This is a genomic window from Staphylococcus sp. SA22, assembly GCF_054165785.1.
On sequence record NZ_JBSZQY010000010.1, the window covers coordinates 1 to 57671 of the forward strand.

Annotated in this window: 56 protein-coding genes, 3 pseudogenes and 2 riboswitches (1 of these 61 running past the window's edge); of the genes and pseudogenes, 38 read left to right on the forward strand and 21 right to left on the reverse strand. The window is 31.7% G+C overall.

All coding sequences use genetic code 11. From position 1 onward, the window contains the following. The first annotated feature begins 129 nt into the window (after nt 1–129). From ACXQH5_RS09415 to ACXQH5_RS09465, 11 genes are all read left to right on the forward strand, one after another. The gene (locus ACXQH5_RS09415) at nt 130–414 is read left to right on the forward strand and encodes a hypothetical protein (RefSeq protein ID WP_000134547.1); all 285 of its coding nucleotides are present in this window, start codon (nt 130–132) and stop codon (nt 412–414) included. Between the two features lie 150 nt (nt 415–564). After that, nucleotides 565–885 (forward strand): DUF961 family protein, encoded by a 321-nt coding sequence (locus ACXQH5_RS09420; RefSeq protein ID WP_000805732.1) that lies wholly within the window; start codon nt 565–567, stop codon nt 883–885. A 13-nt stretch (nt 886–898) separates the two neighbouring features. Further along, nucleotides 899–1201, forward strand: coding sequence for a hypothetical protein (locus ACXQH5_RS09425; RefSeq protein WP_000386891.1), 303 nt, complete (start codon nt 899–901; stop codon nt 1199–1201). Between the two features lie 174 nt (nt 1202–1375). Further along, nucleotides 1376–2467, forward strand: a complete 1092-nt coding sequence (locus ACXQH5_RS09430; RefSeq protein ID WP_000172943.1) for a replication initiation factor domain-containing protein — start codon at nt 1376–1378, stop codon at nt 2465–2467. A 60-nt stretch (nt 2468–2527) separates the two neighbouring features. Then, entirely contained in the window at nt 2528–3583 is a 1056-nt protein-coding gene (locus ACXQH5_RS09435; RefSeq protein ID WP_000692005.1) for a conjugal transfer protein, read from the forward strand. Nucleotides 3584–3587: 4 nt separating this feature from the next. Then, nucleotides 3588–3848, forward strand: coding sequence for a TcpD family membrane protein (locus ACXQH5_RS09440; protein WP_000015644.1), 261 nt, complete (start codon nt 3588–3590; stop codon nt 3846–3848). Between the two features lie 11 nt (nt 3849–3859). Then, nucleotides 3860–4243 (forward strand): TcpE family conjugal transfer membrane protein, encoded by a 384-nt coding sequence (locus ACXQH5_RS09445; protein ID WP_000358144.1) that lies wholly within the window; start codon nt 3860–3862, stop codon nt 4241–4243. A gap of 34 nt (nt 4244–4277) precedes the next feature. Then, complete coding sequence (locus ACXQH5_RS09450; RefSeq protein WP_001049264.1) at nt 4278–6773, forward strand: ATP-binding protein; 2496 nt, start codon at nt 4278–4280, stop codon at nt 6771–6773. 53 nt (nt 6774–6826) lie between these two features. After that, nucleotides 6827–8185: an FtsK/SpoIIIE domain-containing protein gene (locus ACXQH5_RS09455; protein WP_031883303.1), complete on the forward strand. Its 1359-nt coding sequence runs from the start codon at nt 6827–6829 to the stop codon at nt 8183–8185. Between the two features lie 4 nt (nt 8186–8189). Further along, on the forward strand, nt 8190–8852 hold the full coding sequence (locus ACXQH5_RS09460; protein WP_234720974.1) for a restriction endonuclease subunit S: 663 nt from the start codon (nt 8190–8192) through the stop codon (nt 8850–8852). 250 nt (nt 8853–9102) lie between these two features. Further along, nucleotides 9103–9957: a M23 family metallopeptidase gene (locus ACXQH5_RS09465; protein ID WP_001044434.1), complete on the forward strand. Its 855-nt coding sequence runs from the start codon at nt 9103–9105 to the stop codon at nt 9955–9957. Between the two features lie 59 nt (nt 9958–10016). Here the strand turns inward: ACXQH5_RS09465 and ACXQH5_RS09470 are convergent. After that, nucleotides 10017–11291, reverse strand: a pseudogene (locus tag ACXQH5_RS09470) (polysaccharide lyase family 8 super-sandwich domain-containing protein); the annotation flags it as partial. A gap of 282 nt (nt 11292–11573) precedes the next feature. Between ACXQH5_RS09470 and ACXQH5_RS09475 the strand changes: the two are divergent. The 3 genes and pseudogenes from ACXQH5_RS09475 to ACXQH5_RS09485 form a co-directional block, all read left to right on the forward strand. Further along, nucleotides 11574–12333: pseudogene (locus tag ACXQH5_RS09475) on the forward strand (tyrosine-type recombinase/integrase); the annotation flags it as partial. 193 nt (nt 12334–12526) lie between these two features. Beyond that, nucleotides 12527–14539, forward strand: coding sequence for a DEAD/DEAH box helicase (locus ACXQH5_RS09480; protein ID WP_000370570.1), 2013 nt, complete (start codon nt 12527–12529; stop codon nt 14537–14539). A 9-nt stretch (nt 14540–14548) separates the two neighbouring features. Next, on the forward strand, nt 14549–15202 hold the full coding sequence (locus ACXQH5_RS09485) for a hypothetical protein (RefSeq protein WP_000657815.1): 654 nt from the start codon (nt 14549–14551) through the stop codon (nt 15200–15202). Nucleotides 15203–15511: 309 nt separating this feature from the next. On the opposite strand, the gene ACXQH5_RS09490 is transcribed toward ACXQH5_RS09485, so the two are convergent. The 5 genes from ACXQH5_RS09490 to ACXQH5_RS09510 form a co-directional block, all read right to left on the reverse strand. Further along, a complete protein-coding gene (locus ACXQH5_RS09490) occupies nt 15512–16084 on the reverse strand; it encodes a hypothetical protein (RefSeq protein WP_000414219.1) in 573 nt (190 codons plus the stop codon). Nucleotides 16085–16184: 100 nt separating this feature from the next. Continuing rightward, nucleotides 16185–16526, reverse strand: a complete 342-nt coding sequence (locus ACXQH5_RS09495; protein ID WP_000627534.1) for a DUF3969 family protein — start codon at nt 16524–16526, stop codon at nt 16185–16187. Nucleotides 16527–16566: 40 nt separating this feature from the next. Then, nucleotides 16567–17193 (reverse strand): hypothetical protein, encoded by a 627-nt coding sequence (locus tag ACXQH5_RS09500; RefSeq protein WP_000669039.1) that lies wholly within the window; start codon nt 17191–17193, stop codon nt 16567–16569. A 75-nt stretch (nt 17194–17268) separates the two neighbouring features. Next, nucleotides 17269–18264: a DUF4352 domain-containing protein gene (locus ACXQH5_RS09505; RefSeq protein ID WP_000070638.1), complete on the reverse strand. Its 996-nt coding sequence runs from the start codon at nt 18262–18264 to the stop codon at nt 17269–17271. Nucleotides 18265–18344: 80 nt separating this feature from the next. Then, nucleotides 18345–18995 carry an excalibur calcium-binding domain-containing protein gene (locus ACXQH5_RS09510; protein ID WP_001838615.1) on the reverse strand — a complete coding sequence of 217 codons (651 nt, stop codon included), beginning with the start codon at nt 18993–18995 and terminating at the stop codon, nt 18345–18347. 302 nt (nt 18996–19297) lie between these two features. Between ACXQH5_RS09510 and ACXQH5_RS09515 the strand changes: the two genes are divergently transcribed. The 3 genes from ACXQH5_RS09515 to menC all read left to right on the forward strand — a co-directional run bounded on the left by ACXQH5_RS09515 (nt 19298) and on the right by menC (nt 22397). Continuing rightward, entirely contained in the window at nt 19298–19753 is a 456-nt protein-coding gene (locus ACXQH5_RS09515; RefSeq protein WP_078065177.1) for a DUF4909 domain-containing protein, read from the forward strand. Between the two features lie 159 nt (nt 19754–19912). After that, nucleotides 19913–21391: an o-succinylbenzoate--CoA ligase gene (menE, locus tag ACXQH5_RS09520; protein ID WP_000348384.1), complete on the forward strand. Its 1479-nt coding sequence runs from the start codon at nt 19913–19915 to the stop codon at nt 21389–21391. Nucleotides 21392–21395: 4 nt separating this feature from the next. Beyond that, the gene (gene menC / locus ACXQH5_RS09525) at nt 21396–22397 is read left to right on the forward strand and encodes an o-succinylbenzoate synthase (RefSeq protein WP_000778518.1); all 1002 of its coding nucleotides are present in this window, start codon (nt 21396–21398) and stop codon (nt 22395–22397) included. Here menC and yidD read toward each other — a convergent pair. Then, nucleotides 22394–22651 (reverse strand): membrane protein insertion efficiency factor YidD, encoded by a 258-nt coding sequence (gene yidD, locus ACXQH5_RS09530; protein WP_000718107.1) that lies wholly within the window; start codon nt 22649–22651, stop codon nt 22394–22396. The genes menC and yidD overlap by 4 nt on opposite strands. A 65-nt stretch (nt 22652–22716) precedes the next feature. On the opposite strand from yidD, the gene ytkD reads away from it, so the two are divergent. Both ytkD and ACXQH5_RS09540 read left to right on the forward strand, forming a co-directional pair. Beyond that, on the forward strand, nt 22717–23190 hold the full coding sequence (gene ytkD, locus ACXQH5_RS09535; RefSeq protein ID WP_000672009.1) for an RNA deprotection pyrophosphohydrolase: 474 nt from the start codon (nt 22717–22719) through the stop codon (nt 23188–23190). Between the two features lie 4 nt (nt 23191–23194). Then, complete coding sequence (locus tag ACXQH5_RS09540) at nt 23195–23941, forward strand: alpha/beta hydrolase family protein (protein ID WP_078065176.1); 747 nt, start codon at nt 23195–23197, stop codon at nt 23939–23941. A gap of 293 nt (nt 23942–24234) precedes the next feature. Here the strand turns inward: ACXQH5_RS09540 and pckA are convergent, their stop codons facing one another. Beyond that, on the reverse strand, nt 24235–25827 hold the full coding sequence (gene pckA / locus ACXQH5_RS09545) for a phosphoenolpyruvate carboxykinase (ATP) (protein WP_000109912.1): 1593 nt from the start codon (nt 25825–25827) through the stop codon (nt 24235–24237). A gap of 154 nt (nt 25828–25981) precedes the next feature. Next, nucleotides 25982–26093, forward strand: a riboswitch (SAM riboswitch). 105 nt (nt 26094–26198) lie between these two features. Here pckA and metK point away from each other — a divergent pair. From metK to ACXQH5_RS09560, 3 genes are all read left to right on the forward strand, one after another. After that, entirely contained in the window at nt 26199–27392 is a 1194-nt protein-coding gene (gene metK / locus ACXQH5_RS09550; protein WP_000933822.1) for a methionine adenosyltransferase, read from the forward strand. A 124-nt stretch (nt 27393–27516) separates the two neighbouring features. Then, nucleotides 27517–28425 carry a nuclease-related domain-containing protein gene (locus tag ACXQH5_RS09555; protein WP_000366163.1) on the forward strand — a complete coding sequence of 303 codons (909 nt, stop codon included), beginning with the start codon at nt 27517–27519 and terminating at the stop codon, nt 28423–28425. A 211-nt stretch (nt 28426–28636) separates the two neighbouring features. Continuing rightward, nucleotides 28637–29470 (forward strand): aldo/keto reductase, encoded by an 834-nt coding sequence (locus tag ACXQH5_RS09560; RefSeq protein WP_000453310.1) that lies wholly within the window; start codon nt 28637–28639, stop codon nt 29468–29470. A gap of 249 nt (nt 29471–29719) precedes the next feature. On the opposite strand, the gene ACXQH5_RS09565 is transcribed toward ACXQH5_RS09560, so the two are convergent. The 3 genes from ACXQH5_RS09565 to ACXQH5_RS09575 all read right to left on the reverse strand — a co-directional run bounded on the left by ACXQH5_RS09565 (nt 29720) and on the right by ACXQH5_RS09575 (nt 30993). Next, the gene (locus ACXQH5_RS09565) at nt 29720–30073 is read right to left on the reverse strand and encodes a fluoride efflux transporter FluC (RefSeq protein WP_000623471.1); all 354 of its coding nucleotides are present in this window, start codon (nt 30071–30073) and stop codon (nt 29720–29722) included. Beyond that, entirely contained in the window at nt 30070–30435 is a 366-nt protein-coding gene (gene crcB / locus ACXQH5_RS09570; protein ID WP_001200550.1) for a fluoride efflux transporter CrcB, read from the reverse strand. Before crcB ends, ACXQH5_RS09565 begins: the two co-directional genes overlap by 4 nt. A gap of 255 nt (nt 30436–30690) precedes the next feature. Further along, nucleotides 30691–30993 (reverse strand): hypothetical protein, encoded by a 303-nt coding sequence (locus ACXQH5_RS09575; protein WP_000091445.1) that lies wholly within the window; start codon nt 30991–30993, stop codon nt 30691–30693. A gap of 257 nt (nt 30994–31250) precedes the next feature. Here ACXQH5_RS09575 and ACXQH5_RS09580 point away from each other — a divergent pair, with 257 nt between their 5' ends. After that, nucleotides 31251–31964, forward strand: coding sequence for a transaldolase (locus tag ACXQH5_RS09580; protein ID WP_001096492.1), 714 nt, complete (start codon nt 31251–31253; stop codon nt 31962–31964). 468 nt (nt 31965–32432) lie between these two features. Here the strand turns inward: ACXQH5_RS09580 and ACXQH5_RS09585 are convergent, their stop codons facing one another. Both ACXQH5_RS09585 and sdpA read right to left on the reverse strand, forming a co-directional pair. After that, the gene (locus ACXQH5_RS09585; RefSeq protein WP_000492902.1) at nt 32433–33053 is read right to left on the reverse strand and encodes a CPBP family intramembrane glutamic endopeptidase; all 621 of its coding nucleotides are present in this window, start codon (nt 33051–33053) and stop codon (nt 32433–32435) included. A gap of 166 nt (nt 33054–33219) precedes the next feature. Beyond that, the gene (gene sdpA, locus ACXQH5_RS09590) at nt 33220–33855 is read right to left on the reverse strand and encodes a CPBP family intramembrane glutamic endopeptidase SdpA (protein WP_025175276.1); all 636 of its coding nucleotides are present in this window, start codon (nt 33853–33855) and stop codon (nt 33220–33222) included. A gap of 297 nt (nt 33856–34152) precedes the next feature. On the opposite strand from sdpA, the gene ACXQH5_RS09595 reads away from it, so the two are divergent. Further along, nucleotides 34153–34596, forward strand: a complete 444-nt coding sequence (locus ACXQH5_RS09595; RefSeq protein WP_001030470.1) for a hypothetical protein — start codon at nt 34153–34155, stop codon at nt 34594–34596. Here ACXQH5_RS09595 and ACXQH5_RS09600 read toward each other — a convergent pair. Then, entirely contained in the window at nt 34583–35026 is a 444-nt protein-coding gene (locus tag ACXQH5_RS09600; protein WP_001153740.1) for a competence protein ComK, read from the reverse strand. The two genes, ACXQH5_RS09595 and ACXQH5_RS09600, sit on opposite strands and share 14 nt — an antisense overlap. Nucleotides 35027–35138: 112 nt before the next feature. Next, nucleotides 35139–35605: pseudogene (gene sigS / locus ACXQH5_RS09605) on the reverse strand (RNA polymerase sigma factor SigS). Between the two features lie 198 nt (nt 35606–35803). Between sigS and ACXQH5_RS09610 the strand changes: the two are divergent. After that, nucleotides 35804–36028, forward strand: coding sequence for a hypothetical protein (locus ACXQH5_RS09610; protein WP_000384172.1), 225 nt, complete (start codon nt 35804–35806; stop codon nt 36026–36028). A gap of 275 nt (nt 36029–36303) precedes the next feature. Further along, nucleotides 36304–37158 (forward strand): N-acetylglucosaminidase, encoded by an 855-nt coding sequence (locus ACXQH5_RS09615; RefSeq protein ID WP_001032836.1) that lies wholly within the window; start codon nt 36304–36306, stop codon nt 37156–37158. Between the two features lie 404 nt (nt 37159–37562). On the opposite strand, the gene arsC is transcribed toward ACXQH5_RS09615, so the two are convergent. Genes arsC through ACXQH5_RS09630 form a run of 3 tightly spaced genes read right to left on the reverse strand, consistent with a single transcriptional unit; the run spans nt 37563 to nt 39579 of the window. Continuing rightward, nucleotides 37563–37955, reverse strand: a complete 393-nt coding sequence (gene arsC, locus ACXQH5_RS09620) for an arsenate reductase (thioredoxin) (protein ID WP_000163239.1) — start codon at nt 37953–37955, stop codon at nt 37563–37565. Between the two features lie 17 nt (nt 37956–37972). Beyond that, nucleotides 37973–39265 (reverse strand): arsenite efflux transporter membrane subunit ArsB, encoded by a 1293-nt coding sequence (gene arsB, locus ACXQH5_RS09625; protein ID WP_000989100.1) that lies wholly within the window; start codon nt 39263–39265, stop codon nt 37973–37975. After that, nucleotides 39265–39579 (reverse strand): ArsR/SmtB family transcription factor, encoded by a 315-nt coding sequence (locus tag ACXQH5_RS09630; protein WP_057504483.1) that lies wholly within the window; start codon nt 39577–39579, stop codon nt 39265–39267. The genes arsB and ACXQH5_RS09630 overlap by 1 nt, the downstream gene beginning before the upstream one ends. A 521-nt stretch (nt 39580–40100) precedes the next feature. On the opposite strand from ACXQH5_RS09630, the gene ACXQH5_RS09635 reads away from it, so the two are divergent. The 5 genes from ACXQH5_RS09635 (at nt 40101) to ribH (ending at nt 45435) form a co-directional block, all read left to right on the forward strand. After that, nucleotides 40101–41603: an FAD/NAD(P)-binding protein gene (locus ACXQH5_RS09635; protein WP_001261664.1), complete on the forward strand. Its 1503-nt coding sequence runs from the start codon at nt 40101–40103 to the stop codon at nt 41601–41603. 218 nt (nt 41604–41821) lie between these two features. Next, nucleotides 41822–41957: riboswitch (FMN riboswitch) on the forward strand. A 126-nt stretch (nt 41958–42083) separates the two neighbouring features. Next, nucleotides 42084–43127 (forward strand): bifunctional diaminohydroxyphosphoribosylaminopyrimidine deaminase/5-amino-6-(5-phosphoribosylamino)uracil reductase RibD, encoded by a 1044-nt coding sequence (gene ribD / locus ACXQH5_RS09640; RefSeq protein WP_000077340.1) that lies wholly within the window; start codon nt 42084–42086, stop codon nt 43125–43127. A gap of 6 nt (nt 43128–43133) precedes the next feature. Further along, on the forward strand, nt 43134–43766 hold the full coding sequence (locus ACXQH5_RS09645; protein WP_000493883.1) for a riboflavin synthase: 633 nt from the start codon (nt 43134–43136) through the stop codon (nt 43764–43766). 10 nt (nt 43767–43776) lie between these two features. Further along, nucleotides 43777–44958 carry a bifunctional 3,4-dihydroxy-2-butanone-4-phosphate synthase/GTP cyclohydrolase II gene (locus ACXQH5_RS09650; protein WP_001159028.1) on the forward strand — a complete coding sequence of 394 codons (1182 nt, stop codon included), beginning with the start codon at nt 43777–43779 and terminating at the stop codon, nt 44956–44958. Between the two features lie 12 nt (nt 44959–44970). Beyond that, nucleotides 44971–45435 (forward strand): 6,7-dimethyl-8-ribityllumazine synthase, encoded by a 465-nt coding sequence (gene ribH, locus ACXQH5_RS09655; RefSeq protein ID WP_001008551.1) that lies wholly within the window; start codon nt 44971–44973, stop codon nt 45433–45435. A 121-nt stretch (nt 45436–45556) separates the two neighbouring features. Here ribH and ACXQH5_RS09660 read toward each other — a convergent pair whose 3' ends face one another. Further along, nucleotides 45557–46558: a proline dehydrogenase family protein gene (locus ACXQH5_RS09660; protein WP_234720440.1), complete on the reverse strand. Its 1002-nt coding sequence runs from the start codon at nt 46556–46558 to the stop codon at nt 45557–45559. A gap of 111 nt (nt 46559–46669) precedes the next feature. On the opposite strand from ACXQH5_RS09660, the gene ACXQH5_RS09665 reads away from it, so the two are divergent. The 3 genes from ACXQH5_RS09665 to ACXQH5_RS09675 all read left to right on the forward strand — a co-directional run bounded on the left by ACXQH5_RS09665 (nt 46670) and on the right by ACXQH5_RS09675 (nt 48592). Then, nucleotides 46670–46789 carry a hypothetical protein gene (locus tag ACXQH5_RS09665; RefSeq protein ID WP_014937042.1) on the forward strand — a complete coding sequence of 40 codons (120 nt, stop codon included), beginning with the start codon at nt 46670–46672 and terminating at the stop codon, nt 46787–46789. Nucleotides 46790–46791: 2 nt separating this feature from the next. Continuing rightward, the gene (locus ACXQH5_RS09670) at nt 46792–47619 is read left to right on the forward strand and encodes an alpha/beta fold hydrolase (protein WP_000266100.1); all 828 of its coding nucleotides are present in this window, start codon (nt 46792–46794) and stop codon (nt 47617–47619) included. 571 nt (nt 47620–48190) lie between these two features. Next, on the forward strand, nt 48191–48592 hold the full coding sequence (locus ACXQH5_RS09675) for a transcriptional regulator, SarA/Rot family (RefSeq protein WP_000757543.1): 402 nt from the start codon (nt 48191–48193) through the stop codon (nt 48590–48592). Nucleotides 48593–48711: 119 nt separating this feature from the next. On the opposite strand, the gene ACXQH5_RS09680 is transcribed toward ACXQH5_RS09675, so the two are convergent. Next, on the reverse strand, nt 48712–49275 hold the full coding sequence (locus tag ACXQH5_RS09680; RefSeq protein WP_000764429.1) for a class I SAM-dependent methyltransferase: 564 nt from the start codon (nt 49273–49275) through the stop codon (nt 48712–48714). Then, nucleotides 49272–50225: a TIGR01212 family radical SAM protein gene (locus ACXQH5_RS09685; protein WP_000526539.1), complete on the reverse strand. Its 954-nt coding sequence runs from the start codon at nt 50223–50225 to the stop codon at nt 49272–49274. Before ACXQH5_RS09685 ends, ACXQH5_RS09680 begins: the two co-directional genes overlap by 4 nt. Before the next feature lie 109 nt (nt 50226–50334). Between ACXQH5_RS09685 and ACXQH5_RS09690 the strand changes: the two genes are divergently transcribed. The 4 genes from ACXQH5_RS09690 to sasC form a co-directional block, all read left to right on the forward strand. Further along, on the forward strand, nt 50335–51516 hold the full coding sequence (locus tag ACXQH5_RS09690; RefSeq protein WP_001025062.1) for an MDR family MFS transporter: 1182 nt from the start codon (nt 50335–50337) through the stop codon (nt 51514–51516). A gap of 288 nt (nt 51517–51804) precedes the next feature. Next, the gene (gene leuS / locus ACXQH5_RS09695; protein ID WP_001557386.1) at nt 51805–54222 is read left to right on the forward strand and encodes a leucine--tRNA ligase; all 2418 of its coding nucleotides are present in this window, start codon (nt 51805–51807) and stop codon (nt 54220–54222) included. Nucleotides 54223–54243: 21 nt separating this feature from the next. Further along, a complete protein-coding gene (locus ACXQH5_RS09700) occupies nt 54244–54555 on the forward strand; it encodes a rhodanese-like domain-containing protein (protein ID WP_000836467.1) in 312 nt (103 codons plus the stop codon). 325 nt (nt 54556–54880) lie between these two features. Next, nucleotides 54881–57671 carry the 5' portion of an LPXTG-anchored aggregation protein SasC gene (gene sasC, locus ACXQH5_RS09705; protein WP_001050576.1) on the forward strand. 3767 nt of this gene lie beyond the right edge of the window, so only the first 2791 of its 6558 coding nucleotides appear in the window; its start codon is at nt 54881–54883; its stop codon lies off the right edge, out of view.

Here is a 57671-nt window from a genome sequence, read left to right on the forward strand (position 1 = left end):
GCGCTTAAAAGCGAATTTAGAATATTTGAAAATGAATCAAATGATTAATCATCTTGATGATGTTATCGATTTTAGTAGGTGGTGTAAACTCTAGTTAACAGTTAATTCTTATGAAAGGAATTGATAATTATGACTGAGTTTACACCTTTTTTTGATGGTTCAAATCAATTAAATTATCGTAAATTTGTAATTTTAAGATTTCATGGTGTTTCTAAAAGAAAAATTTGTAAAATGTATAATTTTGCATATTTTCGTATATTAGAAGTTTGTGAAATGGCAAAAAAGAATGATTATCGATTTACTTATAAGGATTATAAATTTTTAAAACAATATGGTGTGTCTAATACATTTATTTGTAAGATGTATCATATTTCAATTGAAGACTTAGAATTTTTTGAGGTGATGAACCGATAGGTTTGATTAAAAATATGATAGGTCAGGAGAAGCATAGACACTCCATTATCAAAAATGCAGTGGTACGGATTTGCGGGAGTTATTCCTATTCGTGCGACCCTTTAGAAGTCGTTTAATTTTATTAAAAATTTTGTAAAGGATGGATATATTATGAAACCAGTATTGGATATTAAAAAAACTTTAGGACAATTAAACTTTTTAGGTGTAGATGAAAAATATAAATATGAAAATGGAGAGCGTACTGATAAAACTGTTTATGCATATAAATTAGCGAGTCAAGAACAAGGCGAACAAATTACTGTTAAAACGCCTAATAAAGTAGAATTAGACTATTTACAAGAATGCGAATTAGTTGAACCAGACGTTAAAATGTATGTTCAAATGTCAGGCGATTTTGGAACTATCGCATATAGCTGGAATGCAGAAGATATTAAAGTAGTTGGTTCTAATAATGCACTTAAACAAAAATAATTAGGTGATGTAAATGGATTATTATACAGCAGATAGATTATATCGCTACACAAATAGTTCAAATTTGAGTGAACCTATTTTAAACTATGTTGCTAGTCGTATAAATTGGGGCGATAAAGTTTCATTAATGACTTTAGCTAAAGAAATACAGTCTAAATTTAATGATAGTTACGTTAAAGAAAATACGGTAAAAGGTCGGCCTAAAATTTACGCTGACCTTTGTCTATTGTGTATGAGCTTGAGTGAAGCAGGACATGGCAGAATGCTACAAGTGAATTTGGAAGATTGTATTTATATTGGCGATATTGATGTTTAACATATAGTATTAGTGATTTAACATGACCGTGTAGCTTTTAGCGTATGCAGGCGCAGAAATGCAAGCACGGAGTGCGTTAAGCATTTGGGCGGAGCCTGCGACAAATACGCGTTAAAAAAGCGAGAACGGTCATGTATCAAATCGCTTGCGATTTGATAGGAGGCATAAATAAATATGACTTTAAAAAACCAGTGTACCCCCCTTACTAATAGGGGGGTAGAGCGTACAAATAAAAGTGCCGTGGAGGCAGTTGTTGACTGGGTTCAGGTCACTTTCCATATAACCCCTATTTCAGCAGTAATTGAGGACGTTATCGGTTTGCCTATAACGTTGTTCAAAAAACGAAATAGTGGCATTTACTTTTATAATCGCGGTTATGAATTTTCAAACATTAAATTGTATTATTCAAGTGATGATGAATCAATGGGCATTCACTTACAGTTAACTGGTACAGGTTGTAGAGAGTTTGAACATCATTTACAACAGTTGAATAAAACTTGGCAAGATTTTTTTGATAAATGTTTATCAGTTAATGCAAATTTTACAAGAATTGATATTGCAATTGATGATTATAAAACATATTTAAAAGTGCCTTTATTAATTAAAAAGGCTGAAAAAGCTGAGTGTGTTTCACGTTTTAGAGCTGGAAGCGCAATAAACGGTTTTAATTTATCAGACGGAAGAAGTAAAGGCGCTACTTTTTATATTGGTTCTAAACAAAGCAATTTATATTGTCGATTTTATGAAAAGAATTATGAACAAGCGTTTAAACGTCATTGTGATGTCGAAGACATTGGGTTATGGAATCGTTATGAAATACAAATGCGAAAGGCATATGCAGTTAATTGTGCGAAAGTTTTGAGTAGAACAGATAATATAAGCGAAATTGTAAAGTCTATATTGCATAATAATTTGCGTTTTATCTCCCCTCCTAAAGATGGAAATGATAAAAATCGTAAGCGGTGGCCATTGTATAGACCTTGGGCGTTATTTATTAAAGATACTGAAAAATTGAATTTAACTACTAGACCAACATTAAAATCCATTGAGGATAATCTTGATTGGTTATGTAAACAAGTTGCTACTACTTTAGATACAGTTTTAACTGCCGAAAGTATGGCGCAATCTGAGGGGTTGCTTACAGATACTGATTTTTTAGATAAAATTTTAGCGCATTCACAATTTAATGATGAGCATACGAATAGAATTAATCATTATTTGGAGGCTTTAAAACAAAAAAAGCACTTATCAAAAGATAAGTGTTAAAAAAATAACTGGGATGTGATTTTTATTAAAAATTTCGTAAAGGATTTTAGAAAATCGTTTATGAAAATAATAAGTAAGTACATTTTAACACGATTTTCTAAAAACGGAAAGCATTTTGATATTCCTAAAGAACAACGCCGAGTAATTCCAAAATTTAAAAATCGTCGTAAGATGATTGTAATTTGTTTTTACTCATTATTAGCTATTTTGTTAATTCTTTTATTAGCTTCTTTTATTAAAGCTACAAGAGCAAATAATGATAGTAAAGAAGCAGTTAATAAAACGAATATGATTCAAAAAAAGTATGAAGATAATGCGAATACAGTTCAGTATAGTCCTAAATTAAAGTTATATGCTGATAAATTTATTGATACGTATATGAATATTTCTAAAGACTCAAAAGAATTAGAATCTAGAGAAAAAGAGTTATTGAAATATTTTCCATCAGATTATAAAAAGCCTGAAGAAAAAACATCAGATACTGAACGTAAATTAAATAGTAAGGAATTTTATAATATTAAACGTAAAGATAAACAAACGATTATACAGTATATTGTTAATTATGATGTGAATATTACTGAAAAGAAAGAAGTTAAAGTAAAGAAGAAAAAGAAAAATGATAAAGATAAAGATGAATATGAAACAAAAACAGAAGAAAAGCAACGTAAAGTAAATCAAAATATTCTAATTAATATACCTATTAAGAGTGAGAATAATAAGTATGTTGTTGTTGAATATCCTTATTTTACTCCAATTCCTGATAGTCAATTAAATAAAGCTAAGATGGTTGAGGATAACTTGAAAGATAATAAACGTGAAGATAATCCGAAAGCAAAAGCATTTATTGAGGATTTCTTTAATAAATATGCTTCTAGTAAGCCTGATGATATGGCTTATTTAATGGATAATCCTGAGGGATTAGAAGGAACTAGAGAAGTTTCTCAAATAAGAGAAATTAGGTTATATCCAAAAGGCGATGATTATGTTGCTAAAGTTGAAATTTTGATGAAAGATAAAGATTCTCCTTTGGAGAATTTGGAACATTACACATTAGATATAACGAAAAAAGATGGTAAATATTACGTTAAAAATATGACTAATTCTATTGGAGGTTAATGTTATGAGTGGTTTATTTAGTTTTTTGGTTTTAGGTGCTGACCGTCCATCTATTGATGGACTTGGGGATTGGATAGGTAATGAAGTTGGTACTGGTATTGGTTTGATAGTATTAATTGTTGGTATTGTACATTGGGCTACTGGTAAGTATGGGCGAATGATTGCATTGTTTATTGTTGGTGGTCTTTTATTCTTAGTTTCTAAAGGTCCTGAACAAGTGTTTAATGCAATTTCTGGTATTTGGAAAATGATTTTTGGCGGTTGAGGTGATTCCATTTGGATAAAAAAGCTTATAATTTAAAGCGAACTTTTGAACAACCGATAGTTATGTATGAATTTACAGATAAGTTTCGTATTAATAAGGGTTTTCGTTTAGATTTTTGGGCTACATTTTTGATTGTATGGTTTATATTATTTTTGTTATTTTGGTATTTATTACAGCCTGTCATTATGTCGATTGGTGGACTTATGTTTATTTACTTTACGGTTGCACCATATTATATAACGAAATATATTGTTAAGTTAAAACAAGATGGAAAGAAATTATTTTTCTTCTTATGGGATTTTGTAATATTTGTTTTTAATGTGCAGCTAAGAAAAGTTAAATTAAGTTATGATGAAGAAGTAGAATATCATGATAAAAAAATAACATTTAAATAGCCCCTATTGGGGTTATTTTTATTGGAGGGATGACATGAATTTAAAAGCACCGTATGCAGGTTTAAGAGATAATTTGTTATTAACGAAAACTGGCGAAGTTTGGGCGTATTATCGTGTTCGTTCTGAGTCTATTTCAACAGCAAATTATGATGCAAAAGAAGAATCAAAAAAGCGTATGCGTTATTTTTTAGAGTCGATTAAAGGTTATCAAGATTTTCATTTTGAAATGTATGACCATGATTTAGATTTGCGAAATAAATTTAAAGAAATTAGTAAAGATTTTGATGATGAAGCTTTTAATGTAGCTGAATATTATTCAAAAGAAACTATTGACGTATTAGAACAAGAATTACAAATGATTACGCATAATTCTTTTGTTATGGGTGTTAAAATACGTGAATTAGCTGACGATGCAGTTACACTTAAAGAGATTTTAAAAAGTACATTATCAGATACGGCTGAGCGTATTGTTTCGAATTTTGGTTTTGATGTTAATTTAGACGATAAAATTTTAGATAAGTATAAAACATTTGAACGAGATTTGGCTGATAGTTTTCTAGGTATTGGAGGCGAACGTTTAACTGAGAATGAGCTGGCTTATATTATTCGGAAGCCATTTATATCAAATGCAACACATGACGTACAGGAAGAATCTTCAAGACGAGCTATTACAGATATTTATAATGCAGTAATTGACCCCACTCGTTTGAGTGTTTTAGAAGTTGAAAATGATAATGAAAAATTTTACACAACAACAGTTGTTGTTGATGATTTTCCGTTAGATATGGAATATACACATTTATTTGAGAAAGCTCAAAATATGCCTTTTCCGGTTGAATGTCATGTAAAAGCAAAAATTATTAATAATGAAAAAGTTAAGAAAAAATTTGACCGTGCGAAAATAAATCATAAACAACAAGCAAAAGAAAAGCAAGATACTGGCGATAGTGCTTCGGAAGATGTTCAAGATAATTTGTTTGTATTGAATCAAATGGAACGAGAAGTGACTGGCTCAGGTGTATTTATTGAGTGGGTATTTATGTTTGTAATTAAAAGTGATGATTATAGAGACTGTAAACGTAAAGCAAAGCGTTTGATGAAACGATTAAAGGAAACTCAAATATATGCAGTTAATCCATTAGCTGACCAGTTACAATTGTTTTATCAGTGTTTACATGGTAATGATTTATTTATTAATAAGTATTGGTTACAAAGAACTACGGCAACAGGTATAGCAGAAAATTTATTTGGTGTGTCTCAAAGTTTGGGAACAAAAACAGGTTTTTATATAGGGCGTATTGATAAATTTATTCGTTCTGTTTCACGTGAGGAAGCTGTTGCAAGTTCAAGGGATATAATTTTATTTAGTTTATTGTTGGCTGCAAAAGGTATTAAAGGGGCTGTCAGTGATAGTCCGCATGTTTTAATTACTGGTCAAACTGGTAAAGGTAAATCATTTTTAGCAAAATTATTATGGATTTATACATCATTTTTTAAAGGTCAAATGTTGTACTGGGATCCAAAATCTGAGTTTGCAGAATGGTTTGACAGAGTAACAGAAAGTAAGGAAATGCAAGAAAAGTATCCCCTATTTATTAATCATTTAAAAACATTTAAATATGTAACATTGAATTATGAAGATTCAACCAATTATGGTTGTCTAGACCCTATTGTATTTTTAGATGGTATTGAAGCTAATGAGATGTTGAAATCAGTGTTTGATGAAATTAAATCTTTTGAAAATTATCATCATATTGAAACGGCAATTTATCAAGCTATTTCTGATACGGTTGAAGAACGTGAAAATGGTAAAAAAGTTGGTTCATTAAATGTAATTGAAAAATTACAGAATAATGAAGATGAGCATGTAAAAAATGCAGGCGATTTATTATTTGAAAAAACGCAAAACAATATTTTAAAACTTGTTTTTAGTGATGGTACGAATCCAGCTTTAAATATTCAAGAAAAAGCAACTATTTTACAGGTTAAAGGTTTAGATATGCCTAAAGCAGATGATGATACATCAAGTTATTCAACAAGTGAGAAAAATGGGATTACATTAATGTTATTAATTGGTAAGTTTTTAGAGAAATTCGGTTCTCGTAGAGATGTTCAAACGACTATATTTATTGATGAGGGTTGGGCTTTTAGTGCTTCAAGACAAGGTAAAAAAGTTGGTAAGCGTATAAAAAGAACGGGACGTTCTGAGAATAATTCACTTGTATTTATTACACAATCGGTAAAAGATAAAGCAGATGATGATGGTGGTAACTTTGGTTGTCATTTTGCATTTGATGAAAAAGATGAACGTGAGGATATTTTAAAATCTTTAGGCTTAGAATATTCAAAAGAATCTCCTGAAAATATGGAAATGTTGAAAGATTTGAAGAAAGGTCAATGTATATTTAGTGATTTTTATGGACGTGTTGGAAAAATGGTTGTACATTGTCCATTTGAGGAAATGACTGAAGCATTTAGAACACAAGAAGATTCTGCAAGCTCTAAAGCTGAAGAAAAATTTGCGATGTAATTTTTAGCACATACAAAATTGTATGTGCTTTTTATTTTAAAGGAGTGGATTTGATGGCAATGAATGAAATTGCTTTATTTAAAGGCGTACGTATACAGCCTTATCAGAAGTATATTGATTTTATGTTTGCAGGTGTATTAGCATTTATTTTTTTGGTATATCGTATATACATTTTGTTTATTGATTATAAATCAGTTAATAAAAAATTGGATATATGGACGTTGTTTGCATATTTTAAACCGCATTTATTGTATTTATTAATTGGTACAGCAATTATATTTGTGATATGTAAGCTTATTGCTCAGTTTTTAATACGTTTTAAAACAAAAGATTTGGCTGAAATGATTGAAACACAAGGTTTTCATAATCGTACAGTAATCAAGAAAACAACTGAGTATATCCCTATTGATTATAAACAAACTGAATATGATTATTATCCAACAATGTTTTATAAGCGTGGTAAAAAATCTTTTGTTATTCATATTAAGAAAGACGGTTCGAGGTTTCAAGATAATTATTTAGAGTTAGAGACGATTATTGAACCAATGTTTAATTCTGAATTAGTAGAAAAAAAGCATATTGGTCGTTATTTGAGATATGAATTTATGCCACTTAAATATAAAAAGCGTATTGTTATGAATGGCGAACAAGAATCAAATACAATTTTTTATGATACAAAAATTGCTATTACGCATCAAATTACTTGGGATTTTGTGAAAGCACCTCATGGATTGGTTACAGGTATAACCGGAGGTGGTAAAACATATTTTTTATTTTATGTGATTCGTGAGTTATTCCGTAGACATTCAGAAGTACGTTTATTAGACCCAAAAGTTTCAGATTTGAGCTTTATGAAGCGCGTTATTGGTGATGATAAAGTTGCAGATACTAAAGGTCAAATATTAAAACAATTGAGAGAAGCTAATAATGAAATGGAAGAGCGTTTTAGATTAATGAATGATAGTTCGGATTATAAAATCGGGAATGATTTCCGTAATTTTGATATGCGTCCTTATTTCATTATTTTTGACGAGGTAACGGCTTTTACTTCAACTTTAGATAAAAAAGAATTACAAGAAATGAATGATTATTTAATTAATATTATTATGAAAGGTCGTCAAGCTGGTGTATTTATGTTTTTAACAGCACAAAGACCAGATGCAGATGTGATTAAAGGTAATGTGCGTGACCAATTAGGGTTGCGTGTGTCTTTAGGTAATTTGTCAAATGATGGTTATCGTATGACCTTTGGTCAAACTGATAAAGAATTTCAAACGATTCATGATAGTGATATCGGTCGAGGTTATATTTCTATACTTGGACAATATAATGAACCAATTTTATTTGATGCGCCTTTAATGGAACAATATGATTTTGTGGAAGATGTGAAACAAATATTAAATAAGGAGTGATTTGATGAAGCATAAAAGTGTGTATCTTTTATGCTTTTTAATTTTGCCTATTCTGCTTTTAACATCTGTGAGTGCTTACGCTGTTTCTAATCCAGTTTGGAAAGAGAAGAAGTTAGGGGATATTACAGAACAATCTATGTATGGTATAGGTGCATCTGCAACAAGGTTTGATTCGAAAAATATATATATAAGAATTACTGATATTGATGAAAAATCAAGGAAATTAAATTATCAAAACTTAACTACACCTGATGAACTTAATAATAAGTACAAGCTGAAAAGAAATGATATTCTTTTTGCACGAACTGGTGCTAGCACGGGCAAAAGTTATATTCACAAAGAAGAAAAGGATATTTATAATTACTATTTCGCTGGATTTTTAATAAAATTTGAAATAGACGAACAAAATAATCCTTTGTTCATATACCAATTTACACTAACATCAAAATATAACAAATGGGTGAAGGTCATGTCTGTAAGATCTGGTCAACCGGGCATTAATAGTGAAGAATATGCAAAATTACCTTTAGTTTTGCCCAATAAGTTAGAACAGCAAAAAATAGCAGAATTCTTAGATAGATTTGACCAACAAATTGAATTAGAAAAACAAAAAATAGAAATACTTCAACAACAGAAAAAAGGCTTACTTCAATCGATGTTTATTTAATAGTAATGCATAAAATCCCCCACTATTTGTCAGTGAGGGATTTTTTTGAAATCTTATAAATAATAAATCATTACAGTAAAAATCATGAGAATAATATTGAATTGCATCACGTATATATTAAAATATAATTGGATAATGAATTATAAGTGAGATAAACTCCTATTTTATATGAAAAATGTCCTAATCAAAATTATGAACATATTATTAATATAGAATTGATACCAAAATAAATATAAGAGGTTAAGTATATATGAATAAAACAAACTTTGGGGATTATTTAAATAAAAGTAAGAGCAGGAAAATATATAAGATTTTTGATCAAAATTTGAAGCAAGAGTTTAGTTATTGGCAGTTTAGGAAACTTTTCAAATCTTATACAAGGCAGTCTGATGTACATGAATTAAAAGTGTGTACTCAAAATGATGGTACTATTGAGCAAATATGGATAGATAAAGCAAATCAATTTGGAGTGTCAGTGACTTGGAAAGATAATAGTATTATCGGATTTGTTATGCGTCCGTTAATCAATTATGATGCGATTAAGAATGAAACGACTTTAAAATATGCAGTGCCGACAACTGATTGCTATGAGGTTTTTTGGGGTGGAGATAATGAATTATATAATTATCACTATTTATACCCACATCAAAGGTATGCTATTGATTTAGTTATTAAAGAAAATCATAAAACATATAAGAACCTAGGAAAAGTAAATACTGATTATTTTTGTTTTGGAAAAGATATCATTGCGCCAGCAAATGGTACAGTTGAAAAAGTTGTGAGTGGAGTTCAAGACAATAGTATTGGAAGCACGAATGAATCACAGTTTTTAGGAAATTATATTGTAATCAAGCACGCAGAAAATGAGTATAGCTTAATCGCTCATTTACAACAATATTCAATCATTGTGGACGAGGGGCAAAATGTTAAATATGGTGACATCATTGGGAAGGTTGGGAATTCTGGCAACTCTACTGAACCTCATATACATTTTCAAGTAATGAATGATAAGAATATTGAAGCATGTACATCTTTGAAAATTCGATTTATAAATAATCGAGAACTTATCAAGGGTGATGTGGTCTGCGGATTACAAGGTGAATGATAGTTATGCTTATAAAAACTCGACACTATAAAAATAGTATAGTGCCGAGTTTTTCTTAATTATTTAGTTAATTCAAAGTTTAAACCTGCATCATTAGAGTTTGTGACACTTTTATTAGTTATGGTGTAACCTTTAATAAAAATTTTTGATTCTATATCTGAAACGGAATTTGTAGATTCGGGATTAAAGAAGCTACATTCATAAGTTTTATCATCTTTCTTTTTAAGTATAAACATACCTTTGGCTTTAACTTCAACTTTAGTACCATTAATTTCAAAAGTTTTAGTGCTATCGCTGTAATTAACACCAGCCCAAACCGATTCATTATCTTTCACAACGTGGAAGTCATCTCCTTGCTTAACGACAGTTACTTCATCTTTTTTTGTCTTAAAGTCATCTTTAGATAAGCCTGGATACAACACATATCCATATTTATCATCTGTATTAGAATGCTTTTGATTTACTTCATAATACTCATCTTTTTTGTCTTCTGATTTTTGACTTTTATTTATATCACTCCACTTACCAGTATGACTTTCTTTTTTTACAGTTATTTTCGATTTGTTTAAAAATTGAAAGCCTATATTGTTTTGAGTGCTATTCGTTGATTCTAAAAAGACTGAATTGGTTTCCTGATTATCGGAAGCGGTTATTTGTTTATCGTCTGTATATAACGTATACCCATTCGCTTTGCGATTTTCAATCGTTGTCACTGGAATCTTTGATGAATCAGTACTTTTAATGCCAGTTCCTAAGAAGATAATTTTATCGTTTAATATGAAATATGATTTTTTGGCAGTTAGAGTTTTGTCCTGATTTTCAAAATCCATTCCGATGCTAGCATGTTGGTCATCAAATTTTGTTCCGCCTACAAAAGTTTTACTAGACATTTTAACATCCGTACCTTTAGGTTCTTCATTTTCTAAAGTTGTAGTACCTGCTAATCTTTTCATATCAGCTGTTGCCCAGAAGTTATCACGGTAGTGTTTCACATTGCTATTGTATAAATAAGACATTCCAGCACCAGTATGCCAACCTTTTAAGTTTTCATTATTGATACTTTCGTAACGTGCGACGTTTTTCGACGTCATACTTAAACCAAATGCAAAGTCCAGGTCTTTATTGTGATAGGTGACACGGTCCATGTCATTATATATTTTAAGTTGTTGTGTTAAACCGTTAGTAGAAATAGTGCTGTCTTATATTAAAGATTTCAATTTGCTAATGTCTGAATAAGAAATTAATGTGTCATTTGAGTCATAACTCGAATCAGAATTAACAGAAATTTTAACGATTTGCTTATATTTTTTTGAAGTAATAGTGTCCATGTCATCACGCACTATTCATATTACAATAAATTGTGTTAATTAAAGTATTTAAGGAAAGGTGATATGTGCCATTATATTTCTTTAAATAGAAACTAACAAGAGCTATAATTTATAGTAGTTGTAATAATTAAAAAGAGGGGAGAATGTGAAGATTCAAATTAAATCTCTTTTATAAGTTTATGGAGCAGACAGATACAATAATAGATGATGTAGGATTTGAGGAATTATCGAACTTTATGAGATTGTTACCAAAATGAACTAAAGGTAATGGATATGTAGCTATCAGAAGCCGTGAGAAAAGAAACAAATGAAAATACTATTCTAAATACGGTTATGAGCTATTTGAAATACTTAACCAGACTAAGAAAATTTAAATCAATTAATGTATTTAAACAAGAAAGAGGAAGAGTTTTGAAAGGATAATTATATCATATTAATAAATAGAAATATTAAAAAAATGTACTAAAATTAAGGGTTAATAAAAAGAAAATAAAAATTTTAACATCAAAAGAAGTCAAACAAATAGTTGATGCTTGTCATACAAAGTAAGATAAATTAAATTTAATGATTACTTATGAGGAAGGTTTACGAATCGGGGAAGTGTTAATCGTTAAGACATAAAGACTTTGTCACTTAGGATAATCAAATTCATTTCATACTCAGATATGGTAATGACCTTCAGGCCAATATTAAACTAAAGAAGGAAAGAACAATATATGTAAGTAAAGAACTTATGGCACTTTATTCAGGGAATTATGTATTGAGTATTGTGAGGATCTTGAGCACAATTATGTCTTTATTTTTTTAACACAAGCATATTTCGGAAAACCGCTAAAGTATCAAAGGGTTATTGATCTGGTAAGAAGAATTGTTAAAAGAACTGGAATAGAATTTACGTCACTCTAATGCAACACAGCTAATTAGGGATGGATAGGTTGTTGCATCCTTTCAAAAGAGATTAGGGCATACACATGTTCAAGCAACATTAAACACCTATATACTTTTTTCAGATCAGTATAAGAAATTTAAGTTTAATAAATATCTTTAGAGAAAGAAAAATGAATGATTCAAATAAAAGGAGAATTATCAATCAAATTGAGATTAACAAAAAATAGTTTCATTGAAAATGAAGAGGTGTACACTAAAGATTAGTTTAGATGTTCTTGAATTAAAGATATTACTTATCCTTTATTTCAAATGTATGGAATCATACTTATTAATTAGCGAAAGGATGGAAGTTAATGGATAATAGCTATTTCTTTGAACACTTGGATGCTAATACAGAGAGTAATCCAAGGATTCATTCTATAATAAGGGATCTGAAAAAACTATCCCAAGAGGAAAAAAAACAAGTATATGTAATAAACAAACCAGTAGGTGAAAGAAAATATAAATACGCTTATAAAGATGCGGTTGTAATTCTTATTCCAAAAGTTAAGCTATTAGTTATTAATGTTGGTAATGATACGGATGCGTTTGAAGACTTTTCTGCGGATTTTATTGAAGATCTTGGGATTATATCAGATAAATATAATTATAATAATTTTTTGGGTAGACCAAGAAAATGGAGAGATAAGCTTGTAAAAAAAGTTGACTTCCAGACTACTGATGATATAACTTCGATTATCGAAAGTTGTTCATTAACTGGTATAGATGCACGTAAAGGTGAGTTATTGATATCTTTACTAACTGGAAGTATCAATGATATTGATCGTGTTGATGGAGAACTCCCTGGAAATACGTTAGAACAAATTAAGAAAAATATTACTCTATTTGATGGAGAACAAACAAGGTTCATTTACAAACAACCAGATAAAAAAGTAGTAACAATTCAAGGTTTAGCAGGCACGGGTAAAACGGAATTACTGTTACATAAACTTAAGGATATTTACGTTAACGAGGAAAAGTCAAAAATATTTTTCACCTGTTATAGTAAGATTTTAGCACAAGATTTGAATGAGCGAATCCCTGCTTTTTTTGATTTCATGAAAGTTAATGAGCAAATTAAATGGGGCGAGCGACTTTGGGTAGAACGTAGCTGGGGCTCTAAAGTAGATAAAAATTCAGGTTTATATAGTTTTATTTGTGATTATTACGAAATTCCTTTTCAAAGGTACAACTGGTCTATATCTTTTGAATCGGTATGTAAAGATGCTTTAGAAAAGCTGAATCAACTTGAATCAGAAGGGATATTTGAGCCGTTCTTTGATTACATTCTAATCGATGAAAGTCAAGATTTTAATGAAGTTTTTTTCGAATTATGTAAAAAAGTTACAATAAAACAAGTTTATATTGCCGGAGACATCTTTCAAAGTATTTATTACTATAATGAAAACACAGAAATAGTGCCTGACTTTCTTTTGAATAGAGTTTATAGGACTGATCCAAAAACGCTAATGTTTGCACACGCAATAGGATTTGGACTTTTAGAGAGGCCGGTAGTTAGATGGTTAAGTGATGAAGAATGGGAAGCCTGTGGATACACAATTGAAAAAGAAGGGGATTATTACAGTTTTTCAAGAGAGCCTTTAAAAAGATTTGAAAATATTGCAGAAGATATTACCAGCCTCAAACTTTCTGTTGCTTTAGATGACAAGTATTTGGATAAAGTTCTATCGGCTATTCAAGATATTCGAGAAAAAAATCCTACTGTCGAACCAGGTGATATTGGAGTCGTATTCCTTGAAGACAATAATTCAAACTATGAACTTGCTGAACAATTGATTATTAAGGTTGATCAAATGTTTGGGTGGAAATCCATTAAAGGTTATGAAGTAAAAAATAAAACAAAAAATGCTTTGTTTATAAGTAATCGAAATAATATAAAAGGTCTAGAATTTCCCTTTATTATTTGTATAACCACCTCTGTACTTAATAGTAATACAAATATTAGAAACTCACTATATATGATGCTTACCAGGTCATTTATCACAAGCTATTTAATACTTTCAGAAGAAAATGGAGAACTCAATTCTAAACTTGGAGATGCAGCAGAAAAGTTAAACGATACGGGACAACTTAAGGTGGAAAAGCCAAAACCTGATGAAATAATGGATAAATCTAAATTGATGCTAGAAGCTAGTGAAAATAAATCTCAATACCAAATTGTAGAAGAGATTTTGCGCCAATCGTTTCATATTCAAGATCAAAAAGCAAAAGAAAAAATTCATGAAATGGTTAATGTATTGTTACCGGGGAGTGTGGATTTTGAAAAAATTTATAAGGTAATTAACAAAAATATTGATATGGTATAGGGTGTTAGTATGAAAGAGTTTACAGTACGAATGACTAAAAGATTCGTAGAAATAGCTTCTGAACCAATTAGAACAAAACAACATGTTATTATGTTAATGCTAGAAGCTATTCTATTACTGAAAAATGCTGATGTTTTAGAAAAACCAAGTAATAATTATATCATCTTAAAAGTTGATAAAATGAAACGGTTGTTTTTTGTAATTGAGAATAAGATTTTCTCATTTAATTTTCCTTTCAGTGTTGAAGTTCAGGAAGAAAGTAACAATTTAATAATTTACGATTCTATTACTAATTTAGAATTAAATGCGCTTAACCTTACAGTTCTGAAATTAGCGTTTAAAGAAACTTTTTTTGGAAAAGAAATTCAGGGGATTCTTGATTTGGATTCTGAATTGATGCAAGTTATAGACAGTTTTGAAACAAAACCGAATAAAGATGAAGTATGGCAAGTACTTAAAAACCTACAGATGTTTGAATCGGGTTATTTACGATACGATTATGATGAGGTGCACGAAAATGGTAAGTTACACCCATTAAATCATATTGATATAAATTATACTCCTCACGGTACCTTTAAGATTGGAATTAAAGATACACTTGATTGTAACGCTTTTATGGATATTCTTGACTTAAATACGGATAGTTATTTTATCTCAAAATGACGATATCCCAAAAACGTATGAGTAAACCTATAGATTACAAAGATCTTTCACCTAAGAAGGAAATTGCATAGAAAACAATTTTGTATATTCCTATGCAATCATTGATGTACATTTTTATATTGACTTTTACAGTCGATTTATTAAAACCAAAAGAAAACTAATACAATTCAAGACCATGCAAACTCATTTATAAACATTGTCCGTTTATAGATAGGTATGCGTGGTCTATTTTTATAAAATATATTTAATTACAGGTTTTAATATCTATAACAAAATCTCAACAGCAAAAAATAAATATCCATTAATCATTTATCTAGACTCAAGGAAATCATATATTTCTATTCCTTTTAACATATCGTCAATTTTAATGAGTAATTTCTCTACTAATATTCCAGGCAGATAGGCACGTGCTTTGGTGGCTTGCATCCATGCTGGTTTTGGATTATATTCGCCAATGTACCAATCAATGACTGTTGGTTTGATCATTTGACATAATCCAGCTACGCCAAATTGGCCTTTGGATTCTTTTGTAATAATTGCATGTAAAATTAAATGCTCGATTAAATCGCAGTAAACTAAGTTTTCTTTCTTTTGATAATTATATGAGTACTTAAATTCGGAAATGAATCTTAGGTCAGATAAGTTTTGGAATTTGTCTTCGCTTATGTGATGACAATATAATCCTTCGCTAGCTCTAGTGTATTTTCCTTTTGAAATACTTTTGATTTCTCCATTTAAAAATCGTGTGTATGATTTTTCCTTATAATAGTCATCGGTTACAGCGCCATATTTATTTAAAAGGTATGCTACAGCTTGCGAGTAAGTAGCGTCTAATAATTGACTATATTCATTATATTTAGCTGTATATTCGTTTTTCTCCATTTCAATATACCTCTTTTCAAACTTTATAAAATGAAATACTTGTAATTTAGAAAGAATAAAATCAATATCCACTTAGTTACGTTCGACTTTTATATGTCTATTACTCTTGCATAATGCGCCAATTGATTAATATTTTGTCATTGAATTCTACATTTTTGTATTGTTTTAATAGTTCTTCAGTTCTTTGTAAACAGACTGTAACTGTATCATCAATTGATAAATTAAATGCTGCAAAGTCTTCTAACTCTGTCCCTTTGTGAATTAAATCGATAATGTCGGTTTTCACATCAAGGGAAGAGAGTGTTTCCATCATATAAGGTGTAAAGAGCGAATGCTCTGCATTGTCGATTGAAATAATACCGAGTTTAAGTTGATTAAAAAGACCATGCATAGTCATTAAGGTGTATTTTTCAAGTTGTTGTATATTTTCAAATGTTATCATAGCGGTTCTCCTAAAAATTACGATTAATCAAAGTATACCCTTATTTAACTTTAGTTTCTGCTGAATTATTTTCACGGTTATCGTGTTTTTCTTCTTTATTAACAGCATTTTTATCGTTTTTATCATCGACTTTTTGATCTGGTGTATCATTTTGAATGGCTTTGTTATTGTCAATATCATGATGTTGAATGTCTTCCGACTCATTATCCATTTCAGCTTGATCACTCATACCTGGGTTGTATTTAGGGCTTCTCTTTTTAAATGCTTCAAATTCTTCTTTATCTTTTTCTGACATATCATCAAAAATATTAATAATCGTACCATTGTGTCGATTAACAATAGCGCAACGTTTTAAAGGTGTACCAACTGCATCGCGGACAAGATGTTCAACATAATATTCATGTTCATTACTTCGTTCAAGATTTGTTTTATAATTTAAAGTTTGATTTTCGTTAGCACCTCTTGCTTTGTAATCGTTTCGAACGATATCTTCGGCTTCTTGTGGTGTCATTTGCTTTTCTGTATTTGACTGTGTAGTGTTGTCAGTTTGTTGCGTCTTTTTATTAGTGTCATTTGATTTACTACTATTTTCTTTATGTTGATTAGCACCACAGGCAGTTAATAGTGACAATGATAATGTGATTGCAACGATAGCTTTGAATTTCATTTTTTTATCTCCTTGATTTGATTATGTATAATTAATTTTTCCGTAAAAGAAGGGTAGCCAAGCTACCCTGAAATTTTATTCTGTTGAAGCGTCGTACATGCTATCTTCATTGTGAATATTTTGACTAGGTGGTGCTTCACTAGTGGTAGGTTTGCTCTGGCGCATGGGCTCTACAGGAGTAGTTTCCTCATTAGATTCACTTTTTTCTACACTAGATTTATCACTTTTAGACGCATTCTGCTTATCCTCATCTTTATTAGACTTTTCGCTATCTTCAGAATCACTATCCTCACTAGAAGTTGTAGCAGGTGTAGTAGCCGAAGCTTCATAACTTACATTATCGCTATTTGAACTCGCAACAGCTACTTCTGTATCTTGCTTGTCTTTTTTAGCTTTTGATGTTTTTTTAGCATCGGATAAATCAAATGTAATCTTCTTGACGCTAAATAAACTAGAAATAACTTCTAATTTTTTATATTTTGCGTTGGCTATGTTTTCTGACACATCGAAAACAATTTTACCTTGAGCAGTGCTATCAGGATTTATACGCTGTAAGAAAAATGAATTTTCTATACTACCATTGTCACTTTGATTAGCAGACATTGAACCTGTATTATCTGCTTCAAATGTTTTATCACCGGATTTTAGCTTAAACATGGAACTATCAATTGTTAACGCTTCTTTACCTTTGTTTTTAATCGTCACATCAGCAACGACAAATATACCTTTAGCGTTTGTTGGTGCAAGAGATGGTCCTACAGATTTCATAGTTTCCACTGAATTTACAGTGACTTCAAGGTCGCCATTTTTAACAGTTTCACCGATTTTATGGGTTTTGTTCGTTTCTTTAGAACTATTTCCGCCAAGGTTACCAGTGATACCAGCTGTACAAGCTGAAATACCGATGATAATTAAAATAAATAATACTAGACAACCACCACAACCCCAGAACCATCCTTTTTTAGATTTCTTTTGTCCGTATTGCTGGTGCTGTTGGTTTTGTTGATTTTGGAAAGCTTGGAATTGTTCCCATTGTCTTCGCTCTTCTTCGCTTTTGAATTGATTGCTCATGCCTAAAAAATCTCCCTCATTATTTACTATGTGATTAGTGCATAAAGCTAAATACAATTTGAATTCAATTCGCTTGTTGTTTAATATTTATCAGGTTCACATGCACGTTTATCTTTATCTCTATCTAAATGTGGTCGATATGCTGGATGATCGGCAGTGACACCATTCGGATATACTTGTCTAAGTTGCTTACAATTAGCAAATGATTGTTGCTTGTTTGTTTCAGTTGATGGTGAAGTCTTAGGTTGAGTGGATTGATGATGATCACTTGGTTGTTGCTTTTCATTTAAATCATCTTTCAAGTCATCTTGTGATTCTTCTTCTGCAACGTTTGGTGTGTTAATTTCATCATCTGATTGATCTGTTGTTGTTATTTCATCAATTTCATGTTGATTATTTTCAGTATTTTCATTTGCGGGTACTTCTTCGGTTGATTGTAAATCCTTATCTGTTTCTGATTCTGATTTTTCTTCAGGCATATTTTCACTTTTATCTTCGTCTTTTTGAGTTAATTGCGTTTTTGATGATTGATTACTAGTGGAATTGTCATTATTACTAAACATCATTGAACAGGCTGATAATAAGATAATTAATAAAATAAAAGAAATAAGGCAACCGCCGCATCCTTTTAACATGCCACGTCTTTCAGAATTTTTAGCAGATTGGTTTTGATTCTTGTTGTTCTCTGTATTCAAAGGTAAATCTCCTCTATATTTATATGTTATTTTCATGATTTACTACATAAAACCTGGATGCATTTAAGAGGGAGTTATTAAGTGTAAAACGCTTTCACTATATCACATAATCATATTTTACCAAATTAGTAGTGGAAATACTTTAATTTTTTTCAAAACTTTAAAAACATTTTTGGATTGTAGAAGTGTTAATTTAATAATTGTAAAGTTGTATTACGACTCAAAATGACACGAACATGACAACATAATTTAACAAAATAATAATTTCTATTTGATATAATATATTGTATTTATTTTTAGAGGTGTTGCTTTTGAAAAAGTTTTTAAAATTCAAGGGGATGAAAATATGTTTAATGCTATATCTACTGATTTTTTTAAGTAGTTGTGGCACAAATAATAAAATAGTAGGCCAACGATTTGAAATACAACAACATAATGAAACAATAGGTAGTATTTACTTTTCAGTAGACTATGCACATATAAGAGGTATAGAAAAAGGCACTGTAAAATATTTCGTAGACAAGGTAGGCAGCAAACGTTACTTATTTATTGAATATATTCCGGATAATGTATTGAATTGTAAGCCGGACTTTTGGAAAACGTTAAAATATAAAAAGGACAAGATAACATATTATGTATATCTCATTGAAAATTTAGATGATGAAGTATTCCATTTAAGTGCATTACAAGACATGAATCGTATACCAATTGACATTGCAGATGATGTGGCAACAATGGGTAAATCACCACATCAGAATGACAGAATGACACTAAAATTAAATAAAAATAACTGATATTTAGTAGACGAATGATATAACGATATGTATTGAGCATTATAACAATCATATCAATGAATCAATTCGTCTACTTTTTTATATTTTTAAACATAACCACTGCTAGAATGTCATAAAATCGTTATAATTATAATGTAAATGATTTTGGAGGAATAGCGCATGGACTTTTGGTTATATAAACAAGCACAACAAAATGGACATCATATTGCGATAACAGACGGTCAAGAAACTTATACATATCAAAATTTATACTGTGAAGCGAGTCTATTGGCTAAAAGACTCAAGGCTTATCAACAATCTCGTGTTGGGCTATACATAGATAATTCGATTCAATCAATCATTTTAATACATGCATGTTGGTTGGCAAATATTGAAATTGCGATGATTAATACAAGGTTGACACCTAATGAGATGAAGAATCAGATGAGGTCAATCGATGTACAATTGATTTTTTGTACCTTGCCACTGGAATTGCGAGGGTTTCAAATTGTATCGTTGGATGATATTGAATTCGCTGGAACGGATATTACAATGAACGGTTTGTTGGACAAGACAATGGATATCCAATATGATACATCGAATGAAACTGTGGTGCCGAAAGAGTCGCCGCCCAACATATTAAATACATCATTTAATTTAGATGACATTGCATCGATTATGTTTACATCAGGGACAACTGGCCCTCAAAAAGCGGTGCCACAAACGTTTCGTAATCATTATGCCAGTGCAATCGGATGTAAAGAGAGCTTGGGATTTGATCGTGATACTAATTGGCTATCTGTCTTGCCGATTTATCATATTTCGGGTCTCAGTGTACTTTTAAGAGCTGCTATTGAAGGGTTTACTGTGCGCATTGTTGATAAATTCAATGCCGAACAAATTTTAACGATGATAAAAAATGAACGCATCACACACATTTCGCTTGTGCCACAAACTTTAAATTGGCTTATGCAACAAGGTTTACATGAACCTTATGATTTACAAAAAATATTACTCGGCGGTGCTAAATTATCTGCCACTATGATAGAGACGGCATTACAATATAACCTGCCAATTTATAATTCATTTGGTATGACTGAGACATGTTCGCAATTTTTAACAGCAACACCGGAAATGTTGCATGCACGTCCTGACACTGTAGGGATGCCAAGTGCCAATGTTGACGTAAAAATTAAAAATCCTAATAAAGAAGGTCATGGAGAATTAATGATTAAAGGCGCCAATGTGATGAATGGATATTTGTATCCAACAGATTTAACGGGTACGTTTGAAAATGGTTATTTTAATACGGGTGACATTGCTGAAATAGATCATGAAGGTTATGTCATGATTTATGACCGACGTAAAGATTTAATTATTAGTGGCGGTGAAAATATTTATCCATATCAAATTGAAACGGTAGCGAAGCAATTTCCAGGTATCAGTGACGCAGTATGTGTAGGGCATCCTGATGATACTTGGGGCCAAGTGCCTAAATTATATTTTGTCAGTGAAAGTGACATTTCAAAGGCACAATTGATTGCATATTTATCACAACATTTAGCGAAATATAAAGTACCGAAACACTTTGAAAAGGTTGATACTTTACCTTATACATCAACAGGTAAATTACAAAGAAATAAGTTGTATAGAGGATGATTTGATGAAGTTGACAGCTTTGCATTTTTATAAATATAGTGAGCCATTTAAGTCACAAATTGTAACACCGAAAGTCACTTTAACGCATCGTGATTGTTTGTTTATCGAATTGATTGATGATAAAGGAAATGCATATTTCGGGGAATGTAACGCTTTTCAAACAGATTGGTATGATCATGAAACAATTGCTTCAGTGAAACATGTAATTGAGCAATGGTTCGAAGATAATAGAAATAAATCATTTGAAACGTATGAAGCAGCACTAAAATTAGTAGATTCATTGGAAAATACGCCTGCTGCAAGGGCAACTATTGTCATGGCATTGTATCAAATGTTTCATGTACTGCCTTCATTTTCAGTAGCATATGGAGCGACAGCGAGCGGCTTATCAAATGAACAACTAGAGTCATTGAAAGCAACAAAGCCGACCAGAATTAAATTAAAATGGACGCCTCAAATCATGTATCAAATTAGAGTGTTACGGGAATTAGACTTCCACTTTCAATTGGTTATAGATGCAAATGAGTCCTTGGATCGTCAAGATTTTACACAGTTACAGTTATTAGCGCGTGAACAGGTTCTTTATATCGAAGAGCCATTTAAAGATATCTCCATGCTTGATGACGTAGTGGATGGAACAATACCTCCAATTGCTCTTGATGAAAAGGCGACGTCACTGTCGGCCATAATTAATTTGATAGAATTATACAATGTGAAAGTTGTCGTATTAAAACCATTTCGTTTAGGTGGCATTGATAAAGTGCAAACGGCAATTGATACTTTGAAAAGTCATGGTGTAAAAGTGGTTATTGGCGGCATGTACGAATATGGTTTAAGCCGTTATTTTACAGCGATGCTGGCTCGTAAAGGTGATTATCCAGGAGATGTTACACCAGCAGGTTATTATTTTGAACAAGATGTGGTGGCGCATTCAGGCATATTAAAAGAGGGGCGACTCGAATTTCGCCCCCCTTTAGTGGATATAACTCAATTACAACCATATTAATGGTTATGTTTATGTGAATGCTTGCTTGCTGACTTGTCTTTTTTTAACGGAACAGGGTCAAAGCCACCTTTATGAAGCGGATGACATTTTAAAATACGACGGATGCCTAAATAAAGGCCTTTGAAAGCACCGTGGTATTGAATCGCTTCTCTAGTGTACTCTGAACATGTTGGATAAAAACGACAAGTTGGTGGAGTGAGTGGCGAAATGAAACGCTGATAAAAATGAATCATCGCCAAGAATATCTTTTTCATAATTAATGCCTCCAACGATAGTAATTAACTATTATATTAACATACAATGTAGGGATGTGATGCGCGTGAAGTTTAGGGATAAAGATAATCGTCAAGTTAATTTGACATTTAAAAAGGATAATGAGATAGCAGATGGCAATCATGTGCTAGCTATTCCAACGTTTAAAAATCAATTGCTTTTTACCAAACATAATTTACGAGGTATTGAATTTCCTGGTGGTAAAAGGGAATGCGGGGAAAGTAGTGCTGAAGCAGTTACCCGTGAATTATATGAAGAAACAGGTGCCAAAGTTAAAAATATTCATTACATAGCACAATATACCATTGAAACACATGATCAAACTGATTTTGTAAAAGATGTATATTTTATCGAAGTTGAATCATTGGTAAGCAAGAACGATTATTTAGAAACAGCAGGGCCAGTGTTGTTTAACTGTATCAATGATATTGAACTCGCACAACGGAGTTTCTTACTGCAAGATAGTACCATTTTAAAATGCGTAGAGAGGGTGCAATCACTTGGATTTTATCAAACGTAAACGAATGCCAATTGAATCTTTTACGCATCAATTCGAAGAAATTACATATTTGTCAGATGACTTACAAGTAAAAGCTTTAATGATGACACCACATCATGAAGTAAAACGCATTGTAGTATATTTGCGAGGTGGCAAAGGCCAAGTAGGACGTGTGCGCGCAGGTAGATTAATGCAATTTTCAGATAGTCAAACTTTAGTGATTGGGCCATACTACCGAGGTAACAATGGCAGTGAAGGTAAAGATGAATTTTATCGTGGCGATTTAAATGATGTGACGCAACTATTAAGGTTGCTACATAATAAATATCCGCAAGCTTTTATTCATATGGTTGGTTTTTCAAGAGGTGGACTACAAGGGTTGTTGACGTTTCAAGATCTACCAGTAAGTAGTTATATCATCTGGGGTGGAGTCTCAGATATTGATTTGATGTATGAAGAGCGCGTTGATTTAAGAGGGATGTTACGTAGAATGATTGGTCATCCGAAAAAAGATCGAGCAGCATATGAGGCACGCCAAGCGATTCCAAACATTAATGAAAACAGTCCACCAATATTAATTGTACATGGAGGGAAAGACCAGCAAGTTGGTATTCATCATGCGTATTATTTAGCGGATCAACTAGAGTTAAAAGGTGCCACGCATGAAACTTTTTATCAAATGGCAGAAGGACATGTGCCAAGACCACCAGCGATGGTTGAAACATTGACTTATATTAAAGAGTTTATGAACCAAGTTGAGTTGCATAGGTAGTATGAAACGTGGTGTGCACATGGGAACTATCAATCTTTGAAGATGTGTGATATACGTTGAATGAGGAATCGGTATTTAATGCAAAGTGGGGCAACATGCATAGCGTTAGGAATCGGTACTTTATGTGAAGACGTGCTGCTTCCATTGAATGAGTGATGCGAGTTTGGCACGAAGGTCACCTTAAATGTGCTTTGTTGTAATAAAATTGCCTATAAACTCTTACCATATAAAATAAGAGGAGCCAACCATTGTTAAAATATAACAGCGGTTGGCTCTTTAATTAGTATGCAAATTTATTTGTTGAAGCTACCTTTTTCAGCAATATGTTCAACTTTTTCACCAAATTTTTCGAAGTTCTTTTCAAAACGTTGAATTAAATCTTCTGCTTGTGCTTTATATTTCTCTTTGTCGCTCCAAGCATTAATTGGATTTAAAATTGTTTTCGGTACATCTTCAATTTCTACAGGAATGCTTAAACCAAATGTACTATCTTTTGTATATTCTGCATTTTTCAATTTACCAGAAATCGCTTGGTTTACCATTTGACGTGTGTAATGTAAGCTGATTCTACGTCCTACACCATATTTTCCGCCAGTCCATCCAGTATTAACAAGATAAACATCAACATCATGTAAATCGATAAGTTCACCTAATAAATCAGCGTAAACAGTAGGGTGTAACGGGAAGAACGGTGCGCCGAAACATGTTGAGAATGATGGTTCAGGTTCTGTCACACCACGCTCTGTACCAGCTAATTTAGAAGTGAAACCACTCAAGAAATGATACATTGCTTGGTCTTTATTTAACTTTGAAATCGGTGGAATAACACCAAATGCATCCGCAGTTAAGAAAATAATTGTATTTGGATGTGCTGCTTTTGATGGTACTACAATATTGTCAATGTGATTAATTGGATAAGCCGCACGTGTATTTTCTGTATAACGATTATCTTCAAAGTCCACTGAACCATCTTCTGAAACAACCGTGTTTTCTAGGATTGCACCATATTTGATTGCGTCAAAAATCTGTGGTTCTTTTTCTTTGGAAAGATTAATTGCTTTTGCATAGCAGCCACCTTCGATATTAAAGACCCCGTTTTTATTCCAGCCGTGTTCATCATCACCGATTAGTTTACGGTGTGGGTCAGCCGATAAGGTTGTTTTACCTGTGCCAGATAGACCAAAGAATAATGCAACATCGCCTTTTTCACCAACGTTTGCTGAGCAATGCATGCTCATAATATCTTGCATCGGTAAGAGATAATTCATTACAGAGAAGATACCTTTTTTCATTTCACCAGCGTATTCAGTACCGCCGATTAAAATGACTTTGTGTTTAAATGAAATAATGACAAAGGTTTCAGATTTAGTACCATCAACTTCTGGATCTGCTTTAAAATGTGGGGCAGAAACGATAGTGAAGTTAGGTTTAATCTTTGTAGCTTCTTCTTTTGATTCAGGTCTAATAAACATATTTTTAGCAAATAAATTATGCCATGCTAATTCATTGATGACTGTAAGTTTTAACATTGTATCTTTATCGCTACCAGCGTAGCCTTTAAATACGTATAATTCATCTTTTTTATCTAAATAGTCTAGTACTTTATGGTATAACTTCAAGAAAGTTTCTTCATCGATAGGTTGATTAATTTCTCCCCAATCAATGTTATCTCTATATGAAGGTTCAGAGACAAAAAATTTGTCTTTAGGCGAACGACCAGTATATTTTCCAGTACTTGCATTAACAGCACCAAGTTCTGTTAATACCCCTTCGTTATTGTCTAAGATTTTATTATAAAGTTGTGTCGTCGAAAGTTGAAAATGTGACGTTGGTTTTTTCAGTAATTTGTCAATTTTAGTTGTTTCAGTGTATGTGTCTACTGACATCCTAAATCCCTCCAAAGCGATAATTTAAATGTAAGCCTTTACATTTAATTAGTATAACACATTAACATAATTAATCTACAATATTTTACTGTAAATTTATTTGTGAAAAATTGACATTAATTCATTAATTAGGTACTATTATTTTTAACGGATTCTCTTATCCTGAGTGGTGGAGGGACATGGACCCAATGAAACCCAGCAACCTCTTTTTTTATAAAAGAAAGGTGCCAAACCGTTTGCAGACAAATAGGTCTGAACGATAAGAGCGAATGGACGTATTAGGCCTTCTCTCTATATTAATAGTTAGAAGGTCTTTTTTATTTAGCTCACAGAGAGAGAATTTTCGTAATATAAATTTAAAGGAGCAAACTATGTTAAATAACAAACGATTATTTACTTCAGAGTCTGTTACAGAAGGACACCCAGATAAAATCGCTGACCAAGTGTCAGATGCAATATTAGATGCTATTTTAAAAGACGACCCAAATGCACGTGTAGCTTGTGAAACAACTGTTACAACAGGTATGGCATTGATCGCCGGCGAAATTTCTACAACAACATATGTTGATATTCCGAAAGTTGTTAGAGAAACAATCAAAGAAATTGGATACACAAGAGCAAAATATGGTTATGATTATGAAACAATGGCAATTTTAACTGCGATTGATGAACAATCACCTGACATTGCACAAGGCGTGGATAAAGCATTAGAGTATCGTGATAAAGATAGCGAAGAAGAAATTGAAGCAACAGGTGCAGGTGACCAAGGTTTAATGTTTGGTTACGCAACGAATGAAACAGAAACGTACATGCCTCTAGCAATTTATTTATCACATCAATTGGCAAAACGTTTATCTGATGTGCGTAAAGATGGTACGTTAAATTATTTACGACCAGACGGTAAAGTTCAGGTCACTGTTGAATATGATGAAAATGATAACCCTGTACGTATTGATACGATTGTCGTATCAACACAACATGCTGAGGATGTGACACTTGAACAAATTCAAGAAGACATCAAAGCTCATGTCATTTATCCAACTGTTCCAGAAAACTTGATTAATGAACAAACTAAATTCTACATCAATCCTACAGGACGCTTTGTAATCGGTGGACCTCAAGGTGATGCAGGATTAACAGGACGTAAAATCATTGTTGATACGTACGGTGGCTATGCACGTCATGGTGGCGGATGCTTCAGTGGTAAGGACCCTACAAAAGTAGACCGTTCAGCTGCATACGCTGCACGTTATGTGGCTAAAAATATTGTTGCAGCAGGTTTAGCAGATCAATGTGAAGTACAATTGGCATATGCGATTGGTGTTGCAGAACCAGTGTCAATTGCAATTGATACATTTGGAACAGGTAAAGTTTCTGAAGGACAACTTGTCGAAGCGGTTAGAAAACACTTTGACCTAAGACCTGCAGGTATTATTAAAATGCTTGATTTGAAACAACCGATTTACAAACAAACTGCTGCTTATGGTCATTTTGGACGTACAGATGTCTTATTCCCATGGGAAAAATTAGACAAAGTGGAAGAATTAAAAGACGCAGTAAAATAATAAAATGAATTGAATATAGCTAAATAAAAGATTTTCGGTATATAAATGATAATATGTATCGAAAATCTTTAGCTTTTCTATTATAATTAAAGTTATTCATATATTAAAAAGGAGCGTTGTTGTGATGGATTTATCTTCACCGGTAGTCATTGGACTCATTATTGCAGTAGTCATTGCATTAATCTTTTTTGTCCTTTTCTTAGTTGCCTTAGGTAGTAAGAAAAAAGTTAAGCGACAAACAGAAGAAAAGTATGAACAACAAGAACAAAACATTAAAAAGTCTCATGAAGAAGCTTTAGAGAAAGAGCGTATTCAAAATAAAAAGACAATTACAAAACAACAAGAAGATTATAATCACATGGTTAGTACAAAAGATCGTGAGATTGACGCATTAAAATTGTTCTCGAAAAATCATAGTGAATATGTAACGGACATGAGATTAATTGGTATTCGTGAAAGATTAGTTAAAGAAAAACGAATTCGACCAGAAGATATGCACATTATGGCAAATATCTTTTTACCAAAGGATGGCTTTAATAATATTGAACGAATTAGTCATTTAGTATTAACAAGAACTGGTCTTTATATCATTGATTCTCAATTGTTAAAAGGTCATGTTTATAATGGTATAAGTGGCGGTCAATTTAAAGATTTACCACCTATGGAACAAGTATTTGATACATTGGATTTAGATAAATCTAGACCGCAAACTATTGTGATGGATCAAAATGATGACAAACGTTCATTATCATTTGTAAATTATTCAGATCAAATTGAGGCGATTAAACAATTGGCTGAAGACTTACAAAAAGAATTAGGTGCTAAATATACACCGACTTCAATTTTATACTTTAATCCTAAAAATGAAGGCGATGTAACGATTTCAAATTATAATCAAAATAGTGCTGTCAAAGTGCTTGTCGGTGCTGAACAATTAGACGAGTTCTTTAACAAATTTGTATTCCATGGTCGTATTCAATACAACGTGGAAGACTTACAACAAATGATGGATAAAATTGAATCATTCAATTAAATGTTAGGCTGAAGTGATGACTATATGTTGTTACTTCGGCTTTTTTAGTTTGTCATAAATTAAACAGAATTACTTTTACATTTTGATTAGTATTTGAGAGATATTACTATAATTTTAGTGGTTGATTGCTATAAGTGTTTTTTATCATGTATTCAACTCAGATTTGTTATGATAACAGGGTATAATACATCAAAAAGGTGAGGCGATATTTATGGAGGTTAAAACATTTTATAATGGAAACACGATGCCACAAATTGGTTTAGGGACATTTCGTGTGGAAAATGATGAAAATTGCATGGAAAGTGTTAAGTATGCCATTGAACAAGGATATCGTAGTATTGATACCGCAAAAGTTTATGGGAATGAAGAACAAGTAGGTGCTGGCATTCGTGCCGGATTGGAATCAACTGGTATTGCTAGAGAAGACTTATTTATTACTTCAAAATTATATTTTGAGGATTTTGGTCGTGAAAATGTAGCAGCTGCCTACGAAGCTAGTTTATCTAGATTAGGTTTAAAATACTTAGATTTATATCTAGTTCATTGGCCAGGTACGAACGAAGCCGTAATGGTTGATACATGGAAAGGTATGGAAGATTTATATAAAAATAATAAAGTTAAAAATATAGGTGTCAGCAATTTTGAACCTGAACATTTGGAAGCTTTATTGGCACAAGTGTCAATTAAACCTGTAATTAATCAGGTTGAATATCATCCATATTTAACGCAACATAAATTGAAATTATATTTGGCAGCACAACATATCGTGATGGAATCTTGGTCACCATTGATGAATGCACAAATTTTAAATGATGAGGCAATTAAAGACATTGCTCAAGAATTAGGAAAGTCACCTGCCCAAGTTGTTTTAAGATGGAATGTGCAACATGGTGTGGTTACAATCCCTAAATCGGTGACACCAAACAGAATCTCTGAAAACTTCCAAATATTTGATTTCGAATTATCAGATGAACAAATGAAGCGAATTGATGGTTTAAATCAAGATAAGAGAATTGGACCTGATCCAAAAACTTTTGAAGGCTAGATTAAAATCGCTCAACTGATGAAAAGGTTAGATGAATTGTCAACGTTAGGTAATAGCAATATTGCTTAACGTTTTTATTTTCGACTAGTTTGGAGAATTTATTGACATTCACATTATTTAAACGGCAACGAAGATTGTTTTATTTTGATAGGCATTATATGGTGCTAAAAAATTTGCATGAAAATTAAAAAATGCTTCGTTCAGGAAGGTGTCGTAATTTACCTATTTACTGAATGAAGCATTTTATTTTTAAATATGATAGCCAATATAACAAGCTATAAATCCAATGATGAATTGTAAAAGTGAATAATTGAGAAAAAGGTTAATATTAAATTTTGGCGTCATCATTAGTGTAAGTTCCTTGGCTAACGTTGAGAATGTTGTTAAGCCACCTAAAAAACCGGTAACAAAGAACGCAGGGAACCATGAGATTGAAATTGATAAGCCTATAGTTAATCCAATTAAAAAACTACCAACTAGATTTACTATCAATGTTGCGATAGGTAACTTTGAAGTAAATTTATGATTAAAATAATCAGTAATGGCACTTCTAGCAATTGCACCGAAACCGCCGCCAATCATGACTAAAATGATTGATATCATGATAAACCACCACCTAGTTTTATACCGACGTAACATAACAAAATACCAAAGACATAACTTGTTATAGCATATAGTAGTAAAGTTATAAATTGTTGATGATCAAACATATGTATTAATTCTAATTGAAATGTTGAAAAAGTCGTTAAAGCACCAAGAAAACCAGTCGTAATAGCTTTTTTTAGGGTCGGATGGTTTGAAAAAAATGCAATTGTTAAGGCTGTTAGTAATCCCATTACAAAGGCACCAGTCAAATTGGCTACCAGTGTTCCGATTGGAAAACCTCCGTCAGTATTCAGAAAAGAAATGAGGTAACGTAATAAAGCGCCTAAAGCACCACCGATAAAAATATATACATATTGCATTTGGTTCACCTCGAAAAGAAGTAGTTTGAATTTAAAAAAGAGGTTTTGGCAACGCGACGACAAAAATTGTCGATGCATTATCAAACCTCATTATATGTTATATCTTGTTGTATAACTATAGCGATTAGATGCATAGTTATGATTTCGAAAATCTAATATTTTTTATACGCAACAACGTCATCAAATTGATTTACTTATTATGGCATGAAACATTGTATTGTTTTGTATTAAGGCTACATTGACATTTTATCTTTTTTAAATAAAACCGAATGTACGAACAATTGAAAAGATATGTACTAAAATAACGATTAGAATAATCCAAGGCAAACTTTTACTCGCAATTCTAATCCAATCTGCATCAGGCTTTAGTGATTTAATTGAACGATCTGCAAAAATTATAGATAAAATTAATACAATTGAGTTAATAACACTGCAGAAAAGTATTAATTTAATAAAAGAATTAAAAAGTCCACTTAGGAAAACGTTATTTGTATTAAAGAAAAAGCTTAAAATAATCATTAAGCTAGATAAGTAAAAGTATTTTTTTGAACGAGACATGCTAGACCTCCTGGATGGTTATCATTTACATATCGTATCATAAACAATCATAAAACAATAGTTTAATTACCTTGTTGACACAATGTTGCTAAAGTCATTTTTAAAAATATAGGCAAAAAATTAGCTATATATTATAAAAGCGTGATATAAATGTTTTATATAACAAAGAAATAAAAATCATTTTTTACAAATGGTTGTAAGAAAAAGACATGCAGATGTTGTTAAAATTTTAATAAGAATCAAGGAGGCTATATTATATGGCTAAACTAAATGTAGAAGTATTTGCGGACGGTGCAGATATTGAAGAAATGAAAGCAGCTTATAAAAACAAACAAGTGGATGGTTTTACAACAAATCCTAGTTTAATGGCGAAAGCGGGCGTAACAGATTACAAAGCTTTTGCTGAAGAAGCTGTGAAAGAAATTCCAGATGCTTCAATTTCATTTGAAGTATTTGCAGACGATTTAGAAACTATGGAAAAAGAAGCAGCAATTTTAAAACAATATGGCGAAAATGTATTTGTTAAAATTCCTATTGTAAATACAAAAGGTGAATCAACGATTCCTTTAATTAAAAAACTTTCAGCTGACAATGTGAGATTAAACGTTACGGCTGTTTATACAATTGAACAAGTTAAAGAAATAACTGAAGCAGTAACTGAAGGTGTGCCAACATATGTTTCAGTATTTGCAGGACGTATTGCAGATACAGGTGTAGATCCATTACCATTAATGAAAGAGGCTGTAAAAGTTTCGCATAGTAAAGACGGCGTTAAATTATTATGGGCAAGTTGCCGCGAATTATTCAATGTGATTCAAGCTGATGAAATTGGTGCAGATATTATTACATGCCCAGCAGATGTTGTGAAAAAAGTGAATACAAACTTAGGTCGCGATATTAACGAATTATCAGTAGATACAGTTAAAGGCTTTGCGAAAGATATTCAATCTTCAGGTCTTTCTATTCTATAATATATAAATATATTTAAACCCTCATAGGCATTGTGCTTATGGGGGTTTTTCATGTTCGAGTCAATATTGAATTAATATGTATTTCATTGTCTGTAGAAATTTGGGATTCAATTTCTCTATGTTGAGGTCCTCATCCAACTCTCATTGTTTGTAGAATTTCTTTTCGAAATTCTATGTGTTGGGGCCCCGACTAGAATTGAAATAGCTTATAATAAGGGCATTTTCGTTCGGTCAATGACTGGCAATATAACAGTGTAGAGGGTCTGGGATAGGCTCAATAACTATAAAAAATAGCTATGAAAAATTCTATCGTCATAGATTTTTTCATAGCTAAACTTAATATGCTTTGTTACCTTTATATAATTGCAGAATGTAAATATGCAATAACATTTGGAAAGGCACCTATTAATACTTTGTAAAAGCTTTGGTGTCATCATGTAAATATCAAAATAATTAATGATTTTATTGTTAAATGGCTAAGAGGTTATTGATAAAATGTATTAAAATCGGTACCTCTAAACGTTTTGTTTTTAAGTAAGTATAGCCAAAAATTAAACCTGAATAAAAATACGGTAGATAACCAATCAGTGTATCAGATTCATGTATTAGTGCGAAGAATATGCTTGATACAATTAGTCCTAAAAAAAGATGATTTCTAAATAAAACTCGTATAATCAATCCACGACAGATAATTTCTTCCGTGATAGGTGGAATAATGGCAATACTAATCAGAGCCAAGTGATAAGGTACATCTTCAAACTCTTCATCTATCAACGTTTCATTTAATGTAGGTGGTGCAAACATATCATATAAATTATCTAGTCCATACATCAACAAAAATCCAAATATAATATAAAGCATATGAGTGAATTTTAATTTTTTGAAAGATAATAAATTGATATTTAAAACTTTAAGAAATACAACACCTAGTAATATAATGAATAGCCCAATATACTCATGGTCATAACTGACGTCTGTTCCATAATTAATAACTAAAAAAATGACTAACATTTTTAAAACTGCAATTAAATAATTGTCCTTTGTTACAGACAAATCATCAACAAAAATATTGTTATTCCTCGAAAACATATTAATTCTCCTAAAATAAAGTATGATGTTTAATTTTTATGAAAATTAAGCTAATTATACAAGGTTTTTTATTGTTTTAAAAGATTGTATATTATTAAATTGTATTGCATATAGTTTTGTGAATAACATGTTGAGGGAAAATTATTGTGTATTATATCAACTAGTATTATCTCCATATTATAAAGAGCAGAGCTAACAAGTTATTTAAGAAGTGCATGAATATTACAACTTCTAATCGTTTTGTTTTTATATAAATTAGGCCAAAAATCAAACCAGAATATAAGTAAGGTAAATAACCAATCCAAGTGTCAGATTCGTGTAATGATGCAAAAACTAAACTAGACACAATTAACCCTAAAAACAAGTGTTTTCTGAAGATAACCCTTATTATCATACCGCGAAAAACAATTTCTTCCACAATAGCGGGGATGATGGTAACAGTGAAAATAGAAATATAGAATGGTGTATTTCGTATTTCTTGCTCTAATTGTTGTTCATTTGCCGGTACGTCATGAAAATATAAATAAAGATTATCTAATCCATAAATTAATAGTGCACCGCCTATAATATAAATAACTTGAGACAATGTTAATTTTTTAAAAGAGAATAAATTGATTTTGAATAGCCTCAATAGAATTAAACCTACTAATACAATCAGCATACCATAAAGCAAATGTACTTCACTGGCACCTATGCCGATAAACAGAATGATAGTAATAAAAAATGCTGCCATTAAAGTTAAAAAATAATTTCCTCGTGTAACCGATAAATCATCGTAAAAAAAGTCTTTGAATTTTTGCATGCTAAATCCTTTCTTTTCATTTTTTAAGATTAATTTTGAAGGCAATATGATTATGGCTAGATTCATTATATATGAAACATTTAAACGATTAAAATTTATCATTGTACTTACCTAAAAAGCATTAGTTTGAAAAAATTAGCAGACTGTATTTTAGCGTCAAATCACCATAAATGAAATTGTAATATGGATTTTTGTAGATTTGATACATATATTTCTGTAAAATATATAAAATACACTTTCAATTGACGCTAATGTTTAAAATTACGTCAATATTATAAAGGAGAGAAATCCTTAATTATGAATAAAGCATCATTTGATAAAAAAGTTAAAAAGCAATTATGGTTTTTGAACAAGAAGGAGAAACAAGCATTAGATCAACGATTGTCTTCTATATCTGATGATAACAGCGTTAACTTAAATAAGCCTGTTACCTTTGCTAATGCTTACTTAAGACAAAATGTATTTCGAAATAAAGAAACAAAAAGTTATAGTATGTTTGTTACATTAGTAGTGATGATGTTTGCTTATGTTGCTTTATTAGGTTTGTTTTTATTTGGGCTAATTACAAGTCTATCTGGCGTACAATTTTTCGTTAATCCAAAGGTAGATTTATCTACAACTGTTGTTATTTTAACAATAATTGGAGCGATTTTATTAATGATTGTTAGCATATATTTTATAAAAATTGTGACATCATACTTTACTAAGAAACTTTTAGAAATTAAATTTAATTCGAAATAGTATTTTCAATGAAGTGCTTCAAAGCTAAACTTTCATGACATTTTTTTGAAACTAGAGAAAATGGCTCATCAACTTCTAGCTGAATGCCTTCTTGAAAATGTATTAATGTTGAATTCTCTATGGCAGTCATACCAACAATATAATGTGCATTGATATAAATTTGTATCGGTGCACGTTTATGTTTTAACGGAAAAAGTATAGTTTTTGCATTGATGTAAATGGGAACCAGTTTATTAATATTTAGTATGTTTTTTGCAGTCTCAATTAGCACACTTTGTGATGATAAATGCAATTTCGCATAATATGAAACGAGTTTGTTAATTGGAACTTTAAGAATGTAATCGCAATGTAAAAAGACACAATTTGTTTCGAGATGGTTTGAAGTAGCAGTTTGGATATAAAGTAGATATTTAGTAGAATTGTCTTGCAAATATAGTACTCCTTGTATAATAAGTTGTTAATTTAATGGTTAAAATAAATTTATATGAAGATGATAGAGTGTTTCAACATCCTTAACACATCGACCGAAATTTCACAATAAACTAATTAAAATTATGTTGGCATTTACGCTTAACGGACGTCTTAATTAATTTAATCGTTGAAAGCGATAATGACATGATTTCAGCAATTTCAAATTGCTTGTATCCTTCAAGGTATAGTTTGAGCCATAGTCTTTCTCTATGATTTAAAAACTTGAAGATATCTTGTAAACGAAGGTCATGTTCATTAAAGTATGTTGGTTGTTCAGTTAATGTTGGTGAATTATTCTCACATAAAATGACATCTTTTAATTGATTTTGTTGTCTGAATAAATCGATAAGGTAAAAATTTAATCGAGTGAATAAAAAAGAGGATAAAGATTGCTTGAGGGTTTATATATCTGACTCAATTGCCACATTTTTATCAAGAGTAGTTGATAATACTCATCATAATTATAGCTAATATTATATTTTTTTAAAAGATGGTGTATGATTTTGTGGTGTTTGTTGTATACGTCATTAAATTTCAAGTAGTCATTCTCCAAGTTATACGTATAACAAATATTTCCGGATAAAGTTAGAATAAAATATTTAGAAAAATCATACATTTGCGTAATCGCTAAATTAAGTGTTAAATATAAGACATAAGTAATTAATTTAATGTGATATGATGTATTATTACTTTGCTAAATAGTAGATAGAACAAAATTTGTAATCGGGAGGTAACAATGGATTACGCACATTTAAATTTAGAACATTTTTTTGCACGAAACGACGATTTAGATGTTATTAGAGATCGCGCTGATTTCGTGATGATAAATAACTTCACTAATGAAATGATGTATCGTGATGGTCAAATTGAAGGTACGATTGATTTAAATCAGTACTATTATAAAAATAGATCAAATGCAGCAAGTTTTATTATGATGGATTATAAAAAAGGAACTAAGTAAACGAACAAGAGAATTTTTTGTTTTTTAATACATGAATAATAAGATTATTGATATAAAGGTTTTCAAAGGTTATACAAGAAGATAAAACATTTATGATTCGTAGATCAACGTAAAGTAATGTTGATAAATCGTTTAAAACGTTTCATTTACATTACTGTTTATTTATGAATATGTAACAATGCATAGATAAAATTGTTAAACGGTTTTAATAATGTTAAACTTTATTATCGTAGTCAAACTGAATGTATAACAACAATGACCTAAGAGGTGTGGATATGAATAAACACAAGAAAGGTTCTATTTTTGGAATAATAGGACTTGTTGTCATATTTGCTGTTGTCTCATTTTTATTTTTCTCAATGATATCCGATCAGATATTTTTCAAACATGTTAAATCAGACATTAAGATTGAAAAGTTAAATGTTACATTAAACGATGCAGCAAAGAAACAAATAAATAATTATACGAGTCAACAGGTATCAAATAAAAAGAATGATGCATGGAGAGATGCATCTGCAACAGAAATTAAAAGTGCAATGGATAGCGGTACATTTATTGATAATAAAAAGCAAAAATATCAATTTTTAGATTTATCAAAGTACCAAGGAATTGATAAAAACAGAATTAAACGCATGTTAGTCGATAGACCAATGTTATTGAAACATACGGATGATTTCTTAAAAGCTGCTAAAGACAAGCACGTTAACGAAGTTTATTTAATTTCACATGCATTATTAGAAACCGGCGCAGTTAAAAGTGAATTAGCTAATGGAGTCGAAATTGATGGCAAAAAATACTACAATTTCTATGGAGTAGGAGCCCTTGATAAAGACCCAATTAAAACAGGTGCAGAATATGCTAAAAAGCATGGTTGGGATACACCTGAAAAAGCTATTTCAGGCGGTGCTGATTTCATTCATAAGCACTTCTTATCAAGCACAGATCAAAATACATTGTATAGTATGAGATGGAATCCAAAAAATCCAGGAGAACATCAATATGCTACAGATATTAAGTGGGCAGAAAGTAATGCAACAATTATCGCTGACTTTTATAAGAACATGAAGACTGAAGGAAAATACTTCAAATACTTTGTGTATAAAGATGACAGTAAACATTTGAATAAGTAATTTGATAAGCTACGAGTTGATTTTTTGACTCGGACATACTAAAAAGACACTTTCTATCTTGTTTTGATAGAAAGTGTCTTTTTATATTAAATAAAGATATTGATTGATAATTCCGCCAATGCAAGCGGGGCCCCAACATAGAAGCTGACAAAAAGTCAGCATACAATAATGTGCAAGTTGGCGGGGTCTCAACATAGAGAAATTGGAACACCAATTTCTACAGGCAATGCAAGTTGGCGGAGGACATCGATAAAGAATTATTTTTTCTTTAGAAATTAGTATTTCTTATGCATGAGTTTTACTCATGTATTCCTATTTTTAAGTACACATTAGTTATAGCTAATGATAAAGAGCCACTGCATAATAAATCATTAGTGTTTTTTATCATTTCTGTCCCACTCTCATCATGATTTGAAATTTTCAATTGCGATTTTAATTTCATCTCTCACACGTTGGAACTCTGACCATGGTTTGCCTGCAGGATCATCAAATCCCCAATGTTCCTTTTTAACATTTGTTGGTAAAGAAGGGCAATTTACGTCTGCATCACTACATAATGTAACAACTAAATTTGAATTTTTAATAATATTATTATCGATTAAATCTGATGTATGATTTGATATATCAATGCCTACTTCTTTCATAGCTTCTATCGCTTTGGGATTAACACCGTGTGTTTCGATACCAGCAGAATATACATTCCAATCTTCCGCTAAGATTTGTTTAGCCCAACCTTCAGCCATTTGACTTCGACATGAGTTGCCTGTACATATAAAATAAATTGTTTTTTTAGTCATAACAATCTCCTAATTAATTAAAATATGATAAGTGTTAGATACAATCCTAAAAGGGTTATAAATAGTACTGGAATTGTAATGATGATACCAGTTTTAAAGTATGTGCCCCAAGAAATCTTAACATCTTTTTGTGTTAAGACGTGTAACCACAGTAATGTAGCTAAAGAGCCTATCGGTGTAATTTTTGGACCTAAATCAGAACCGATAACATTCGCATAAATTAGGCCTTCTTTTAACATGCCATGGACATTTGATTGACCAATAGCAATCGCATCTATTAAAACTGTAGGCATATTATTCATTATTGATGATAAAAATGCTGAAATGAAGCCCATTCCCAAAATGGTGCTAAATAGACCGTAATTGGAAATATATTCTAATATTTTAGCCAATATTAAAGTAATGCCAGCATTTCTTAAGCCGAATACGACGATATACATACCAATTGAAAATAATACTATATTCCAAGGTGCGCCCTTAATGACTTCCTTAATATTTACAGCATTTGATTTACGAGCCAACATTAGAAATATAAAAGCAATGATTCCAGTGAAAATTGATACCGGAATTTTAGTGAATTCACTGATTAGATAGCCGAAAAGTAATATAACTAGCACAATCCATGAAATTTTAAATAGCTTTAAATCATTAATAGCATCTTTAGGACGTTTTATATTATTATCATCAAACGTTTTAGGTATAGCTTTTCTAAAATATAACCACAATACTATAATACTTGCTAAAAGTGAGAATAAATTAGGTATAAACATTCTACTAAAATATCGAACGAATCCTACATGAAAATAATCGGCAGATATAATATTCACTAGATTACTTACAATTAAAGGTAAAGACGTTGTATCAGCAATAAAACCACTTGCAATAATAAATGGAAATATTGCGCGCTTATTAAATCCAATATTTTTAACCATCGCTAATACAATAGGCGTTAAGATTAACGCTGCGCCATCATTTGCGAAAAATGCAGCAACAATGGCACCTAATAATATGATATAAACGAACATTTTTAAACCATTGCCTTTTGAAGCATGAAGCATGTGAATAGCTGACCATTCGAATAATCCAACTTTATCTAATATTAATGAAATAAGAATGACTGAGACAAAAGTAAAAGTAGCATTCCATACAATACTTGTTACTTCGAAAACATCGGAAAAACTTACAACACCAGTAATAACAGCAATAAAGGCTCCAGTTAATGCGGTAATGCCAATATCTAGGCCTTTAGGTTGCCATAATACAAATATTAAAGTAACTAGAAAAATGAGTATTGCTAAAGTTGTCATCATTAGCATTCACTAGTCTTAAGGTTATGACAAATACATCGTTGGTTAGAGGTATGAACCTTAGACAAGTTATGAATTACGGACTCAAAAAGATCATGATTAAGCTGGTATAAATGTTTATTTCCGATTTTTCGTGTCGTAACTAAGTTGGTTTTTACTAATGCTTTCATATGATAGCTAAGTGTAGGTTGAGAGAATTGAAAATGTTCTAACAAATCACAAGCGCATAACTCTCCACAAGAAAGTAAATCTAGTATTTCTAATCTGCTTGAATCTGATAAAACTTTTAAATATGTTGCTAGTTCTTTATACGTCATAACATACCTCCTAGACGTTAAATAGAGTATCATCTATATAGATGAATGTCTATGTTTCTCTGGTATATTATACGATATGACTATGTAATCTAAATTTGGTTTTAGTATTAAAAGGGTATTAAAGATAAATATAGATATTGATTTTGCAAAATATACTCTTTGTTTTGCATTGAAAAAGGTGATTAGCCATATTCTGAGTGTATGGCCAATAACCTTAGTTGAATTTATTTTGTAATCAAGGGTATTGATTAAGAAGCTTTGTTTTTACGACTAAAAATCATAAATAGAATTACTAATGAGATTAATATCTTTGCTATAAATTTCAATTTAATTCACCTCGGTATAAATATTTTAACACAAACACTAGATTTGATATTAAATGAAAAGTTTTAAATGGTTTAATGGTTGTGAAAGTGAAATAATAGCTTGCCTTAATAAATTTTATTAAAAATACCAAATTGCTATAATTTTAGGTAATAGTTTAAATATAATATTTTGAATTACAAAAGGATGGATGATATATGCGTGTAGCAATAATAGGCATGGGAACTGCTGGTGTAAGTGTATTGAGAGAGTTAGTTAAGCACCCGAAATTTAATCAATTAGATATAGATTTATACGATGATAAAGTAAATATGGGACAGGGCGTACCATTTCAAAATGATAGTTCTGAGCTGCTAATTAATATGCCTTCGAAAAAGATGAGTTTAAATTTAGATGATGAGACTGAATTTTGGAAGTGGTATAAACAACAAACTGATTTTAATTTTGATGAACCTGCATATTTACCGAGATTTGTATTCGGACATTATATGAAATCTTATTTATCTATGTTCACAAAAAAATATCCAAATATATCAACTAATTACAATAAAGTTCAAGAGATTTATACAAATTCTAATATTGATGAAACGAATTTAACTTATTACATATGTACTACAAATTCAGAAAAATCATGGCAAGCGTACGATTATGTATTTTTAACATGTGGTACATTTGCCTACCATGATCCATATAACTTAAAGGGTAAAAAAGGATATATTGCTACGCCTTATCCAACATATAATACGTTAGACGAAGTAAATGAACTGGACGATATTGCGATTATTGGTACAGGCCTTGCCAGTTTAGATGTTGTTCGTTATGTTGCTGCTCATCATCCGAAATTACCAATTACTATGACGAGTCGTTCTGCTCATTTACCAAGTGTAAGAGGTACAATGATAGACGTGACATTCAAGTACTTAACTAAAGACAAATTAAATGACATTAAAAAACATCATTTCGGCAATGCACCGCTTGATACTTTAGTTTCTTTATTTTTAAAAGAATGTGCTGAATATGACATTGATTTTAAAAAATTAGTACATAGACGTACAGGAAATCATATTGCAGATTTGAAGTATGATTTAGCGCGTCCAACAGAAATGGGCATTTTCCAAAGTATGATTGAACATTTGAAAGAGAATTTAAATTGGATATGGAATAGCTTAAGTATTGAAGACCAACATCAATTTAATCAAAAATACTCAAAGATGATTCAATTAAATTCAAATCCAATGCCTCCAAGAACTGCTGAACTAATTATTGAATTAATAGAAAATAAGTCTTTAATTTTGAAAAAAGATTTAGAAGATGTGAAACATGATGGCAAGTTGTATTATTTTTCATACAAAAACCAAGAATCAGTAGACATATATAATGTTGTCATTAACGCGACAGGTGCAAAAAGTCATTTAAATGAATTGGATCAAGATGATCAATTAATTAAAAATCTTGAAAATAGACAAATTGTACAAGCACATCCAATGGGAGGCATACAAATCATACCTGAAACCAATCAAGTTATTAGTCCAAGGTTTGGAACATTAACAAATATGATTGCAATAGGTCAAATGACAAACGGTGTTAATAAACTACGAAATGGTGTGAAAATGATAGTAGAACAAGTTGCGCATACAGTATCTCAATTATATGATGCTTTAGAATCGAATGAGCAACAACAGCACAGTGACAATCAATAATTTGTAACTAGAAGATAATAAAGAGAACGCTCTATAGAGACGAATTGAAGGTTTGCTTTTAATGTCTGTTAGTAAGAATCATATCAATGAGATGCCTATAGTACTCAGATTATATTAAATTAAAACCGTCATTAATTGTTTTTTCAGAAAACATATAGTATCATTTTAAATGTAGTTGACATACTACGTACTCAAATAATCTATAACAATTTCATATATAATTCTTTCGGGGCAGGGTGAAATTCCCAACCGGCAGTAAATAAAGCCTGCGACCTGCTAATATGTTTCATATTAGTGGCTGATCTAGTGAGATTCTAGAGCCGACAGTTAAAGTCTGGATGGGAGAAAGAATGTTAATTATCGACAAAGATAATGTAGCGTATTTGTAAAAATGTGTACAAATAGGCTTATTTAACGATAAATTTTTCTCCTTGCATCTTAATTCATGATGTGAGGATTTTTGTTTATAGAGGTGATCATTTGAGTCAATTTATGGATTATGCGATTCAACTTGCAAATATGGTACAAGGTCAAACAGGTGTTAATCCACCCGTTGGCGCTGTTGTAGTTAAAGAAGGTAGGATTGTTGGTATTGGTGCACACTTGAGAAAAGGTGACAAGCATGCGGAGGTTCAAGCACTTGATATGGCACAACAAAATGCTGAAGGTGCGACGATTTATATTACGTTAGAGCCATGTAGTCATTTTGGTTCAACACCACCCTGTGTTAACAAAATAATTGATTGTAAGATAGCTAAAGTAGTTTACGCAACAAAAGACAATTCGTTAGATACACATGGTGATGATACGTTACGGGATCACGGTATTGAGGTTGAATGCGTTGATGATGAACGTGCATCACAATTATACCAAGACTTTTTTAAAGCAAAAGCAAAGCAACTGCCACAAATTACAGTGAAAGTATCTGCAAGTTTAGATGGTAAACAAGCGAATGATAATGGACAAAGTCAATGGATTACTAACAAAGAGGTTAAACAAGATGTCTATAAGTTAAGACATCGACACGACGCAGTGTTAACTGGAAGACGTACAGTTGAATTAGATGATCCACAATATACTACACGTATTCAAGATGGAAAAAACCCTATAAAAGTAATATTGTCTAAGTCTGGGAATATTCATTTTAACCAGCAAATTTATCAAGATGAATCAACACCAATTTGGATATATACAGAAAATCCAAATTTAACAACCAATCAAACACATATTGAAATTATTTACTTGAAGTCTTGTGATTTAACAACAATTCTTCACAATTTATATAAAAGAGGAGTTGGAACTTTGCTAATCGAGGCAGGTCCAACCACTACTTCAGAATTTCTCCAATCTAATTATATAGATGAATTTATTCTCTATTATGCCCCGAAATTAATTGGTGGATCTGGAAATTATCAATTTTATCAAACAAATGATGTGATTGAGATACCAGATGCGAACCAATTTGAAATTGTTCATTCCGAGTTATTAAATCAAAATGTTAAATTAACTTTACGAAAGAAGTGATGATGCATGTTTACTGGCATCGTTGAAGAAATAGGTGTCGTTAAAAGTGTTCAAATTCGTCAATCAGTCAGGACGATTGAAATCGAAGCACATAAGATTACGGCAGATATGCATATTGGTGATTCCATCAGTGTTAATGGTGCATGTTTAACAGTGATTGATTTTGATCCGACATCTTTTACTGTTCAAGTAATTAAAGGCACTGAAAATAAAACCTATTTAGCAGATGTTAAGCGACAATCAGAAGTAAATTTAGAGCGTGCCATGAGTGGTAACGGTAGGTTTGGTGGACATTTTGTCCTCGGTCATGTAGATGAACTAGGAACAGTTTCAAAAATAAATGAAACAGCCAATGCCAAAATTATTACGATTCAATGTAGCCAACATATTAATAATCAGTTAGTTAAGCAAGGGTCTATTACTGTGGATGGTGTAAGTCTAACGGTATTTGACAAACATGATAACAGTTTTGACATTCATCTTATTCCAGAAACGAGGCGTTCAACGATTTTATCATCCAAAAAATTAGGAGATAAAGTACATTTAGAAACAGACGTTTTGTTTAAATATGTTGAAAATATTTTAAATAAAGATAAAGACCAATTATCTGTAGATAAATTAAGAGCATTTGGTTTTTAGGAGGGGTAGCATGCAATTCGATAATATTGACAGTGCTTTAATGGCTTTAAAAAATGGAGAAACAATTATTGTAGTAGATGATGAGAATCGTGAAAATGAAGGTGATTTAGTAGCGGTCACTGAATGGATGGACGATAATACCATTAATTTTATGGCGAAAGAAGCAAGGGGATTAATATGCGCACCAGTGTCTAAAGATATTGCACAACGTTTGGATTTGGTACAAATGGTTGATGATAACTCCGACATCTTTGGTACGCAATTTACAGTGAGTATTGATCATGTAGATACAACAACAGGAATTAGCGCTTATGAACGTACATTGACTGCCAAAAAGCTCATTGATCCTAGTAGCGAGGCATTTGATTTTAATCGTCCTGGTCATTTATTTCCATTAGTAGCACAAGATAAAGGCGTATTAGCTAGAAATGGACACACAGAAGCGGCTGTTGATTTAGCTAAACTTACTGGTGCCAAGCCCGCTGGTGTCATTTGTGAGATTATGAACGATGACGGCACGATGGCGAAAGGACAAGATTTACAAAAGTTTAAAGAAAAACATCAATTAAAGATGATTACGATTGATGATTTAATTGAATATCGTAAAAAATTAGAACCAGAAATTGAATTTAAGGCAAAAGTGAAAATGCCTACAGATTTCGGAACATTTGATATGTATGGTTTTAAAGCGACTTACACAGATGAAGAGATAGTTGTACTGACAAAAGGTGCAATTCGACAACATGAAAATGTACGCTTACATTCTGCGTGCCTTACAGGCGATATTTTCCATAGTCAACGTTGTGATTGTGGTGCTCAACTAGAATCGTCTATGAAGTATATCAATAAACATGGCGGCATGATTATTTATCTACCTCAAGAAGGTCGTGGCATAGGATTGTTAAACAAATTACGCGCATATGAATTAATTGAGCAAGGATATGATACAGTAACTGCAAATTTAGCATTAGGTTTTGATGAAGATTTGCGAGATTATCATATTGCTGCACAGATTTTAAAATATTTTAACATCGAACATATCAATTTATTAAGTAATAATCCAAGTAAATTTGAGGGATTAAAACAATATGGCATTGATATTGCAGAAAGAATTGAAGTTATCGTACCAGAAACGGTACATAATCATGATTATATGGAAACGAAAAAAATAAAAATGGGTCATTTAATATAGGAGGACTTTAATATGAATTTTGAAGGTAAATTAATTGGAAAAGATTTAAAAGTTGCAATCGTAGTTAGTCGATTTAATGATTTTATCACTGGAAGATTACTTGAAGGTGCAAAAGATACTTTGATTCGACATGATGTTAATGAAGACAATATTGATGTAGCATTTGTTCCGGGTGCGTTTGAAATCCCTTTAGTAGCTAAAAAATTAGCCTCATCAGGAAATTATGATGCAGTAATTACATTAGGATGCGTAATTCGCGGTGCTACGTCTCATTATGATTATGTTTGTAATGAAGTCGCGAAAGGTGTTTCTAAAGTAAATGATCAAACTAATGTACCAGTCATATTTGGTATTTTAACGACTGAAAGTATTGAACAAGCTGTGGAAAGAGCAGGTACGAAAGCTGGCAATAAAGGTGCCGAAGCAGCAGTAAGTGCAATTGAAATGGCTAATTTATTAAAATCTATAAAAGCATAGAGCGCTGTTGAGAGTTCATAATCAAAGATTTATAAATGATTCAGAACTGCCAATATAACATTTAGGAGCCTAGAACATTGATTATTGTTCCAGACTCCTAAATTATTGTTTATGCCATGCTCTATTTACGGTATAATTTTTTAATTGTACTTAAACCTAACATAACTGTACCTCCTAAAGCTGCAATTATGCCAACACGTTTTAATCCAGCAGGCTTCACAAATTCTTTTACAGCGAGAGATAGGTTTTGTGGGCGTTCTGCTAATCTTCTCATAAAATACGCAAACCAATCATCGCCATAAGGTACATAAATAGTAAAATTATAGCCTTCATTTGCAATTTCTTCTGCTAACTCTGATCTAAAACCATAGAGCATTTGGAATTCCATACGATCTTTTTCAATGTGATTTTCTTTCATAAATTGTTTTACATGATTAATGATGCGATGGTCATGTGTTGCAATTGAAGTGAAATTGCGTGCGTTTAACAAACGTTGTTCAATTATTTTGATGTAATTTGCATCTACATCTTCCTTAGATTGAAATGCAATTGATTCGTTTTCTTTATATGCACCTTTAACCAAACGTAATCGTAAATCTTGGTACTTATCAACTAATTCATGGCTATCGTATAAATATGCTTGAATTACAGTACCAACATTTCTAAATTCGCCTTTTAATCGATCTAAAACTTGAACAATTTGTTGCAGGCTAGAATATTTTTCAGTATCAATATTTATATGCATATTGTTGTAAGTATTTGCTTTAAGTAAAATCTCTCTTAAATTTTGGTAAGCTAATTCTAAGTCGAATTCTGCACCTAACTGACTCAATTTAACAGACATATGTGCCTTTACGCCATGTTGATGAAGGGCGTCCATAATTGTTAAAATTTGTTCTTTAGCATGATTACTTTCTTCAACTGTACCGACAAATTCCCCTAAATTGTCTACCGTAACAGCGATATTCTTGTCATTTAAGTATTCGATTGTATTAATTAACTCTGGAATTGTATTTCCGGCAACGACTTTATTGGCACCCAAACGTGGGCCCACTTTTTTTGCTGCGTTGTTTAAAAAAATATTATTAGATAATCCGATAAAAAAATTCTTTAATAGTGCCATTGCTACTCCTCCAAACCCTTGTGTTTACAATAAGTTTAGCATGAAAAAAATATTCGAGAAAGCGTTTTCATCAAAAACAATCAAAAATAATTATGTATAATTACACTATTATTGATGTTGATTTCATTTGTATATAATAATATGGACAACAATAATACTATAAATAGAAATCTACATAGTGAATTTGCTATAATTATGTTATTGAAGATTAATGAAAAAGGGGCAGTATAATAATGTGGAAGTGGGAAGCTGAAAATGATGCGAAAGGCGTCGTTGTTATTGCTCATAATATATTAGAACATACGGGAAGATATGCATATGTTATTACGATGTTAAGAAGAAATGGCTATCATGTGATTATGGGAGATTTGCCTGGTCAAGGTCAAACTTCAAGAGCTAATAAAGGACAAATTGAAAACTTTCAAACGTATCACGAAAGTTTGCTAGACTGGTTAAAGATAGCTAATGAATATAAAATTCCTACTTATGTATTAGGGGTAGGACTTGGCGGTTTGATTTTATTAAATTTACTTGAAAAAGTAGAATTGCCAATCGAGGGGATGATGTTAATTTCTCCTATGCTAGAACTTCGAAAGAATGGAAAAAATCGTAAAGATAAACTTGTTTCAAATATAGGTAAAATATCAAAAGACACACGTTTTAATGTTGGTGTAGAACCAAAAGATTTAACACGTAATTTAGAAATTGTTGAAGAAACAGTTAACGATGGTTTAATGTTAAAAAAAGCAACGTATCATTGGTATAATACAATTAATGAGACGATGAAAGATACGATGGCTCATATTCATGACATTCAACCAATGCCAACACTATTAATGTATGGAACGAAGGATTTAATTGTTGATACTAGGGCAATTGATGAGTTTAAAGAAAAATATCAAACACCTGAATTATATTTTAAAGCTTGGCAAGGTTTTTACCACGAGGTTCACAATGAGCCAGAACGCGATGAAGTAATGCGTTATATTCTGACTTTCTTAAATAACAGCGTCAATACAATGGGCTTTATTGTTGAAGATGACGAAATTGTAGAAATTTAATATTCTAAGAAGATGAGACAGTAGATGCTCATCTTTTTTTTAACTTTTTTAAGGTTGAGAATGTATATCACATTTTATACACATTTGATTTGTAAGAAATGTTTTGATTTATACAAATCATATCTTGAAAAATAACCAATTTAGCCTCATTCGGTTTGATTTAATTTGTTAAATTTAAGGCTAACTAATTAATTTAGTTTAATCAATTTTCATGAGAGTTATATGTAATAAAAATTCAATGCGTATCTTTTTTGAAGAAATATATGTAGAATTGTTGCAATTTAATGGTAATATTGATATATTTTCTTTGTATATAAATTATAAAATTAATATGTAATAGAGTGATTTGTTTTATGTACTATTATCTTATTTCTAAATATTAACTCTATTGATTATTGGTTTTTATACTTATTTAATTTTATTCAACTTTGACAATTGAATAGAAAGCAAGTTTATTTACACTTGTAGTTTTAAGCATAAGTTAGCACATACAAGTTTTGGGATTGTTGGGATGTTTGTTAATACTTGTATGGTGGCTAAATATGTGATCATTAATTGGGAGATGTTTAGCATGAAAAAAGTAAATAACGATACTGTATTTGGGATTTTGCAATTAGAAACACTTTTGGGTGACATTAACTCAATTTTCAGTGAGATTGAAAGCGAGTACAAAATGTCTAGAGAAGAAATTTTAATTTTACTAACTTTATGGCAAAAAGGTTCTATGACGCTTAAAGAAATGGACAGATTTGTTGAAGTCAAACCGTATAAGCGTACTAGAACGTATAATAATTTAGTTGAATTAGAATGGATTTACAAAGAGCGTCCTGTTGACGATGAAAGAACAGTTATTATTCATTTCAATGAAAAGTTACAACAAGAGAAAGTAGAATTGTTGAATTTCATCAGTGATGCGATTGCAAGTAGAGCAACAGCAATGCAAAATAGTTTAAACGCAATTATTGCTGTGTAAGTTTAATAGCATAAAAAGAGGTTTTCATTAAGTTGAAAACCTCTTTTTGTTGTTGGTATTAATTTTTCAAATGTTGACTACTCAATCCTAAATTATAAATAGTATAGCGCAGCAAATGCTTAAGAAATTTTTTCTATGGCACAAATGAATGGAGCATGATTACGTTGGTTTAAAAATTGATATTGCAAAACTTGCGCATGCTTTTGATCCAAAGTACTCAAGTAATCAAGCAATGCATGCTTCTCAATTTGTCCTTCGCTATGACCATGATATATAACAAGTACGATAATTCCTTCAATTGACATTAATGATAGCAATGAATTAATAGCTTGGATTGTCGTGTCAGGCTTTGTCACGATAGATTTATCACCTTTAGGCAAATAACCTAGGTTAAAGATGGCTGCATCAATATGACCTTTATGTGCATCATTTATATGATGTTCAATATTTTCATGTCCATCTTTTATTAAAGAAACATGATTGAAATCCTTAACTTTATCACGTGTATTTTCCAAAGCTAAATCTTGAATGTCGAAACCATAAACATGTCCTTCTGGTACTTGTTCGGCTAAAAATAAAGTGTCATTGCCGTTACCGCAAGTCGCGTCTACAACAATACTTTCTGATGTTATGTGTTGTTTAATAAGTGTTTTTGAAAAAGGGAGTATACGTTCTAATTTCATTGCTTCACCTTAGACTTGTAACGCAACCCTTGATAAGAATTTCTACGTGCTAATTCAGCATCGATGCCATTTAATACTTCCCATTTATTAACACTCCACATTGGACCGACCATGATATCTATTGGACCATCACCGGTAATTCGGTGAACGATCATTTCAGGGGGAATCACTTCTAATTGATCCACAACTAGGTTTGTGTATTCTTCTTGAGTCATAAAAGTTAATAAACCTTTATCGTATTGTTTTACCATCGGTGTACCTTTTAACAAATGAAGTAAATGAATTTTAATACCTTGTACATCCATTTGTGCAACTTCTTTGGCAGTAGCCATCATCATGTCATAGTCTTCGCCAGGTAAGCCATTAATGATGTGTGTACATACATTGATATTATGCTTACGTAATTTTGCCACACCATCATAATAAGTTTTCATATCATGGGCACGATTGATTAAATCAGATGTTGATTGATGGATTGTTTGTAGTCCTAATTCAACCCATAAGTATGTTCGTTGATTCAAATCTGCTAAATATTCGACAACATCGTCTGGTAGACAGTCAGGACGCGTACCAATAGATAATCCCACAACACCCGGTTCTTTAAGTACAGGTTCGAATTTTTCTTTTAATACTTCAACTGGTGCATGTGTATTTGTAAATGCCTGAAAATAAGCAATATATTTTCCTTCGTGCCATTTCTCATGCATCTTTTCCTTAATTTCTTTAAATTGTACTGCGATTGAATCTGCACGATTACCTGCAAAGTCTCCGCTACCTGCAGCAGAACAAAATGTACATCCACCATGTGCTACAGTGCCATCGCGGTTAGGACAGTCAAACCCGCCATCCAATGCAACTTTAAATATTTTTTGTCCAAATTTATTTTTTAAATGGTAATTCCATGTGTGATAACGTTTGTTTTCAAAAGCGTATTGGAAATGATTGCCCATATGTCATTTTCCTTTCTATAAAAAAAGAGTTCTAAGTACAGATTTTAACATATTTTAATGTTATAGTGTTTATTATAGTTTGACAAAAAAGAGAGAGGAACTATGAAATATGAATATACCTAAATCAGTCTGGTGGCTAGTAATTGGCATGGCGTTAAATATTACTGGTTCCAGTTTTTTGTGGCCTTTAAATACAATTTATATGAAACAAGAACTTGGAAAAAGTTTAACTGTTGCTGGTTTAGTGCTAATGATAAATTCATTTGGCATGGTTATTGGAAACTTATTAGGTGGTTCACTATTTGATAAATTAGGTGGATACAAGACGATTTTAATTGGAACTTTCACTTGTCTTTGTAGTACAACGCTACTTAATTTCTTTCACGGGTGGCCTTGGTATGCTGTATGGCTTGTAATGTTAGGCTTTGGTGGCGGAATGATTATTCCTGCGATATACGCAATGGCTGGAGCAGTGTGGCCGAATGGCGGAAGGCAAACGTTTAATGCGATATACTTAGCGCAAAATATTGGTGTGGCTGTCGGCGCAGCAATGGGCGGCTTTGTCGCAGAATTTAGCTTTAACTATATCTTTTTAGCCAATCTTATTATGTATGTTGTGTTTGCGCTTGTCGCGGTAACGCAATTTAATATTGAAATTAATGCGAAAGTTAAATATCCAACTCATTTAGATATTACTGGTAAAAAGAATAAAGCAAGATTTATTTCATTAGTACTAATTTGTGCAATGTTTGCAATTTGTTGGGTTGCGTATATTCAATGGGAGTCTACAATCGCATCATTTACACAATCTATTAATATTTCAATGGCACAATATAGTGTTTTATGGACAATTAACGGAATAATGATTTTAGTAGCACAACCATTAATTAAACCGATTCTCTATCTGTTAAAAGGAAACTTAAAGAAGCAAATGTTTGTCGGCATCATCATTTTTATGTTGTCGTTCTTTGTTACGAGCTTTGCCGAAAACTTTACAATATTTGTTGTCGGTATGATTATTTTAACTTTTGGAGAAATGTTTGTATGGCCAGCAGTTCCAACTATAGCCAATCAGTTAGCGCCAGATGGTAAGCAAGGACAGTACCAAGGTTTTGTGAATTCAGCTGCTACAGTAGGAAAGGCATTCGGTCCATTTCTTGGTGGTGTATTAGTTGATGCGTTTAATATGCGCATGATGTTTATCGGTATGATGGTACTACTTGTATTTGCATTAATATTATTAATGATTTTCAAGGAGAATAATACGCAACCTAAAAAAATAGATGCATAATGAGTAAATAGAATTAACGTTATAGACTTGAAATAAATGTCGTTATAACATAATATTAATTTGTATAATTTAATTTCGTTTGGAGCTTTTCTACAGAAAGCTAGTGATGCTGAGAGCTAGTGTTAAGGACTAAATGTAAATCGTAATAATTTTAAATTGAATGAATGACATCTCTTACTATTAAAATGAGTGCACAATTTTTGTGAAATAGGGTGGTAACGCGGCAAATGTCGTCCCTATGTAAATAGAATAGTTAGAGGTGTCTTTTTTTATTGAATAGGAGGAAATGTGTTGAATTACAACCACAATCAAATTGAAAAGAAATGGCAAGACTATTGGGACGAAAATAAAACATTTAAAACAAATGATAACTTAGGTCAAAAGAAATTTTATGCTTTAGACATGTTTCCATATCCATCAGGTGCTGGTTTACATGTTGGACATCCTGAGGGCTATACAGCAACAGATATCATTTCAAGATATAAGAGAATGCAAGGATATAATGTGTTACATCCGATGGGGTGGGATGCATTCGGATTACCAGCAGAGCAATATGCTTTAGACACAGGCAACGACCCACGTGAATTTACAAAGAAAAATATCCAAACTTTTAAACGACAAATTAAAGAATTAGGGTTCAGTTATGATTGGGATCGTGAAGTTAATACAACAGATCCAGAATACTATAAATGGACACAGTGGATTTTCATACAGTTATATAACAAAGGTTTAGCATACGTTGATGAAGTTGCAGTTAACTGGTGTCCAGCATTAGGTACTGTTTTATCTAACGAAGAAGTGATTGATGGTGTCTCTGAACGTGGTGGACATCCAGTTTATCGTAAGCCGATGAAACAATGGGTACTTAAAATCACAGAATATGCAGATCAATTATTAGCAGATTTAGATGATTTAGATTGGCCTGAGTCTTTAAAAGATATGCAGCGCAATTGGATTGGACGTTCTGAAGGGGCCAAAGTTTCATTTGATGTAGATAATACGGAAGGAAAAGTAGAAGTATTTACGACTAGACCAGATACAATCTATGGTGCATCATTCTTAGTCTTAAGTCCTGAACATGCATTAGTTAATTCAATTACAACTGATGAATATAAAGAAAAAGTAAAAGCTTATCAAACAGAAGCTTCTAAAAAGTCAGATTTAGAACGTACAGATTTAGCAAAAGATAAATCAGGTGTGTTTACTGGTGCATATGCAATTAATCCTTTATCTGGTGAAAAAGTACAAATTTGGATTGCTGATTATGTATTATCAACATATGGTACTGGAGCAATTATGGCAGTACCAGCGCATGATGACAGAGATTATGAATTTGCTAAAAAGTTTGATTTGCCAATCATTGAAGTCATCGAAGGTGGTAATGTTGAAGAAGCAGCATACACTGGTGAAGGTAAACATATTAATTCTGGTGAACTTGATGGTTTAGAAAATGAAGCGGCAATTACTAAAGCTATTCAATTATTAGAGCAAAAAGGTGCTGGCGAAAAGAAAGTTAATTACAAATTAAGAGATTGGTTATTCAGTCGTCAGCGTTATTGGGGCGAACCAATTCCTGTCATTCATTGGGAAGATGGAACAATGACAACTGTTCCTGAAGAAGAGCTACCATTGTTGTTACCTGAAACAGATGAAATCAAGCCATCAGGGACTGGTGAGTCTCCACTAGCTAATATTGATTCATTTGTAAATGTTGTAGATGAAAAAACAGGTATGAAAGGACGTCGTGAAACAAATACGATGCCACAATGGGCAGGTAGTTGTTGGTATTATTTACGTTACATCGATCCTAAAAATGAAAATATGTTAGCAGATCCCGAAAAATTAAAACATTGGTTACCTGTTGATTTATATATCGGTGGAGTAGAACATGCGGTTCTTCACTTATTATATGCAAGATTTTGGCATAAAGTCCTTTATGATTTGGGCATCGTACCTACTAAAGAACCTTTCCAAAAATTATTTAACCAAGGTATGATTTTAGGAGAAGGTAATGAGAAGATGAGTAAATCTAAAGGAAATGTAATCAATCCTGATGATATAGTACAGTCTCATGGTGCAGATACTTTACGTCTTTACGAAATGTTTATGGGACCTTTAGATGCTGCAATTGCATGGAGTGAAAAAGGCTTAGATGGGTCTCGTCGATTCTTAGATCGCGTATGGCGTTTAATGGTAAATGAAGATGGAACATTGAGTTCAAAAATTGTAACTACAAATAATAAATCTTTAGATAAAGTTTATAACCAAACTGTTAAAAAGGTAACAGAAGACTTTGAAACATTAGGATTTAATACTGCTATTAGTCAATTAATGGTATTTATTAATGAGTGTTATAAAGTTGATGAAGTTTATAAACCTTACATTGAAGGCTTCGTTAAAATGTTAGCACCTATTGCACCACATATCGGTGAAGAATTATGGTCAAAATTAGGACATGAAGAGTCTATTACGTACCAACCTTGGCCAACTTATGACGAAGCACTACTTGTAGATGATGAAGTAGAAATCGTTGTTCAAGTTAATGGTAAATTGAGAGCTAAAATTAAAATTGCTAAAGATACATCAAAAGAAGAAATGCAAGAAATTGCCTTATCTAATGACAATGTTAAAGCGAGTATTGAAGGTAAAGACATCATGAAAGTCATCGCTGTTCCTCAAAAATTAGTCAATATTGTAGCTAAATAATGTTTTAAGGAGGACTTTAAAATGAAGTCAATTACTACAGATGAATTAAAAAACAAACTTTTAGAATCTAAACCAGTTCAAATTGTTGATGTTCGTACTGAAGAAGAAACAGCAATGGGATATATTCCTAATGCAAAGTTAATTCCAATGGATACCATTCCGGATAATTTAAATTCATTTAATAAAAATGAAATATATTATATTGTATGTGCTGGTGGAGTTCGAAGCGCTAAAGTTGTAGAATATTTAGAGGCAAATGGCATTGGTGCCGTAAATGTCGAAGGCGGCATGCACGCTTGGGGCGATGAAGGTTTGGAAATAAAAAGTATTTAAAGTAGTGACATAAATTAAAATAATATTACATTTGTAATGACACCAAGTAACGTTTCGGTTGCTTGGTGTTTTTTGGTATGAATTGCTTTCAGTCACAAAACAATCTAAAGCGTTCTTGTTATGTTTTATTAAGATTTTAATTACAAAACGGAAACTAAATTGTAATAAAATAAAACTTTATTTTATAAAATGATGATGATAAAATTGAGTGAACTTAAAATATTGTACAAAATAATATAGCTATAAACATAATATGAGAGAGCGTATATTTTTAGCATAATTCTAAACAACACAGCAGAGAACAGACAACCAGGAGGAAAATGAAATGAATTTGTTAAAGAAAAATAAATATAGTATTAGGAAGTATAAAGTAGGCATATTCTCTACTTTAATCGGAACAGTTTTATTACTTTCAAACCCAAATGGTGCACAAGCCTTAACTACGGATAATAATGTACAAAGCGATACTAATCAAGCAACACCTGTAAATTCACAAGATACAAATGTTGCTAATAATAGAGGTTTAGCAAATAGTGCGCAGAATACACCTAATCAATCTGCAACAACCAATCAATCAACGAATCAAGCATTGGTTAATCATAATAATGGTAGTATAGCAAATCAAGCTACGCCAACATCAGTGCAATCAAGTACGCCTTCAGCACAAAACAATAATCATACAGATGGCAATACAACAGCAACTGAGACAGTGTCAAACGCTAATAATAATGATGTAGTTTCGAATAATACCACATTAAATGTACCAAATAAAACAAATGAAAATGGTTCAGGAGGACATCTAACTTTAAAGGAAATTCAAGAAGATGTTCGTCATTCTTCTGATAAACCAGAGCTAGTTGCAATTGCTGAACAAGCATCTAATAGACCGAAAAAGAGAAGTAGACGTGCGGCACCTGCAGATCCTAATGCAACTCCAGCAGATCCAGCGGCTGCAGCGGCTAATGGCACTGCGTCAGCTGGAAATACAGCGACGTATACGCCAACAACTGATCCAAATGGAAATAATGTTGGGCAAAATGCACCTAATGAAGTGCTATCATTTGATGACAATAGTATTAGACCAAGTACCAACCGCTCAGTACCATCAGTAACAGTGGTTGATAATTTACCAGGCTTTACTCTTATCAATGGTGGTAAAGTAGGTGTGCTAAGTCATGCGATGGTAAGAACAAACATGTTTCAGGCTGGGAGCAATAGAACCTATCAGGCACAAGGCAATGTACTTGCATTAGGACGTATAAGCGGAACTGATACTAGTAATCATGGAGATTTTAATGGTATTGAAAAATCATTAACAGTAAATCCAAATTCTGAATTAATCTTTGAATTTAATACTATGCCAACTAAAAACGGTCAAGGGGCAACAAATGTCATTATTAAAAATGGTGCCACTAACGATACGATTGCTGAAAAGACTATTGAAGACGGACCAACTTTACGATTATTCAAAGTACCAGATAATGTAAATAGCCTTAAAATCCAATTTGTACCTAAAAATGATGCAATTACAGATGCAAACGGAATTTATCAACTAAAAGATGGTTACAAATACTATAGCTTTGTTGACTCTATCGGACTTCATTCTGGGTCACATGTTTATGTTGAAAGACGAACAATGGAACCGACAGCAACAAATAATAAAGAATTTACTGTTACAACATCACTAAAAAATAACGGTAATTCTGGTGCTTCTTTTGACACAGATGAATTTGTTTATAAAATTCAATTACCTGAAGGTGTTGAATATGTGAATAATTCTTTAACTAAAGATTTTCCAAGCAGTAATTCAGGTGTTGATATGAATGATTTTAATGTGACGTATGATGCGGCGAATCGAGTGATAACAATAAAAAGTACTGGTGGAGGTACAGCGAACTCCCCAGCAAGACTAATGCCTGATAAAATATTGGATTTAAAGTATAAGTTGCGTGTTAATAATGTTCCAACACCAAGAAAAGTAACATTTAACGATACATTAACATATAAGACATATACACAAGATTTTATTAATTCACCTGCTGAAAGTCATACTGTAAGTACTAATCCATATACAATCGATATCATAATGAATAAAGACGCATTACAAGGTGAAGTTGATAGACGAATTCAACAAGCAGATTATACATTTGCCTCATTAGATATTTTTAATGCTCTCAAAAGACGTGCACAAACAATTTTAGATGAAAATCGTAACAATGTTCCATTAGATCAAAGAGTATCTCAAGCAGATATTGATACATTAACTAATCAAATGCAACACACGTTAATTCGAAGTGTTGATGCTGAAAATGCAGTAAATCAAAAAGCTGATCAAATGCAAGATTTAATTAACCAAAATGATGAACTGACAGATGAAGAAAAACAAGCAGCGAATCAAATTATCGAGGAACACAAAGGCAATATTATTGGTGATATTGGTGACCAAACGACTGGTGATGGCGTTACTAGAATTAAAGATCAAGGTATACAGACCTTAAGTGGTGATACTGCAACACCGGTTGTTAAACCAAATGCTAAAAAAGCTATACGTGATAAAGCAGCGAAACAAAGAGAAATTATCAATAACACACCAGATGCTACTCAAGATGAAATTCAAGATGCATTAAATCAATTAACAACGGATGAAACAGATGCTATTGATAATGTTACGAATGCTACTACCAATGATGATGTTGAAACAGCTAAAAATAATGGCATCAATACTATAGGAGCAGTTGTTCCTCAAGTGACACATAAACAAGCTGCAAGAGATGCAATTAACCAAGCAACAGCAACGAAAAGACAACAAATAAATAATAATAGAGAAGCAACGCAGGAAGAGAAAAATGCAGCATTGAACGAATTAACTCAAGCAACCAACCATGCTTTAGAACAAATTAATCAAGCAACAACAAATGCTGATGTTGATAACGCCAAAGGTGATGGTCTAAATGCCATTAATCCAATTGCTCCGGTAACTGTTGTTAAGCAAGCTGCAAGGGATGCCGTATCACATGATGTACAACAACATATCGCAGAGATCAATGCTAATCCTGATGCGACTCAAGAAGAAAGACAAGCAGCAATTGACAAAGTGAATGCTGCTGTAACTGCAG

What these genes read in the sequence shown, in the direction of transcription:
- ACXQH5_RS09415 (WP_000134547.1), top strand. Translation starts at nt 130, where the DNA reads ATGACTGAGTTTACACCTTTTTTTGATGGTTCAAATCAATTAAATTAT.
- ACXQH5_RS09420 (WP_000805732.1), top strand. Translation starts at nt 565, where the DNA reads ATGAAACCAGTATTGGATATTAAAAAAACTTTAGGACAATTAAACTTT.
- ACXQH5_RS09425 (WP_000386891.1), top strand. Translation starts at nt 899, where the DNA reads ATGGATTATTATACAGCAGATAGATTATATCGCTACACAAATAGTTCA.
- ACXQH5_RS09430 (WP_000172943.1), top strand. Translation starts at nt 1,376, where the DNA reads ATGACTTTAAAAAACCAGTGTACCCCCCTTACTAATAGGGGGGTAGAG.
- ACXQH5_RS09435 (WP_000692005.1), top strand. Translation starts at nt 2,528, where the DNA reads ATGAAAATAATAAGTAAGTACATTTTAACACGATTTTCTAAAAACGGA.
- ACXQH5_RS09440 (WP_000015644.1), top strand. Translation starts at nt 3,588, where the DNA reads ATGAGTGGTTTATTTAGTTTTTTGGTTTTAGGTGCTGACCGTCCATCT.
- ACXQH5_RS09450 (WP_001049264.1), top strand. Translation starts at nt 4,278, where the DNA reads ATGAATTTAAAAGCACCGTATGCAGGTTTAAGAGATAATTTGTTATTA.
- ACXQH5_RS09455 (WP_031883303.1), top strand. Translation starts at nt 6,827, where the DNA reads ATGGCAATGAATGAAATTGCTTTATTTAAAGGCGTACGTATACAGCCT.
- ACXQH5_RS09460 (WP_234720974.1), top strand. Translation starts at nt 8,190, where the DNA reads ATGAAGCATAAAAGTGTGTATCTTTTATGCTTTTTAATTTTGCCTATT.
- ACXQH5_RS09465 (WP_001044434.1), top strand. Translation starts at nt 9,103, where the DNA reads ATGAATAAAACAAACTTTGGGGATTATTTAAATAAAAGTAAGAGCAGG.
- ACXQH5_RS09480 (WP_000370570.1), top strand. Translation starts at nt 12,527, where the DNA reads ATGGATAATAGCTATTTCTTTGAACACTTGGATGCTAATACAGAGAGT.
- ACXQH5_RS09485 (WP_000657815.1), top strand. Translation starts at nt 14,549, where the DNA reads ATGAAAGAGTTTACAGTACGAATGACTAAAAGATTCGTAGAAATAGCT.
- ACXQH5_RS09490 (WP_000414219.1), bottom strand. Translation starts at nt 16,084, where the DNA reads ATGGAGAAAAACGAATATACAGCTAAATATAATGAATATAGTCAATTA.
- ACXQH5_RS09495 (WP_000627534.1), bottom strand. Translation starts at nt 16,526, where the DNA reads ATGATAACATTTGAAAATATACAACAACTTGAAAAATACACCTTAATG.
- ACXQH5_RS09500 (WP_000669039.1), bottom strand. Translation starts at nt 17,193, where the DNA reads ATGAAATTCAAAGCTATCGTTGCAATCACATTATCATTGTCACTATTA.
- ACXQH5_RS09505 (WP_000070638.1), bottom strand. Translation starts at nt 18,264, where the DNA reads ATGAGCAATCAATTCAAAAGCGAAGAAGAGCGAAGACAATGGGAACAA.
- ACXQH5_RS09510 (WP_001838615.1), bottom strand. Translation starts at nt 18,995, where the DNA reads ATGAAAATAACATATAAATATAGAGGAGATTTACCTTTGAATACAGAG.
- ACXQH5_RS09515 (WP_078065177.1), top strand. Translation starts at nt 19,298, where the DNA reads ATGAAAATATGTTTAATGCTATATCTACTGATTTTTTTAAGTAGTTGT.
- menE (WP_000348384.1), top strand. Translation starts at nt 19,913, where the DNA reads ATGGACTTTTGGTTATATAAACAAGCACAACAAAATGGACATCATATT.
- menC (WP_000778518.1), top strand. Translation starts at nt 21,396, where the DNA reads ATGAAGTTGACAGCTTTGCATTTTTATAAATATAGTGAGCCATTTAAG.
- yidD (WP_000718107.1), bottom strand. Translation starts at nt 22,651, where the DNA reads ATGAAAAAGATATTCTTGGCGATGATTCATTTTTATCAGCGTTTCATT.
- ACXQH5_RS09540 (WP_078065176.1), top strand. Translation starts at nt 23,195, where the DNA reads ATGCCAATTGAATCTTTTACGCATCAATTCGAAGAAATTACATATTTG.
- pckA (WP_000109912.1), bottom strand. Translation starts at nt 25,827, where the DNA reads ATGTCAGTAGACACATACACTGAAACAACTAAAATTGACAAATTACTG.
- metK (WP_000933822.1), top strand. Translation starts at nt 26,199, where the DNA reads ATGTTAAATAACAAACGATTATTTACTTCAGAGTCTGTTACAGAAGGA.
- ACXQH5_RS09555 (WP_000366163.1), top strand. Translation starts at nt 27,517, where the DNA reads ATGGATTTATCTTCACCGGTAGTCATTGGACTCATTATTGCAGTAGTC.
- ACXQH5_RS09560 (WP_000453310.1), top strand. Translation starts at nt 28,637, where the DNA reads ATGGAGGTTAAAACATTTTATAATGGAAACACGATGCCACAAATTGGT.
- ACXQH5_RS09565 (WP_000623471.1), bottom strand. Translation starts at nt 30,073, where the DNA reads ATGATATCAATCATTTTAGTCATGATTGGCGGCGGTTTCGGTGCAATT.
- crcB (WP_001200550.1), bottom strand. Translation starts at nt 30,435, where the DNA reads ATGCAATATGTATATATTTTTATCGGTGGTGCTTTAGGCGCTTTATTA.
- ACXQH5_RS09575 (WP_000091445.1), bottom strand. Translation starts at nt 30,993, where the DNA reads ATGTCTCGTTCAAAAAAATACTTTTACTTATCTAGCTTAATGATTATT.
- ACXQH5_RS09580 (WP_001096492.1), top strand. Translation starts at nt 31,251, where the DNA reads ATGGCTAAACTAAATGTAGAAGTATTTGCGGACGGTGCAGATATTGAA.
- ACXQH5_RS09585 (WP_000492902.1), bottom strand. Translation starts at nt 33,053, where the DNA reads ATGTTTTCGAGGAATAACAATATTTTTGTTGATGATTTGTCTGTAACA.
- sdpA (WP_025175276.1), bottom strand. Translation starts at nt 33,855, where the DNA reads ATGCAAAAATTCAAAGACTTTTTTTACGATGATTTATCGGTTACACGA.
- ACXQH5_RS09595 (WP_001030470.1), top strand. Translation starts at nt 34,153, where the DNA reads ATGAATAAAGCATCATTTGATAAAAAAGTTAAAAAGCAATTATGGTTT.
- ACXQH5_RS09610 (WP_000384172.1), top strand. Translation starts at nt 35,804, where the DNA reads ATGGATTACGCACATTTAAATTTAGAACATTTTTTTGCACGAAACGAC.
- ACXQH5_RS09615 (WP_001032836.1), top strand. Translation starts at nt 36,304, where the DNA reads ATGAATAAACACAAGAAAGGTTCTATTTTTGGAATAATAGGACTTGTT.
- arsC (WP_000163239.1), bottom strand. Translation starts at nt 37,955, where the DNA reads ATGACTAAAAAAACAATTTATTTTATATGTACAGGCAACTCATGTCGA.
- arsB (WP_000989100.1), bottom strand. Translation starts at nt 39,265, where the DNA reads ATGATGACAACTTTAGCAATACTCATTTTTCTAGTTACTTTAATATTT.
- ACXQH5_RS09630 (WP_057504483.1), bottom strand. Translation starts at nt 39,579, where the DNA reads ATGACGTATAAAGAACTAGCAACATATTTAAAAGTTTTATCAGATTCA.
- ACXQH5_RS09635 (WP_001261664.1), top strand. Translation starts at nt 40,101, where the DNA reads ATGCGTGTAGCAATAATAGGCATGGGAACTGCTGGTGTAAGTGTATTG.
- ACXQH5_RS09645 (WP_000493883.1), top strand. Translation starts at nt 43,134, where the DNA reads ATGTTTACTGGCATCGTTGAAGAAATAGGTGTCGTTAAAAGTGTTCAA.
- ACXQH5_RS09650 (WP_001159028.1), top strand. Translation starts at nt 43,777, where the DNA reads ATGCAATTCGATAATATTGACAGTGCTTTAATGGCTTTAAAAAATGGA.
- ribH (WP_001008551.1), top strand. Translation starts at nt 44,971, where the DNA reads ATGAATTTTGAAGGTAAATTAATTGGAAAAGATTTAAAAGTTGCAATC.
- ACXQH5_RS09660 (WP_234720440.1), bottom strand. Translation starts at nt 46,558, where the DNA reads ATGGCACTATTAAAGAATTTTTTTATCGGATTATCTAATAATATTTTT.
- ACXQH5_RS09670 (WP_000266100.1), top strand. Translation starts at nt 46,792, where the DNA reads ATGTGGAAGTGGGAAGCTGAAAATGATGCGAAAGGCGTCGTTGTTATT.
- ACXQH5_RS09675 (WP_000757543.1), top strand. Translation starts at nt 48,191, where the DNA reads ATGAAAAAAGTAAATAACGATACTGTATTTGGGATTTTGCAATTAGAA.
- ACXQH5_RS09680 (WP_000764429.1), bottom strand. Translation starts at nt 49,275, where the DNA reads ATGAAATTAGAACGTATACTCCCTTTTTCAAAAACACTTATTAAACAA.
- ACXQH5_RS09685 (WP_000526539.1), bottom strand. Translation starts at nt 50,225, where the DNA reads ATGGGCAATCATTTCCAATACGCTTTTGAAAACAAACGTTATCACACA.
- ACXQH5_RS09690 (WP_001025062.1), top strand. Translation starts at nt 50,335, where the DNA reads ATGAATATACCTAAATCAGTCTGGTGGCTAGTAATTGGCATGGCGTTA.
- ACXQH5_RS09700 (WP_000836467.1), top strand. Translation starts at nt 54,244, where the DNA reads ATGAAGTCAATTACTACAGATGAATTAAAAAACAAACTTTTAGAATCT.